At 71.2% G+C, this 55,981-nt stretch carries 50 protein-coding genes and 1 pseudogene (1 of these 51 cut by a window edge); 24 read left to right on the top strand and 27 right to left on the bottom strand.

Features of this window, described 5'->3' with window-relative positions; all coding sequences use genetic code 11:
* Positions 1-1,518: the 3' portion of a DEAD/DEAH box helicase gene (locus BM314_RS24980; RefSeq protein ID WP_091980954.1), read on the top strand. The gene continues 87 nt to the left of window position 1, outside the view; only the last 1,518 of its 1,605 coding nucleotides appear in the window; the start codon falls outside the window, past its left edge; it ends in the stop codon at positions 1,516-1,518.
* Between the two features lie 101 nt (positions 1,519-1,619).
* Positions 1,620-2,678 (top strand): GGDEF domain-containing protein, encoded by a 1,059-nt coding sequence (locus BM314_RS24975; RefSeq protein ID WP_020095327.1) that lies wholly within the window; start codon positions 1,620-1,622, stop codon positions 2,676-2,678.
* A gap of 64 nt (positions 2,679-2,742) precedes the next feature.
* Here the strand turns inward: BM314_RS24975 and BM314_RS24970 are convergent, their stop codons facing one another.
* A complete protein-coding gene (locus BM314_RS24970; protein ID WP_012317999.1) occupies positions 2,743-3,120 on the bottom strand; it encodes a HesB/IscA family protein in 378 nt (125 codons plus the stop codon).
* A gap of 133 nt (positions 3,121-3,253) precedes the next feature.
* Positions 3,254-4,270 carry a threo-3-hydroxy-L-aspartate ammonia-lyase gene (locus BM314_RS24965; protein ID WP_091980953.1) on the bottom strand — a complete coding sequence of 339 codons (1,017 nt, stop codon included), beginning with the start codon at positions 4,268-4,270 and terminating at the stop codon, positions 3,254-3,256.
* A gap of 250 nt (positions 4,271-4,520) precedes the next feature.
* Here BM314_RS24965 and BM314_RS24960 point away from each other — a divergent pair, with 250 nt between their 5' ends.
* Both BM314_RS24960 and BM314_RS24955 read left to right on the top strand, forming a co-directional pair.
* Complete coding sequence (locus BM314_RS24960) at positions 4,521-4,739, top strand: hypothetical protein (RefSeq protein ID WP_020095325.1); 219 nt, start codon at positions 4,521-4,523, stop codon at positions 4,737-4,739.
* Positions 4,740-4,861: 122 nt separating this feature from the next.
* A complete protein-coding gene (locus tag BM314_RS24955) occupies positions 4,862-5,065 on the top strand; it encodes a hypothetical protein (protein ID WP_091928197.1) in 204 nt (67 codons plus the stop codon).
* 60 nt (positions 5,066-5,125) lie between these two features.
* Here BM314_RS24955 and lpdA read toward each other — a convergent pair whose 3' ends face one another.
* The 8 genes from lpdA to BM314_RS24915 all read right to left on the bottom strand — a co-directional run bounded on the left by lpdA (position 5,126) and on the right by BM314_RS24915 (position 11,970).
* Positions 5,126-6,565, bottom strand: a complete 1,440-nt coding sequence (gene lpdA, locus BM314_RS24950; RefSeq protein WP_091980950.1) for a dihydrolipoyl dehydrogenase — start codon at positions 6,563-6,565, stop codon at positions 5,126-5,128.
* Positions 6,566-6,620: 55 nt separating this feature from the next.
* Positions 6,621-6,869 (bottom strand): hypothetical protein, encoded by a 249-nt coding sequence (locus tag BM314_RS24945; protein ID WP_244540028.1) that lies wholly within the window; start codon positions 6,867-6,869, stop codon positions 6,621-6,623.
* A 45-nt stretch (positions 6,870-6,914) separates the two neighbouring features.
* The gene (locus BM314_RS24940; RefSeq protein WP_091980946.1) at positions 6,915-8,348 is read right to left on the bottom strand and encodes a pyruvate dehydrogenase complex dihydrolipoamide acetyltransferase; all 1,434 of its coding nucleotides are present in this window, start codon (positions 8,346-8,348) and stop codon (positions 6,915-6,917) included.
* A 4-nt stretch (positions 8,349-8,352) separates the two neighbouring features.
* A complete protein-coding gene (locus BM314_RS24935; protein ID WP_020095320.1) occupies positions 8,353-8,541 on the bottom strand; it encodes a hypothetical protein in 189 nt (62 codons plus the stop codon).
* 15 nt (positions 8,542-8,556) lie between these two features.
* Positions 8,557-8,844 carry a DUF5076 domain-containing protein gene (locus BM314_RS24930; protein ID WP_020095319.1) on the bottom strand — a complete coding sequence of 96 codons (288 nt, stop codon included), beginning with the start codon at positions 8,842-8,844 and terminating at the stop codon, positions 8,557-8,559.
* A 59-nt stretch (positions 8,845-8,903) separates the two neighbouring features.
* Positions 8,904-10,346 carry a pyruvate dehydrogenase complex E1 component subunit beta gene (locus tag BM314_RS24925; protein ID WP_091980945.1) on the bottom strand — a complete coding sequence of 481 codons (1,443 nt, stop codon included), beginning with the start codon at positions 10,344-10,346 and terminating at the stop codon, positions 8,904-8,906.
* Between the two features lie 55 nt (positions 10,347-10,401).
* Entirely contained in the window at positions 10,402-11,487 is a 1,086-nt protein-coding gene (gene pdhA, locus BM314_RS24920; protein WP_020095317.1) for a pyruvate dehydrogenase (acetyl-transferring) E1 component subunit alpha, read from the bottom strand.
* Positions 11,488-11,658: 171 nt separating this feature from the next.
* Complete coding sequence (locus BM314_RS24915) at positions 11,659-11,970, bottom strand: FtsB family cell division protein (RefSeq protein WP_012317989.1); 312 nt, start codon at positions 11,968-11,970, stop codon at positions 11,659-11,661.
* A gap of 112 nt (positions 11,971-12,082) precedes the next feature.
* Between BM314_RS24915 and BM314_RS24910 the strand changes: the two genes are divergently transcribed.
* Positions 12,083-13,285 carry an adenylate/guanylate cyclase domain-containing protein gene (locus tag BM314_RS24910; protein WP_091980942.1) on the top strand — a complete coding sequence of 401 codons (1,203 nt, stop codon included), beginning with the start codon at positions 12,083-12,085 and terminating at the stop codon, positions 13,283-13,285.
* 69 nt (positions 13,286-13,354) lie between these two features.
* Here BM314_RS24910 and BM314_RS24905 read toward each other — a convergent pair whose 3' ends face one another.
* Positions 13,355-13,651: a DUF3574 domain-containing protein gene (locus BM314_RS24905; protein ID WP_280141643.1), complete on the bottom strand. Its 297-nt coding sequence runs from the start codon at positions 13,649-13,651 to the stop codon at positions 13,355-13,357.
* Between the two features lie 104 nt (positions 13,652-13,755).
* Positions 13,756-15,045, bottom strand: a complete 1,290-nt coding sequence (gene eno / locus BM314_RS24900; protein WP_012317987.1) for a phosphopyruvate hydratase — start codon at positions 15,043-15,045, stop codon at positions 13,756-13,758.
* Positions 15,046-15,240: 195 nt separating this feature from the next.
* Between eno and queF the strand changes: the two genes are divergently transcribed.
* A complete protein-coding gene (gene queF, locus BM314_RS24895) occupies positions 15,241-15,693 on the top strand; it encodes a preQ(1) synthase (RefSeq protein WP_091980940.1) in 453 nt (150 codons plus the stop codon).
* Positions 15,694-15,757: 64 nt separating this feature from the next.
* Here queF and BM314_RS24890 read toward each other — a convergent pair whose 3' ends face one another.
* Positions 15,758-16,096 (bottom strand): hypothetical protein, encoded by a 339-nt coding sequence (locus tag BM314_RS24890; RefSeq protein WP_012317985.1) that lies wholly within the window; start codon positions 16,094-16,096, stop codon positions 15,758-15,760.
* 316 nt (positions 16,097-16,412) lie between these two features.
* Here BM314_RS24890 and BM314_RS24885 point away from each other — a divergent pair, with 316 nt between their 5' ends.
* Positions 16,413-17,087, top strand: a complete 675-nt coding sequence (locus tag BM314_RS24885) for a class I SAM-dependent methyltransferase (RefSeq protein WP_091980936.1) — start codon at positions 16,413-16,415, stop codon at positions 17,085-17,087.
* 5 nt (positions 17,088-17,092) lie between these two features.
* Here BM314_RS24885 and kdsA read toward each other — a convergent pair whose 3' ends face one another.
* Both kdsA and BM314_RS24875 read right to left on the bottom strand, forming a co-directional pair.
* Positions 17,093-17,947 (bottom strand): 3-deoxy-8-phosphooctulonate synthase, encoded by an 855-nt coding sequence (kdsA, locus tag BM314_RS24880; RefSeq protein ID WP_020095311.1) that lies wholly within the window; start codon positions 17,945-17,947, stop codon positions 17,093-17,095.
* Between the two features lie 10 nt (positions 17,948-17,957).
* Complete coding sequence (locus tag BM314_RS24875) at positions 17,958-18,446, bottom strand: hypothetical protein (protein WP_056529583.1); 489 nt, start codon at positions 18,444-18,446, stop codon at positions 17,958-17,960.
* 181 nt (positions 18,447-18,627) lie between these two features.
* Between BM314_RS24875 and BM314_RS24870 the strand changes: the two genes are divergently transcribed.
* Positions 18,628-19,638 carry an alpha/beta fold hydrolase gene (locus BM314_RS24870; protein ID WP_091980933.1) on the top strand — a complete coding sequence of 337 codons (1,011 nt, stop codon included), beginning with the start codon at positions 18,628-18,630 and terminating at the stop codon, positions 19,636-19,638.
* A gap of 75 nt (positions 19,639-19,713) precedes the next feature.
* Here BM314_RS24870 and BM314_RS24865 read toward each other — a convergent pair whose 3' ends face one another.
* The gene (locus BM314_RS24865) at positions 19,714-20,889 is read right to left on the bottom strand and encodes an amidinotransferase (RefSeq protein WP_091980931.1); all 1,176 of its coding nucleotides are present in this window, start codon (positions 20,887-20,889) and stop codon (positions 19,714-19,716) included.
* Positions 20,890-21,099: 210 nt separating this feature from the next.
* Between BM314_RS24865 and BM314_RS24860 the strand changes: the two genes are divergently transcribed.
* From BM314_RS24860 to BM314_RS24835, 6 genes are all read left to right on the top strand, one after another.
* Positions 21,100-22,212: a flippase-like domain-containing protein gene (locus BM314_RS24860; protein ID WP_091980928.1), complete on the top strand. Its 1,113-nt coding sequence runs from the start codon at positions 21,100-21,102 to the stop codon at positions 22,210-22,212.
* The gene (locus BM314_RS24855) at positions 22,203-22,826 is read left to right on the top strand and encodes an MlaC/ttg2D family ABC transporter substrate-binding protein (protein WP_020095306.1); all 624 of its coding nucleotides are present in this window, start codon (positions 22,203-22,205) and stop codon (positions 22,824-22,826) included. Before BM314_RS24860 ends, BM314_RS24855 begins: the two co-directional genes overlap by 10 nt.
* An 86-nt stretch (positions 22,827-22,912) precedes the next feature.
* Positions 22,913-24,121 carry a bacteriohopanetetrol glucosamine biosynthesis glycosyltransferase HpnI gene (gene hpnI / locus BM314_RS24850; protein WP_020095305.1) on the top strand — a complete coding sequence of 403 codons (1,209 nt, stop codon included), beginning with the start codon at positions 22,913-22,915 and terminating at the stop codon, positions 24,119-24,121.
* A 57-nt stretch (positions 24,122-24,178) separates the two neighbouring features.
* Entirely contained in the window at positions 24,179-25,612 is a 1,434-nt protein-coding gene (gene hpnJ / locus BM314_RS24845) for a hopanoid biosynthesis associated radical SAM protein HpnJ (RefSeq protein WP_056529596.1), read from the top strand.
* 121 nt (positions 25,613-25,733) lie between these two features.
* Entirely contained in the window at positions 25,734-26,576 is an 843-nt protein-coding gene (gene hpnK / locus BM314_RS24840; protein WP_091683193.1) for a hopanoid biosynthesis-associated protein HpnK, read from the top strand.
* 32 nt (positions 26,577-26,608) lie between these two features.
* The gene (locus BM314_RS24835; protein ID WP_091980926.1) at positions 26,609-27,484 is read left to right on the top strand and encodes a bifunctional helix-turn-helix transcriptional regulator/GNAT family N-acetyltransferase; all 876 of its coding nucleotides are present in this window, start codon (positions 26,609-26,611) and stop codon (positions 27,482-27,484) included.
* Positions 27,485-27,529: 45 nt separating this feature from the next.
* Here the strand turns inward: BM314_RS24835 and BM314_RS24830 are convergent, their stop codons facing one another.
* Positions 27,530-30,196, bottom strand: coding sequence for an MMPL family transporter (locus tag BM314_RS24830; protein WP_056529641.1), 2,667 nt, complete (start codon positions 30,194-30,196; stop codon positions 27,530-27,532).
* A 620-nt stretch (positions 30,197-30,816) separates the two neighbouring features.
* Here BM314_RS24830 and hpnH point away from each other — a divergent pair.
* Positions 30,817-31,980 (top strand): adenosyl-hopene transferase HpnH, encoded by a 1,164-nt coding sequence (gene hpnH / locus BM314_RS24825; RefSeq protein ID WP_020095300.1) that lies wholly within the window; start codon positions 30,817-30,819, stop codon positions 31,978-31,980.
* A gap of 77 nt (positions 31,981-32,057) precedes the next feature.
* Here hpnH and BM314_RS24820 read toward each other — a convergent pair whose 3' ends face one another.
* Genes BM314_RS24820 through BM314_RS24805 form a run of 4 tightly spaced genes read right to left on the bottom strand, consistent with a single transcriptional unit; the run spans position 32,058 to position 34,765 of the window.
* Positions 32,058-32,678 (bottom strand): GNAT family N-acetyltransferase, encoded by a 621-nt coding sequence (locus BM314_RS24820; protein WP_020095299.1) that lies wholly within the window; start codon positions 32,676-32,678, stop codon positions 32,058-32,060.
* Between the two features lie 34 nt (positions 32,679-32,712).
* Positions 32,713-33,495, bottom strand: a complete 783-nt coding sequence (locus tag BM314_RS24815; protein ID WP_091980924.1) for a hypothetical protein — start codon at positions 33,493-33,495, stop codon at positions 32,713-32,715.
* Between the two features lie 23 nt (positions 33,496-33,518).
* Positions 33,519-33,719 (bottom strand): hypothetical protein, encoded by a 201-nt coding sequence (locus BM314_RS24810; protein ID WP_012317969.1) that lies wholly within the window; start codon positions 33,717-33,719, stop codon positions 33,519-33,521.
* Positions 33,716-34,765 carry a hydantoinase/oxoprolinase family protein gene (locus BM314_RS24805; protein WP_091980921.1) on the bottom strand — a complete coding sequence of 350 codons (1,050 nt, stop codon included), beginning with the start codon at positions 34,763-34,765 and terminating at the stop codon, positions 33,716-33,718. The genes BM314_RS24810 and BM314_RS24805 overlap by 4 nt, the downstream gene beginning before the upstream one ends.
* Positions 34,766-34,774: 9 nt before the next feature.
* Here BM314_RS24805 and BM314_RS24800 point away from each other — a divergent pair, with 9 nt between their 5' ends.
* Together BM314_RS24800 and leuD are read left to right on the top strand one after the other, a co-directional pair.
* The gene (locus BM314_RS24800) at positions 34,775-35,506 is read left to right on the top strand and encodes a HisA/HisF-related TIM barrel protein (RefSeq protein WP_091928214.1); all 732 of its coding nucleotides are present in this window, start codon (positions 34,775-34,777) and stop codon (positions 35,504-35,506) included.
* Positions 35,507-35,575: 69 nt separating this feature from the next.
* Complete coding sequence (gene leuD / locus BM314_RS24795) at positions 35,576-36,178, top strand: 3-isopropylmalate dehydratase small subunit (RefSeq protein ID WP_020095295.1); 603 nt, start codon at positions 35,576-35,578, stop codon at positions 36,176-36,178.
* Between the two features lie 72 nt (positions 36,179-36,250).
* Here the strand turns inward: leuD and BM314_RS24790 are convergent, their stop codons facing one another.
* Positions 36,251-36,922, bottom strand: coding sequence for an O-methyltransferase (locus tag BM314_RS24790; RefSeq protein ID WP_091980918.1), 672 nt, complete (start codon positions 36,920-36,922; stop codon positions 36,251-36,253).
* A gap of 94 nt (positions 36,923-37,016) precedes the next feature.
* Between BM314_RS24790 and BM314_RS24785 the strand changes: the two genes are divergently transcribed.
* Complete coding sequence (locus BM314_RS24785; RefSeq protein ID WP_091980916.1) at positions 37,017-37,670, top strand: TetR/AcrR family transcriptional regulator; 654 nt, start codon at positions 37,017-37,019, stop codon at positions 37,668-37,670.
* Positions 37,671-37,718: 48 nt separating this feature from the next.
* Here the strand turns inward: BM314_RS24785 and BM314_RS24780 are convergent, their stop codons facing one another.
* Positions 37,719-38,060 carry a carboxymuconolactone decarboxylase family protein gene (locus BM314_RS24780; protein WP_020095292.1) on the bottom strand — a complete coding sequence of 114 codons (342 nt, stop codon included), beginning with the start codon at positions 38,058-38,060 and terminating at the stop codon, positions 37,719-37,721.
* A 171-nt stretch (positions 38,061-38,231) separates the two neighbouring features.
* Here BM314_RS24780 and BM314_RS24775 point away from each other — a divergent pair, with 171 nt between their 5' ends.
* From BM314_RS24775 to BM314_RS24765, 3 genes are all read left to right on the top strand, one after another.
* The gene (locus tag BM314_RS24775; RefSeq protein WP_020095291.1) at positions 38,232-39,446 is read left to right on the top strand and encodes a lytic murein transglycosylase; all 1,215 of its coding nucleotides are present in this window, start codon (positions 38,232-38,234) and stop codon (positions 39,444-39,446) included.
* Positions 39,443-39,826 (top strand): RidA family protein, encoded by a 384-nt coding sequence (locus BM314_RS24770; RefSeq protein WP_091980913.1) that lies wholly within the window; start codon positions 39,443-39,445, stop codon positions 39,824-39,826. The genes BM314_RS24775 and BM314_RS24770 overlap by 4 nt, the downstream gene beginning before the upstream one ends.
* 482 nt (positions 39,827-40,308) lie before the next feature.
* Positions 40,309-41,895, top strand: coding sequence for a methyl-accepting chemotaxis protein (locus tag BM314_RS24765; protein WP_083916205.1), 1,587 nt, complete (start codon positions 40,309-40,311; stop codon positions 41,893-41,895).
* Positions 41,896-42,009: 114 nt separating this feature from the next.
* Here BM314_RS24765 and rplS read toward each other — a convergent pair whose 3' ends face one another.
* The 3 genes from rplS to argB form a co-directional block, all read right to left on the bottom strand.
* Positions 42,010-42,411 (bottom strand): 50S ribosomal protein L19, encoded by a 402-nt coding sequence (gene rplS / locus BM314_RS24760; RefSeq protein ID WP_091980910.1) that lies wholly within the window; start codon positions 42,409-42,411, stop codon positions 42,010-42,012.
* A gap of 222 nt (positions 42,412-42,633) precedes the next feature.
* Positions 42,634-43,383, bottom strand: coding sequence for a pyrimidine 5'-nucleotidase (locus tag BM314_RS24755; protein WP_042672461.1), 750 nt, complete (start codon positions 43,381-43,383; stop codon positions 42,634-42,636).
* 201 nt (positions 43,384-43,584) lie between these two features.
* A complete protein-coding gene (argB, locus tag BM314_RS24750; protein WP_020095286.1) occupies positions 43,585-44,478 on the bottom strand; it encodes an acetylglutamate kinase in 894 nt (297 codons plus the stop codon).
* 312 nt (positions 44,479-44,790) lie between these two features.
* Here argB and BM314_RS24745 point away from each other — a divergent pair, with 312 nt between their 5' ends.
* From BM314_RS24745 to BM314_RS24735, 3 genes are all read left to right on the top strand, one after another.
* Entirely contained in the window at positions 44,791-46,134 is a 1,344-nt protein-coding gene (locus BM314_RS24745) for a UDP-glucose dehydrogenase family protein (RefSeq protein WP_091980908.1), read from the top strand.
* A 368-nt stretch (positions 46,135-46,502) separates the two neighbouring features.
* Positions 46,503-53,945 (top strand): type I polyketide synthase, encoded by a 7,443-nt coding sequence (locus BM314_RS24740; protein ID WP_170868176.1) that lies wholly within the window; start codon positions 46,503-46,505, stop codon positions 53,943-53,945.
* Positions 53,942-55,309 (top strand): aminotransferase class I/II-fold pyridoxal phosphate-dependent enzyme, encoded by a 1,368-nt coding sequence (locus BM314_RS24735; protein WP_012317954.1) that lies wholly within the window; start codon positions 53,942-53,944, stop codon positions 55,307-55,309. Before BM314_RS24740 ends, BM314_RS24735 begins: the two co-directional genes overlap by 4 nt.
* Before the next feature lie 198 nt (positions 55,310-55,507).
* On the opposite strand, the pseudogene BM314_RS24730 reads toward BM314_RS24735, so the two are convergent.
* A pseudogene (locus BM314_RS24730) lies at positions 55,508-55,981 on the bottom strand (sugar transporter); the annotation flags it as partial.

Here is a 55,981-nt window from a genome sequence, read left to right as displayed (position 1 = left end):
GAGGCCATCCCTCACGTGCTGGCGCGCCGCGACGTCCTCGGGATCGCCCAGACCGGCACCGGCAAGACCGCGGCCTTCACGCTCCCGATGCTGACGCTGCTGGAGAACGGCCGCGCCCGCGCGCGGATGCCGCGCACGCTGATCCTGGAGCCGACCCGCGAGCTGGCCGCCCAGGTGGTCGAGAATTTCGACCGCTACGGGACGAACCACAAGCTCAACGTGGCGCTGATCATCGGCGGCGTCTCCTTCGCCGATCAGGACGCCAAGCTGATGCGCGGCACCGACGTGCTGATCGCGACGCCCGGCCGCCTGCTCGACCATTTCGAGCGCGGCAAGCTGCTGCTCACCGGCGTCGAGCTCCTGGTCATCGACGAGGCCGACCGCATGCTCGACATGGGGTTCATCCCCGACATCGAGCGCATCGTGAAGATGGTGCCGTTCACCCGGCAGACGCTGTTCTTCTCGGCGACCATGCCGCCGGAGATCGAGCGGCTGGCGGACATGTTCCTGCACAACCCGCAGCGGGTCGAGGTGGCCCGGCCCGCCTCCACGGCGACCACGATCACCCAGCGGCTCGTCGCCACCGGCGCCGAGGGGCACGCCAAGCGCGAGCGCCTGCGCACCCTGATCCGCGGCGAGGGCGAGCTGAAGAACGGGATCATCTTCTGCAACCGCAAGCGCGACGTGGCGCTGCTGCAGAAGTCCCTGGTCAGCCACGGCTTCGACGCCGCGGCGCTCCACGGCGACATGGACCAGCGCGCCCGCACGACGGCCCTCGACGGGTTCCGCAACGGCGACACCGCCCTGCTGGTCGCCAGCGACGTGGCGGCGCGCGGTCTCGACATCCCGGCCGTCAGTCACGTCTTCAACTTCGACGTGCCGCATCACCCGGAGGATTACGTCCACCGGATCGGCCGCACCGGCCGCGCCGGCCGCAGCGGCACGGCCTACACGCTGGTCGCCCCCGACGACACGCGCTCCCTCGGCGCCATCGAGGCGCTGATCGGCCAGCCGATCCCCTGGCTGGACGGCGACCTGACCAGCGTGGCCGACGCGTCCGGCGATACCGGGACGCGCCACCGCGGCCGCGCGAGCGACGGGCGTCGGGGCGGCCGCTCCGCCAAGAGCGGTGGACGGAGCGGCGACAAGAGCGGCAGCGACAAGAGCGGCAGCGACAAGGGTGCCGACAAGGGCGCCGACAAGGCCGTCGTCGAGAAGAGTGCCCGGAGCGCGAGCGAGACCGAGGAGGTCCGCGAGCGTCCGACCCGGTCGCGCGGCGGCCGCGGCGCGGCGCGCGCGGAGAGCCGCCCGGACGATCGTCCCGAGAGCCGCTCTGAGAGCCGCCCCGAGAACCGTCCGGAGCCGCGCGCGTCGGGCCGCGCGTCAGGCCGCGGCGGCGAGTCCGCGCGCGAGGAGCGCGGGCGCCGGATCGACGCGGACGGGGACACGCCCGTCGGCCTCGGCTCGCACGTTCCTGCGTTCCTGCTTCGACCAGTCTTGGCGAAGAAGGATAAGTAACAGACGTCTGTTCCGGCTTAACTGTCCGGCTACCAGGCAGCCGTATATTGGGTCAGGGCAACGACGCAGGCGCGTCGGTCGCCCCGGACCGCGGGATACGGATGAGCCAGGAGACCTATTCGGATCGCGATCGCAGCTTCGCGTTGGCGAAGCGCAGCCACGATCTGATTCGCGACTACGGGCCCTCCGCGACGCCGCGCGCCTACGCCGTCTGGTACGCCTACGTCTCGGGGGAGCTGCCGCTGCTCGCCGACGCCGTGAAGCGTCTCACCACGCAGAACGGCTGCCTCACCGAGGGCGACATCGACGACCTGCACGAGACCTATCTCGACGGGCGCCGCCTCGCGAGCACCACCGACGACGTCAGCCGCATCGTCCTCAGCGAGATCGCGGCCGTCACCGAGATCCTGGACCTCTCCCTGGGCTCGACGGCGCAGTACAGCGAGTCGCTGCGCGCGGTCGCCCAGGACCTCTCCCAGGGCGTCCCGAGCCGGGCGCGGTTCGGCGAGATCGTCGCGACCCTGGCCGCCACGACGCGGGAGGTCGCCGCCAACAACCGGATCCTCGAAGCCCGCATGCGCGAGACCCGCAGCGAGATCGAGACCCTGCGCGAGAAGCTCGAGGCGACCCGGCGCGAGAGCCTGACCGACGCCCTGACGGGGCTCGCCAACCGCAAGCATTTCGAGGAGACGCTGAAAGCGTCGATGGAGACGGCCCGGGCGCGCAGCACGCCCATGAGCCTGATCATCCTCGACATCGACTTCTTCAAGCGATTCAACGACCTGTACGGTCACCTCACGGGCGATCAGGTCCTGCGACTCGTGGCGATCGTGATGCGCGAGAACGCCGGCAAGCAGGCGCAGCTCGCCCGGTTCGGCGGCGAGGAGTTCGGCATCATCCTGCCCGGGGTCGACCGGACGGTGGCCAAGCAGGTGGCCGAGACGGTCCGCGCCAGCGTCATGGGGCGCGAGCTGGTCAAGCGCTCGACCGGCGAGTCGCTCGGCAAGGTCACCATCTCGCTGGGCGTGGCGGTGCTGCGCCCGGGCGACACGCCCGCCTCGCTGATGGAGCGGGCCGACCTGTGCATGTTCGCGGCGAAGCGCGCCGGCCGGAACCGCTTCCTGGACGACGCCGCCGAGTCGCTGATGCAGGTGGCCTAGAGCCGGCCCCGGCCGTGTCGCCGTCCGGCGACACGCGCCACCCGGGACGGCGGGCGCGGACCGGTCAGGCCTGCGCGGGCAGGCGGTCAGCCGAGACCGGCGTGATCGCCACCGACTCGCCGCAGCCGCAGGCCGAGGTCTGGTTCGGGTTGTTGAACACGAACTGCGAGGCCAGCTTGTTGGTGGTGAAGTCCATCTCGGTGCCGAGCAGGAACAGCACCGCCTTCGGGTCGACGAACACGCGCACGCCGCGATCCTCGACCACGTCCTCTCCGGGCTTGGCCGCCTCGGCATATTCCATCGTGTAGGACATCCCGGCGCAACCGCCGTTCCGGACGCCGACGCGCAGCCCGGCGATCGGCCGGTCGGCCTCCGCCATGATCGCCTTGATCCGATCGGCGGCGCGATCGGTCAGCGAGAGAACCTTGAAACCAGCGGACATCGTCACCCTCCCGCCCATCCGGGTTCAAGGCCCGGGGACGCGCATTCCGACGCGTACAAGATAAGCATTGGCCCGGGGCCGGTCCACCGCGGCGGGGTCACACCGGCCCGGCATTCGCCGCGCGGGAGCGCCCTCAGGCGGCCTCGCCGGTCAGTCGCGCGAAGGTCCCGAGATCGACGTTGCCGCCGCTGATCACCACGCCGACGCGCTTGTTCGTCACGTCCACGAGGCCGCTCAGCACCGCCGCCGCCGCGAGGCAGCCGGTCGGCTCGACCACGAGCTTCATCCGGCTGGCGAAGAACCGCATGGTCTCGACGAGCTGCGCGTCGGTGACGGTGAGGATGTCGGACACCCGCGCGCGGATGATCGCGAAGGTCAGGTCGCCCAGGGCCGTCGACTGCGCACCGTCGGCGATGGTGCGGGGCACCGGGATCGTGACGATCCGGCCCTCGCGGAACGAACGCTGCCCGTCATTGCCCGCCTCCGGCTCGACGCCGATCACCCGGCAGCCCGGTGACAGCTCCGCGGCGGCGAGGGCGCAGCCCGCGAGCTGGCCGCCACCGCCGAGGCAGGCCATCAGCACGTCGAGGGGGCCGACCGTCTCGATCAGCTCCTGCGCCAGCGTCCCCTGCCCGGCGATGACGTCGGGATGGTTGAAGGGCGGGATCAGCGTCAGGCCGCGGGCCTCGGCGATCTCGCGGCCCAGGGCCTCGCGATCCTGGGTGTAGCGGTCGTACAGGACCACCTCGGCGCCGTAGCCGCGGGTGGCGGCGATCTTCGCCGCGGGGGCGTCGCCCGGCATGATGATCGTGGCGGGCGCTCCGAGCAGCCGGCTCGCCAGGGCGATCGCCTGGGCGTGGTTGCCCGAGGAGTAAGTGATGACCCCGCGGGTGCGGGCCGCCTCCGGCAGCGCGCTGATCGCGTTGTAGGCGCCGCGGAACTTGAAGGCGCCGGCCCGCTGCAGGTTCTCCGCCTTGAAGAACAGGCGCCCGCCGGTCATCGCGTCGGCCGTGCGGGAGGTCAGCACCGGGGTGCGGTGCGCGGCCCCGGCGATCCGCTCGGCGGCGCGGGCCACGTCCGCGAAGGTCGGAAGGCCGCCGGTGGCCGCGCCGGATTCGCCGTGCTGCGTGTCGTGCATGGTCGCCTGCATCGTTGCCTGCATCGTCGTCCGGGTACCATCCGCCCGGGGCCGCGCCGGAGCGAGGCCGGGCCGCAGCCCGTCATACGGGCCTTTCGACCCGCGCGCATCCCGCCGATCCACATGCGCAAGCGGAGCCATTCGCCGCCCCGCCGCTTATACCCAGCGACAACTTGGCAGGAACGCTGGGGGGCGGCATCGCCATGGCAACAGAGATCACGCGCGCACCGGTGCGCCGCCCGCACGGCGGCAGGGCCTCGCCGTGAGCGCCCGCGACCGCGCTTCGGGCGACGCGGCGACCGAGGTCACCTTCCGGGGGCGCGGGCTGGCGCTGCGCACCGGCTCGCGCCTGATCCTGCTCGTCTGCCCGCTCTGCTCGCAGCGCAACGCGCGGCGGGGCGCCGAACGCGGCATCTGCGAGTGGTGCGCCTATGTGCCGTCGCCGGACCAGGCCGAGCCCGTGGATCGCGGGTGCTCCTGAGGCTCTGTCGCGTAAGACGCCGAAATCACGATCTGGGATTGATTCCCAGCTAGGCACTATCTCCGGTTGCGTATTGCGGTGCGGGTCCTCACTCTCCCGCCGGGGACCTGATGGGAGGGCACATGCAACCGTCCGAATGCTGCATCTTTCGGATGACCATCGCCTCCGTGATCGGCAGCTGCGTCACGCTCCTGCTCGTCCGGGGGCTCGATCCGCTCGTCGCCCTGCTGATGATCCCGATCGGCGGCAGCGTGGCGACGGTTCTGGTGATCCTGCTGTTCCAGGCCGTGAGCCTGACGCTCGCGGCGCGGACCGGTCCGCACTGACCGGCCGGTGGCGGCGCGGCTCGGATCCCTGTCCGACCCGCGCGCCGCGTCGGCCTCCGATCAGGTGTGGATCACCTTGCCGTAGGCGTCGAGCACGCTCTCGTGCATCATCTCGCTGAGCGTCGGGTGCGGGAACACCGTGTGCATCAGCTCCTCCTCGGTGCTCTCGAGGTTCATCGCCACCACGTAGCCCTGGATCAGCTCGGTCACCTCGGCCCCGACCATGTGGGCGCCGAGCAGCTGGCCGGTCTTGGCGTCGAACACGGTCTTGATCAGGCCGTCCGGCTCGCCGAGCGCGATCGCCTTGCCGTTGCCCGCGAAGGGGAACCGGCCGACCTTCACCGAGAAGCCCTGCTCCTTGGCCTTCGCCTCGGTGAGCCCGACGCTGGCGATCTGCGGCTGGCAGTAGGTGCAGCCCGGGATCTTGGCCTTGTCCATCGGGTGGGTGTGCAGGCCCTTGATGGTCTCGATGCAGATGACGCCCTCGTGCTCGGCCTTGTGGGCGAGCATCGGCGGCCCGGCGACGTCGCCGATCGCGTAGAGGCCGGGCACGTTGGTGCGGCCGAGCCCGTCCGTCACCACGATCCCGCGGTCGATCTTCACCCCGAGTTTCTCGAGACCGATATTCTCGATGTTCCCGACGACGCCCACCGCCGAGATCAGCTTCTCCGCGGTGATCTGCTGGGTCTTGCCGTCGCCGCCCTCGATGGTGGCCGTGATAGAATCGGCGCCCTTCTCGACCTTGGTCACCTTGGCGCCGGTGAGGATCTTGATGCCCTGCTTCTCGAAGCGCTTGCGGGCGAGGCCGGCGATCTCGGCATCCTCCACGGGCAGGATCTGCGGCAGCAGCTCCACCACGGTCACGTCGGCGCCCATGGTGCGGTAGAACGAGGCGAACTCGATGCCGATGGCGCCCGAGCCCATCACCAGCAGGCTCTTGGGCATCGCCTCGGGGACCATGGCCTCGTAGTAGGTCCAGATCAGCTTCTTGTCGGGCTCGATCCCCGGGATCGCGCGCGGACGCGCGCCGGTCGCCACGATGATGTGCTTGGCCTGGTAGGTGCCGGCGCCCTTGGCGCCCTTCGGCGCCTCGGCGCGCTTGGTCTCCTTCACGGTGACCTTGCCGGGCTGGTTGCCCTGCGCGGCGCTGTCGACCGAGGCCTCGCCCCAGATCACGTCGACCTTGTTCTTCTTGAGCAGCATGCCGACGCCGCCGTTGAGGCGGGCCGAGACGCCGCGGGACCGCTTCACGATCGCGGCGGTGTCGAACCCGACCTTCTCCGCGGTCAGGCCGTAATCGCCAGGATGCTGGAAATAATGAAAAATCTCGGCCGAGCGGAGCAGCGCCTTGGTGGGGATGCAGCCCCAGTTCAGGCAGATGCCGCCCAGGTGCTCGCGGTCGACTACGGCGGTCCTGAAGCCGAGTTGCGCCGCGCGGATTGCCGTGACGTAGCCGCCGGGCCCGGCGCCGATGATGAGGACGTCGTAGGTGTCGGACATCGTGTCTCAGCTCTCCGCTGTGGCGCGCGCGACTGCACCGTCGTTGACGCGGCGATCAGGACGAGGTCTCCAGCGCGCTCAGCCGCTGCTCCATGGCCTTGATCGTCTTCTTGATCGATTGGAGATCCGCCTTCGCCTGCGTGCCGAGGCTGGTTTCGTAGGCGACGTAGATCTCCAATTCCTCGAGCTTCTCGGTATGACCCGTCAGGGTCGTCTTGATCGCTGCGACATCGCGCTTCACCTCGGCGATGTCGCTCTGCATCCGTTGAAGGACTGGCAGGACCAGATCGGTGACTTCGGACACGCGACTCTCCGTTGATCGCTCAGGCGATCATAACAGAGTCGCGCCTCACACCAGCATGCCCATCGGGTTCTCGATCAGCCCCTTGAAGGCCGAGACCAGTTCCGCGCCGAGCGCCCCGTCGAGCACCCGGTGGTCGCACGAGAGGGTGCAGGTCATCACCTGGACCACGGCCGGCGCCCCGTCCTTCACGACCACGCGCTTCTCGCCCGCGCCCACCGCCAGGATGCTCGATTGCGGCGGGTTGATCACCGCGGTGAAGTGCTTGATGCCGAACATGCCGAGGTTCGACACCGAGGTGACGCCACCCTGGTACTCCTCGGGCTTCAGCTTCTTGGCGCGGGCGCGGGCCGCGAAATCCTTCATCTCGTTGGAGATGGTCGAGAGCGTCTTCTCGTCCGCCCGGCGGATCACCGGCGTGAACAGGCCGCCGTCGATCGCCACCGCGACGCCGACCTCGGCGTGCTTGAAGCGCAGGATCCGGTCCTCGGCCCAGACCGCGTTGGCGGCCGGAACGCGGGTCAGCGCGAGGCCCATCGCCTTGATGACGAAGTCATTCACCGAGAGCTTGAAGGCGGGCTTGCCGTCCTTGTCCTTGCCGGCCGAGCCGTTGAGCGTCTCGCGCAGCTTCATCAGCGCGTCGAGCTCGCAATCCACCGTCAGGTAGAAGTGCGGGGCGACCTGCATCGCCTCGGTGAGGCGCTTGGCGATGGTCTTGCGCATGCCGTCGAGGGGGACTTCCTCGTAGGCATCCTTGGCGAAGAAGCCCTTGACCTGATCGGTCGTGAGCCCGGCCGGCGCGCCGCCCACGGGGGCGGCCTTCGGGGCCGGTGCGGCCGCCTTCGGCGCCTCGGCGGCGGCCTGCGCGGCGGCGGGGGCCTTGGTGGCGCCGGCGGCCTTCGCGGCCTGGACGTCGCGGGCGATGATGCGGCCGTGCGGTCCGCTGCCCTGGACGGCGGCGAGATCGACGCCCTCCTGCTTGGCGATCCGGCGGGCGAGCGGCGAGGCGAAGACGCGGCCGCCCGGGCCGGCCTGCGCGCCACCCTGCGGAGCGCCGCTCGGCTGCGCCCCCTCCGGTGCGGCGTTCACCCGCTCGTACGACATGTGGCCGCCGCCCGGCGTGGTGTTCTGGCTGGCCGCAGAGGCGTCGGCCTTCGGCTCGGGCTTGGACTCGGCCTTGGCCTCGCCGTTCGAGGCGGCCTTCGGCGCGCCGCCGGCCTGCACGCTCGACGGGTCCTCGCCCTCGGCGGCGATGATGGCGATCAAATCGTTGACCGGCACGTCCGCCGTGCCCTCGGGCACGAGGATCTTGGCGAGCACGCCCTCGTCGATGGCCTCCACCTCCATAGTGGCCTTGTCGGTCTCGATCTCGGCCAGCACGTCGCCGGACTTGATCGGGTCGCCCTCCTTCTTCAGCCACTTGGCGAGGTTGCCCTTCTCCATGGTGGGCGACAGCGCGGGCATCAGCACGTTGATCGGCATGGCATCAGGTCTCGGGCAAGGCCGGGGCGGCCGGATCGTCGAAGGGGAAGAGGTCGTCGAGGGGGAAAGGGACGGCGTCGTAAGGCGGCCGCGGACGCGGGTCCGGCGCCCCGTCGACCTTCGCGGCGACGCGATGCGCGAGGACCGCCTCCAGATCCGCGTAGGTCGCCTGCCGGACGGCCGCCTCAGCCATGGTCGGCCGCCATCGTCAGTTGAGACCGCCGGGGTCGAGCCCCTCGGCCTCCCAACCGGCGCGGATGCGCTCGACCGCCTCGTCCTCCGACATGTCGGTCTCCAGCGCGTAGGCGCGGGCGGCCTGGCGGGCGAGGTCGGCCAGCAGCCGGCCCCAGGTCGCCGGATCGTCGAAGGAGCGGCGCAGGGCGACGCTCACCGCGCCGTCGACCACGGCCGCGCGCAGCACCTCGATGCCGCCCTGCTCCAGGGCGTCGGGCGGGATGGCGAGTTCGGCGAAGTCGGTGCTCGGATCCTGGCTCATGGCGCGCCGGCTGTTCCTCGATCTGGCCGGGGCGGGCGACGGCGTCGCCCGCGCGCCCGTCACTTGTAGCAGACGCTCTTGGCGGCCTCGACGACCTCCGCCACCGTCGGCAGCGCCAGCTTCTCGAGGTTGGCCGCGTAGGGCATCGGCACGTCCTTGCCGGTGATGCGCAGGACCGGCGCGTCCAGGAAGTCGAAGGCGTCGACCATCAGGCGGGCCACGATCTCGGCGCCGATGCCGGATTGCGGGAAGCCCTCCTCCACGGTGATGCAGCGGCCGGTCTTCTTGACCGATTCCACCACCGTCGCGCTGTCCATCGGGCGGATCGTGCGCAGGTCGATCACCTCGGCCTCGATGCCCTGCTCGGCCAGCGCCTGCGCGGCCTTGAGGGCGTAGGTCATGCCGATCGCGAAGGACACGATGGTCACGTCGCTGCCCGTGCGGTGGATCTTCGCCTTGCCGATCGGCAGCACGAAGTCGTCGAGCTTCGGAACCGGGAAGGACTGCCCGTACAGGATCTCGTTCTCGAGGAAGATCACCGGGTTCGGGTCGCGGATCGCGGCCTTGAGCAGGCCCTTGGCGTCGGAGGCCGTGTAGGGCGCGATCACCTTGAGACCCGGCACGTTGGAGTACCACGCGGAATAGTCGTGGCTGTGCTGGGCGGCGACGCGGGCGGCGGCGCCGTTGGGGCCGCGGAACACGATCGGGCAGCCGAGCTGGCCGCCGGACATGTAGAGGGTCTTGGCCGCCGAGTTGATGATGTGGTCGATCGCCTGCATGGCGAAGTTGAAGGTCATGAACTCGACGATCGGCTTCAGGCCGGCCAGCGCCGCGCCGACGCCGATGCCCGCGAAGCCGTGCTCGGTGATCGGGGTGTCGACGACGCGCTTCGGCCCGAACTCCTGCAGCAGGTTCTGGGTGACCTTGTAGGCGCCCTGGTACTCGGCGACCTCCTCGCCCATGACGAAGACGTCGCCGTCGCGGCGCATCTCCTCCGCCATGGCGTCCCGCAGGGCCTCGCGGACGGTCTGGGTGACCATCGGCGTGTCGGCCGGGAACTCCTCCATCACCGGCTCTTGGGCCTTGTTGGTGATGACGGCCGGCGCGGCCGGCGCCTTCGGGGCGTCGTCGCCGGTCTTGGCCGCGGGGGCCGGCCTGTCGGCCATGCCCTCGGCCTGCATGTCGAGCGCCGGGGCCGGATGGCCGCCCGCGCCGTTGGGCTTGGCGCCGCCGCCGGACTGGACGCTCGCCGGATCCTCACCCTCGCCGGCGATGACGGCGATCGGCGTGTTGACCGCGACGCCCTCGGTGCCCTCGGCGATCAGGATCTTGGCGAGGATGCCCTCGTCGATGGCCTCCACCTCCATGGTGGCCTTGTCGGTCTCGATCTCGGCCAGCACGTCGCCGGACTTGATCGGGTCGCCCTCCTTCTTCAGCCACTTGGCGAGCTTGCCCTCCTCCATGGTGGGCGAGAGGGCGGGCATCAGGATGTCGGTCGCCATGCTCAGCTCTGCGGTCGTCTTTTCGTTAAGGGGCGGCCAGCTTTGTCGTCCGCGCTCAGGCGTGCGCTTCGAGCAGGATGTCGGTCCAGAGCTCGGACGGATCCGGCTCGGGATCGTTGGTGGCGAACTCGGCCGAGGCGTTCACGACCTCGCGGACCTTGGCGTCGGTGGCCTTGAGCTCGGCCTCGGGCACGGCGTGCAGCTCGAGCAGGCGCTTGCGCACCATCTCGATCGGGTCGTGCTCGTCGCGCATCTTCGAGACCTCGTCCTTGGTCCGGTACTTGGCCGGATCGGACATGGAGTGGCCGCGGTAGCGGTAGGTCTGCATCTCCAGGATGTAGGGGCCCTGGCCGGTCCGGGCGTGCTCGATCGCCCGGGTCGCGGCCTCGCGCACCGTGCGCACGTCCATGCCGTCGACCTGCTCGCCGGGGATGCCGAAGGAGAGGCCGCGCTTCGAGAAGTCCGTCTGCGCCGAGGCCCGGGCCACCGAGGTGCCCATGGCGTACCGGTTGTTCTCGATCACGTAGACGACCGGCAGCTTCCAGAGGGCCGCCATGTTGAAGCTCTCGTAGACCTGGCCCTGGTTGGCGGCGCCGTCGCCCATGTAGGTCAGGCTGACCTTGCCGTTCTCCCGGTAATGGTCGGCGAAGGCGAGGCCGGTGCCGAGCGAGACCTGCGCGCCGACGATGCCGTGGCCGCCGAAGAACTGCTTCTCGCGGCTGAACATGTGCATCGAGCCGCCCTTGCCGCGGCTGTAGCCGCCGCGGCGGCCGGTCAGCTCGGCCATGACGCCCTTCGGGTCCATGCCGCAGGCGAGCATGTGGCCGTGGTCGCGGTAGCCGGTGATGACCTGGTCGCCCTCGACCGAGGCCATCTGCATGCCGATCACCACGGCCTCCTGGCCGATGTAGAGGTGGCAGAAGCCGCCGATCAGGCCCATGCCGTAGAGCTGGCCGGCCTTCTCCTCGAAGCGCCGGATCAGCAGCATCTCGTGATAGGCGTGGAGATCCTCGTCCCGCGTGAACTGGGGCATGTTCGGCGCGGGGCGATGCGCCTCGGCGGCCTGAGGGCTCGCGGCCTGCACCGGCGCGGACGACGCGTCCTTGGCGGGCTCTTTGGCAGGCTCCTTGGCGGCGTCCATCGGCGCTCTCCCCGTGATTCCACGCGACTTCGTGGGGGTGTAGGACAGCGACGATTGGAAAGCGAGGGCTGCCGCTCTGACAGGAAGCCGCTCTTGTCAGAGGACTTTCGGGACTAGGGAAAACGATCCCCTGGACTTCCGCGGGACGATCGCGGGACCTCCGCGGACCTGTCAGGGCGTGATGATGACCACGTCGTTGGCGTGGACCCGGCCCAGGACAATCCGGGCGCGCTCCTCCAGGAGGTCGCGGTCGATCTGATCGCTCTTGAGCAGGTTCACCCGGTGCTCCCAGACGGCGCGCTCGGCCTTCACGGCGGCGAGTTCCTGGCTGAGGCCGTAGGCGCGGATCTTGAGGGCCTTCTTGGCCTCGAGGCCGCGGTTGCCACTCTCGGCCTGCCACACGAAATAGCCGACCACGAGCGCCGACAGGGTCCAGAGACCCAGCGGCAACACGACCATTCTGACTCGGCGGCGCACGACCATGGCGCGACCCTCGCGCGGAAAGGTTAACGGTTCTTTTCGACCGCGCCGCGGTCAGGACAGGACCGCGACGGGGCCGGACCGCGGCCGGGACGAACAGGGGCGAGCCTGAGGCATGGACCTGACGCATCTGGGACGCTGGATCGCCGCGCACGCCACGGCGACCGACGACCACGACACCCTGCTCTCGGGCTTCTGCGAGTCGCTGGTCGAGGCCGGCCTTCCCGTCTGGCGGGTCAGCGTCATGGCGCCGGCCCTGGACCCGACGCTGCGCGGCGTCAGCCTGAACTGGCACGCGGGCGAGGGCATGTCGTACGTCGCCAACGCCCACGGCGCCGACGAGGAGAGCGACTGGCTCCTGAGCCCCGTCTACGCCCTCGTGGAGACGGGCGAGACCTTCGGCCGCTGGCGCCTCGACGCGCCCGGGCTGGCCGTCGACTTTCCGGTCCTGAAGGCCCTCGGGGCGCAGGGCGGCGTCGACTACGTGCTGCACATCGCCGAGTTCGCTCCCGGCACCGCGCTGCGGGGCATCGCGGTCTCGTTCTGCACCCGCGCCGCCGCCGGCTTCACCGAGGCGGACCTCGCCGCGATCGCCGGCGTCCTGCCGTTCCTGACGCTGGCGATGGCCAAGATGGGCCTCGCCCACACGTTCCGGGAAGTCTCGGCCACCTATCTCGGCCGGTCGACCGCCGAGCGCATCCTCGACGGTCAGATCCGGAGGGGCGAGGGGCGGGCCGTGCCGGCGGCGATCCTGCTGACCGACCTGCGCGGCTTCACGGCCCTGGCCGACCGGGTGGATCCGGCCGACATGGTCACGTGGCTCAACGAGCATTTCGACGCCCTCGGCGATCCGGTGGCGCGGCACGGCGGCGAGATCCTGAAATTCCTCGGCGACGGCTTCCTGGCGATCTTCCCGGTCCCGGACGCCGACACCCTCCCCTGCCCGGTCTGCGGTGCGGCGCTCGACGCCGCGATCGAGGGCCTCGCCGCCAACGCGGCGCTCAACGCCCGCCGCCGCGCCGAGGGGCTGCCGGAGCTGCCGGCCGAGGGCGTCGTGCATTTCGGGACGGTGATGTACGGCAATGTCGGGACCGAGCGGCGCCTCGATTTCACGATCATCGGACGGGCGGTCAACGAGGCGAGCCGGATCGAGAGCCAGTGCGCCGCCCTCGGCCACGACCTCCTCGTGTCGGACTCCTTCGCCGAGCGGTGCGCCCGGCGGCTGGAGCCGGTCGGGACGATCGAGTTGCGGGGCCTGTCGCGGCCGATGCGGGTCTGGACCGTGCCGGGGGAGTCGTCCGGTGCGGCGATGACCTGAGGCGAGCGCCGTCTTCCGGGCTCGCCTGCGGCGCCCCGGAACAAAGTGGGAGGCGCCGCGCTGACGTCGTCAGAACAGCGCGCAGCTCCGCTGGAGCACCAGCCCGACCGCGCCCTGCACGAAGCGGCGCCGGTAGGCCTCCCGGATCTCACGCAGGGCGGCGACCGCTTCGGGCGTCGGTTCGGTGACGATCAGGACGATGCGGGCGGCCTCGCGGACGATGCGTCCGTCCGGCCCGCGCCACTGGCCCCGGCCGGCGAACACGGTCAGCCCGTCCGGGAACCGCGGGGCGATCCGCTCGGCCAGGAACCGGTCGAAGGCCGCCCCCGAGACGCGGCCGCCGTCCGGCCGCGACAGGCCGAACAGCAGCTGCGCGCTGAGCGTCGGGCGGGCACCGTCGCAGAGCGGGTCCGCGCGGGCGGGGCCGGCCGCCCCGATACCGAGCAGGCCGGCCAGCAGGATCTTACCGATCAGCGGCGGGCGAGCTGCTTGAGCGCCGACGGGCCGGCGTAGAGCGCCTGCGGGCCCAGGCCCTCCTCGATGCGGATCAGCTGGTTGTACTTGGCCAGTCTGTCCGAGCGGGCGAGCGAGCCGGTCTTGATCTGCCCGCAATTGGTGGCCACCGCGAGGTCCGCGATGGTCGAGTCCTCGGTCTCGCCCGAGCGGTGCGACATCACCGCGGTGTAGCCGGCGCGCTGGGCCATATCGACCGCCGCCAGGGTCTCGGTGAGCGAGCCGATCTGGTTGACCTTGATCAGGATCGAGTTGGCCGTCCCCTCGGCGATGCCGCGGGACAGGCGCTCGACGTTGGTGACGAACAGGTCGTCGCCCACGAGCTGGCAGCGGTCACCGATCTTGTCGGTCAGGAGCTTCCAGCCGGCCCAGTCATCCTCCGACATGCCGTCCTCGATCGAGACGATCGGGTAGGTGGCGACGAGCTGCGCGAGGTAGTCGACCTGCGCCTCGATGGTGCGGGTCTTGCCCTCGCCCTCGTAGGCGTAGGCGCCGTCCTTGAAGAACTCGGTGGCGGCGCAGTCGAGGGCGAGCGCCATGTCCTGGCCCGGCTTGAAGCCGGCGGCGCTGATCGCGTCCATCACGAAGTCGAGGGCGGCCTCGGCCGACGGCAGGTTCGGGGCGAAGCCGCCCTCGTCGCCGACATTGGTGTTGTGGCCGGCCTTCTTCAGCTTGCCCTTGAGGGTGTGGAACACCTCGGAGCCCATGCGCACGGCCTCGGCGAGCGAATCGGCGCCCACCGGCATGATCATGAATTCCTGGAAGTCGATCGGGTTGTCGGCGTGCGCGCCGCCGTTGATGATGTTCATCATCGGCACCGGCAGGACCCGGCCCTGCACGCCGCCGACGTAGCGGTAGAGCGGCAGGCCCGAGGCCTCGGCCGCGGCCTTGGCCACCGCCAGCGACACGCCGAGGATCGCGTTGGCGCCGAGGCGGGCCTTGTTGGGCGTGCCGTCGAGCTCGATCATCGCCTCGTCGACCGCGACCTGGTCCTCGGCCTCCATGCCGCCGATCGCGTCGAGGATCTCGGTCTGGGCCGCCTCGACCGCCTTCAGCACGCCCTTGCCGAGGAAGCGATTCTTGTCGCCGTCGCGCAGCTCCACCGCCTCGTGGGCGCCCGTGGAGGCCCCCGACGGCACCGCGGCGCGGCCGAAGGAGCCGTCCTCCAGGATGACGTCGACCTCGACCGTGGGGTTGCCGCGGCTGTCGAGGATCTCGCGGGCGCTGATATTGGTGATCGCGGTCATGGAACGTCCTCTCGCGGGGGCCGCGGGTCGGCGACCGCGCCCCAATCGGAGGGTGCGGCGCATCGCGGCGGCTTATCCGTCAAGCCGCGGCCGGCGGCAAGCGCCGGGGCGGACGGCGCACAGCCGGGACCTGTCAGGAAAGCGTCGCGGATCAGGCGGATGCGCGCGGCGCCGGCAGGCTCTATATGGCCGGCCATGACCTCCACCGACGACCTCCAGCTCGGCCAGCCGACGCCCGTCCCCACCTCACCCGAGGAGGCGCGACTCGACCGGGTCCCGAACCCGCACGCGGACACCGACTATGTCGCCCGCTTCACCGCGCCGGAATTCACCTCGATCTGCCCGGTCACCGGGCAGCCGGATTTCGCGATCCTGGTGATCGACTACGTGCCCGGAGACTGGCTGGTGGAGTCGAAGTCGCTGAAGCTCTACCTCGGATCGTTCCGCAACCACGGAGCGTTCCACGAGGATTGCACGGTGGCGATCGGCAAGCGGCTCCGCGACCTGCTGGAACCGCGCTACCTGCGAATCGGCGGGTTCTGGTATCCCCGCGGCGGAATCCCGATCGACGTCTTCTGGCAGACGGGCGACTTGCCGAAGACCGCGTGGCTGCCGGACCCGGGCGTGCCGCCCTACCGCGGACGCTGACCGAGCCAACGAAAAGGGCGACCGGCTCGCGCCGGTCGCCCCCGATCCTCCCGGATCTCCGATCTCAGTAGCCGTAGCCGTAGTAGCCGTAGCCCGGAGCGGCGTAGCCGTAGCCGCCGTAGACCGGGGCGTAGCCGTAGCCGTAGGACGGGGCGTAGCCGTAGCCGCCGCCGTAGTAGCTGTCGCGGGCCGCGCCCGCGGCAATCGCACCGGCCGCGAGGCCGGCGATGCCGAGGCCGATCGCGGCGCCGGTGCCGATGCCGCGACGGCCGCGGTAGTAGCCGTGACCGTAGCCGCCGTAGCCGCCGTGGTAGCCGTAAGGCCGCGCCTCGGCGCTCGTGGTGACGGCAACACTGCCGAGAGCCATGGCGGCGGCAGTGGCGATGATACCGATCTTGCGCATAGTGTTCCTTCTCGATCCCTGATCGAACATGCCCAATAACGTGGCCGCATCCGGACAGTTCCAGATTTCACGCCGGACTTGCGTGCGGATCCGCACCCAGTCGGGATTATGAACCGTTGTTCAGCGTGGCCGCCGCTTCGATGAGTGCGGTCAAGCTTGGGTGCGGCTCTTCCGGAACCGCTCGAACTCTTGCGGCGAGTCTTCGGGAACACCTGAAACGCCGCGGCGGGCCGGCGCGGCGGACGACCGGTCCCGGAGATGGAAATCCGCCCCGCCGCGGGTCGGGCGTGCTACGGATCTGCCGGGAGGACCGACGATGGATGCCCTGACCCTGATCCGCGAGAGCCTCGCGCCGCTGGCCGGCAAGCGGGTCGTCGATATCGGGTGCGGCGCCGGGACGCTCGCGCGGCGGCTGGTCGACGCGGGCGCGCGGGTCACCGGGATCGATCCCGGCGCCGCGGCGCTCGCCCGGGCGCGGGCCGCCGTGCCGGAGGCGCGCTTCGAGGCCGCGACCGGCGAGGCCCTGCCCTTCCCGGACGCCAGCTTCGACGGCGCCGTGATGCTGAATTCCCTCCACCACGTCCCGGACCCGGCGGCGGCCCTCGCCGAGGCGGCCCGCGTCCTGGCCCCGGGCGGGCTGCTCGTCGTGGTGGAGCCCCTGGCGGAGGGCAGCTTCTTCGACGCCCTGCGGCCGATCGAGGACGAGACCGCGATCCGCGCCGCCGCCCAGGACGCCATCGCGGCCGCCCTCGCCCGCGGCGCCTACGCGTGCCGCCGCGACGCGACGATCGCGCGGCGCGAGCGCTTCGACTCGCTCGACGCCTTCCTCGCCCGCGTCAGAGCCGTGGACCCGGCCCGCGAGGCGACCATCCGGGACCGGCGCTCCGTGGTCGAGGAGGCCTTCCTCAAGGCCGCCGCGCGCGAGGCCGACGGGCAGTTCGGCCTCGTCCAGCCGCTGCGGATCCACGTCCTGGAGCCGGCGGCCGCCTGAGCCGGTCAGGCGGCCCGGCGCTTGGCGAGGCGGTCGAAGGCGAGGAGTTCCTCGAGCAGGGCCGGCATGTCCTTCAGCGCCACCATGTTGGGGCCGTCGGAGGGCGCCCGGTCGGGGTCGGGATGGGTCTCGATGAACACCCCCGCCACGCCCACCGCCACGGCGGCGCGGGCGAGGACGGCGACGAATTCCCGCTGTCCGCCGGAACTCGCCCCCTGCCCGCCGGGCTGCTGCACCGAGTGGGTGGCGTCGAACACCACCGGCGCGCCCTGCGTGACCTGCGCCATGATCGGCAGGCTGCGCATGTCCGACACCAGCGTGTTGTAGCCGAACGAGGCGCCGCGCTCGGTGACGATGACGTTGGGGTTGCCCGCCTCCGTCACCTTGGCGGCGACGTGCTTCATGTCCCAGGGCGCCAGGAACTGGCCCTTCTTGATGTTGACCGCCCGGCCGGTGGCGGCGGCGGCCAGCAGCAGGTCGGTCTGGCGGCACAGGAAGGCGGGGATCTGAAGCACGTCCACCGCCTCGGCGGCGGGGGCGCACTGCTCGGCGGCGTGCACGTCGGTCAGCACCGGCAGCCCGAGGGTCTCGCGGATCTCGGCGAAGACCGGGAGCGCCCCGTCGAGGCCGATGCCCCGGGCGGCGCTGCCCGAGGTGCGGTTGGCCTTGTCGAAGGAGGTCTTGAACACGAGGCCGACGCCCAGACCCGCGGCCATCTCCTTGAGAGCGGCGGCGATCTCCAGGGCGTGCTGGCGCCCCTCGAGCTGGCAGGGGCCGGCGATCAGCGTCAGCGGCAGGTGGTTGGCGAAGCGCGCGTCGCCGACTTGGACGACGGGGCCGGGTGTCTCGATCTTCGACATGCCGGCCGGTCTAGCCCGCGCGGCGGATCCGCGAAAGCCCGGGCCGGGGCGCGACCCGACAGACCGTGCGGTCCTCCCGGAGGGCGTCCGCGCGCGGGCCGGTCTCGCACAGCATCAGGATCCGGCCGGCGCCACCCCGGCGCGGGGCATCGGCCAGCAGGCTGGCCTGGTGGAGGTTGAGCGCCAGCACCTCGACCGCGGCGGCGTCCGCCCCGGCGAGCGCCTGCGCGGCGCGGCCGATCAGGACGAAGTAGGCCGGCGCCGGCTCGCGCTCGCGGGAGGCCACGGTGATCCGGGCGGGCGCGCGGCAATCGAGGCTCAGCCGCTCGGCATCCTGTGCCCGGAACACCGCGACGGGGCCGGCCCGCCCCGCCAGGGAGGCGCCGGTGGTGCGGATCACCCGCGCGGCGAGGACGTCGCAGGCATCCGCCGCCCGGGCCGGGGCCGGCCCGAGGAGGAGCGCGCCGGCGAGGGCGGTCAGGGTGGTGAGGCGCAGCATCGGGACATCCGCGGCGGGAGACGGTCGCGCCCGGCATATAGCGCGCCCGGGAGATAGCGCGCCCTGCGGCGGGCGCGAAGCCGCGCCGCTCCGCGGGACGTGGACAGGAACAGCCGGATGACCGATCTGAGCGGGCGGCGCGGCGCCGCACGCCGCTCGCAGATCAGGCTCCGACGCGGCCATGCTTCGAACCCTCCTCGCTTCCGTCCTGCTGGCCCTGGTGCCGGCCGGGCACGCTTCCGCAGAGCCGCCCCAGCAGCCGACCTACGGGCCCGAACTCGAGGGCTTCGCCTACCCGTTCCCGGTGGAGCGGTTCCCGTTCACGTCGCAGCACCAGCCGCTGCAGATGGCCTATCTCGACGTCCGGCCGGCGACGCCGAACGGCCGGACCGCCGTGCTCCTGCACGGCAAGAACTTCTGCGCCGCCACCTGGGAGAGCCAGATCCGGGCGCTCAACGCCGCCGGGTACCGGGTCATCGCGCCGGACCAGATCGGCTTCTGCAAGTCGAGCAAGCCGGCAGCCTACCAGTTCACCTTCCGGCAGCTCGCCGAGAACACCCGCGCGCTCCTGGACAAGCTCGGGATCGAGCGGCCGATCCTGGTCGGCCACTCGACGGGCGGCATGCTGGCGGCCCACTACGCCCTGCTCTACCCGAAGGCGGTGGAGCAGCTCGTGCTGGTCAACCCGATCGGCCTGGAGGACTGGGCCGCCAAGGGCGTGCCGCCGACCTCGGTGGAGCAATGGTACCAGCGCGAGCTGAAGGTGACGGCGGCCTCGATCCGGGCCTACGAGACGGCGACCTACTACGCCGGCGCCTGGGAGCCCCGCTACGAGCCCTGGGTCACGATGCTCGCGGGCCTCAACAACGGCCCCGGCAAGGAGGCGGTCGCCTGGGACTCGGCCCTGCTCTACGACATGATCCTCACCCAGCCGGTGGTCTACCGGTTCCCGCAGATCGCGGTGCCGACGCTGCTCCTGATCGGTCAGAAGGACAACACGGCGATCGGCAAGGACCTCGCGCCGCCGGAGGTGCGGGCGAGCCTCGGCAACTATCCCGAGCTCGGCAAGGCGGCCGCCAGGGCCATCCCGGGCGCGCGGCTCGTGGAGTTCCCGGATCTCGGCCACGCGCCGCAGATGTCGGACCCGGAGGGGTTCAATGCGGCGCTGATCGCCGGGATCGCGGCGCGGTAGGCACCGCGCGCCGTCCTCCGTCGTCCCGGGGCGCTCGCGGCGCCCCGGGACGACGACGTGCCCGGCGCCTTGATCCTAGAAGTAGGACTTCAGCACGCCCCGGCGGCGGACGTCGAGGGTCGCGCAGTGGAACGAGCCGCCGAACGGGCCGTAGCTGAGGAACGGCGCCGGGATCGGGTCGAAGCCCCAGTCCTTCAGGGCCTTGATCAGCGTCGGCTGGCTCTGGTCGACGACGATCTTCTTCTCGGTGATCGCCAGGACGTTGATCGAGGTCCAGGGCGAGCACATCGAGATCTTGCTCATGAAGCCCTCGACCGGGTCGGGGCGCGGGGCGACCAGCACGTCCCATTTCTTGAGCACGGCCGGGAGCTTCTCGACGTCGACGTAGTCCGGGTTCACCAGAACCTTGCCGGGGGCGAGCGGCATGAACGACGAGTCGATGTGCATCGGCTGCGGGCAGCGGCTCTCGATCTCGTGGATGCGGAAGCCCGGGCCGAGGTGGCGGCGCAGCCACTCGATGCCCATCAGGTTCGTCACGTTGGAGCGGGTCACGAACAGGTCGCGGCCGCAGCGGACGAAGTCGGCGGCGTCGAAGACCGGCTCGAACTCGTTGACCGTGAACTGCATGGGCTCGCCGGCCTTCAGGTTCGGCACCCGGTAATCGTAGTTGTAGAGGTCGTCGGTCAGCTGGGGCCGCGGCGCGGAGGTCCAGCGGGCGCCGGCGCGGAAGTACTCCTTGAACAGCGACCGGTAGGCGTCGCCCTCGAAGTAGCGCGAGCGCCAGCACATCGGGCTCTCGATGATCTCGTCGCCGATCACGAGGTACGGGTCGCGCGGGCAGGCGACGCAGAAGCCGCGGGAGGACCAGCGCGGCGCCTTGAACTTCTTCGAGAAATCCACCGCGTCGGGGCGGCGGACCTTCACGCCCTCGCCGGCCAGGATGGTGATGAAGTTGTCGAGCTCGGCCTGGGCGAGCTTCTTCATGAACTTCGGATATTTCCAGCCGCTCGCCAGCCGGTAGAACGGCTGCGCGGCGCGCGGCAGGTTGAAGATCACCGTCAGGTGGTGAGTCGGGATCGTGGCGCCGTCGAGCGAGCCGACGATGACCTCCTCCAGCGGATCCCACTCGTTCCAGGCCATCACCGGCGACTGGGGAGCCGGCACGCCCGGTCCGGTCCCGCCCGGGAGACCGCCCGCATGCGTGTCGTCGGTCACGGCCTCCAGGGCCGTGATCGGTGATTCGCGCTCCATGACGTGTGCCCCTTCTGCGACGTGCCGCGGCCTTCTGCGCGGGCTTCTCCGCCCCGCCGCCGCTTTGGCCCTCGGTGTGTCAAACGGGTGATAGACACCGCTAATCCGTGCTGCAACGTGACAGAAACGTTCCCGGGCCGATGGACCTATTTCTGCCGCGACCGTGACCGATTTCCCGCATCAAGCCTTACGCGAGCTTGAAAGACGACAATGAAGCGCCTGACGACCTTGGCCTCGATCGCCGGTCTGTGCACGGTCGTCGGCCTGTTCATGTCCTCCGGCCTGGAGGATGTGTCGGCCGCCGTCGTGAGCGCCGGCTGGGGCGCCGCCCTGGTGGTGCTCGCGCGCTTCGTGGCCGTCGCCTGGGCGGGGCTCGGCTGGTACGTCGTGTTCCCCGCCGGCGCGACCAAGCTCGCCGACTGCATCTCGCTCCGCTTCGTCCGCGAGGGCATCAACACGCTGCTGCCCGTCGCCACCGTCGGCGGTGACTTCGTCGGCGCCCGCCTCCTGTCGAAGCGCAACGTTCCGGGCGCGCTCGCGGGCGCCAGCATGTTCGTCGACCTGATGACCCAGGCGCTGACGCAGCTCCTGTTCACGGTGGCCGGCCTCGCCCTGCTGGTCCTGATCTCCGGTGACGGACCGATCGCCCACACGGTCGAGGGCGGGCTGGCCCTGGCGGTCCCGGCGCTCGGCGCCTTCTACCTGATCCAGCGCAAGGCCGGTCATCGCCTGATCCAGGCGCTGCTCAGCCGCTTCGCCTCCGGGCGCGAGTGGCGGGCCTTCGGCGCCATCGACCAGCTCTACGACAGCCTGCGCCGGCTCTACGGCAACCACGGTCGCTTCGCGTTGGCCCTGGTGGTCCACCTCGCCGGCTGGGTGATCGGCACGCTCGAGGTCTATGTCTGCCTGCGGTTCATGGGCTACCCGATCGATTTCGCGCAGGCGCTCATGATCGAGAGCCTCGCCCAGGCCGTGCGCGGCGCCGCCTTCGCGGTGCCCGGCGCCCTGGGCGCGCAGGAGGGCGGCCTGATCGCCCTGTGCGGCCTGTTCAATATCCCGGCCGAGGCGGCGCTCGCCCTGTCGCTGGTCAAGCGCTTCGCCGATCTCGGCGTCGGGCTCCCGAGCCTCCTGCTCTGGCACCGGATCGAGTCCAGGCTCCGGTCCGAGACGCCCGAGGAAGAGGAGCGCGAGCCTGAGCCGGAGGCCGGGCGCAAGGCCAAGAGGGTCGCGCAGCCCGCCACCCTCGGCCCGTTCTACAGCTACGCTCCGCCGCGCATGGGGGCGCGGCTCGGCGACGGCGAGGAGTTGAAGAAGTGCGCCTGACCCGCCGGCTCGCGGCCGCCCTCATCGCCGCTCCCTTGGCCCTGACCCTGCTCGTCCCGGCCCCGTCACGGGCCGCGGACGATCCGGCCGTTCAGACCGTGCGCGACCTCTACGCCGCCTTCTCGGCCGCGCTGAAGGACGGGCCCGGCCCCCTGCCGGCCCGGGTCGAGGCCGTCGGCCCCGCGCTCGACAAGGCGTTCGACTTCCCCGCCATGACCCGCATCGCGGTGGGCTCGAAATGGTCGAGCTTCACCCCGGAGCAGCAGGCGGCGGTGATCGACGCCTTCAAGCGCAGCCTGACCGTGACCTACGCCAACCGCCTGGCCCGCGCCGCCGGCGGCAAGTTCGACGTGACCCCGAAGGTCGAGGAGCGGGGCGCCCAGCGCGTGGTGCCGACCCGCGTCACCGCCGCGGACGGCGACGATTCCGCCGTGGACTTCGTCGTCAACGCCGACAACCGCATCCAGGACGTCCTGCTCAACGGCGACGTCAGCGAGATCGCCGCGCAGCGGAACGCCCTGTCGGCGCCGCTGAAGTCCGGGGGCGCCGACGGCGTCGTGAAGTTCCTCCGGGCGCGGGCCGACGGCATGCTCGCGGCCAAGCCGACGCCCTGAGCGGCGCCGGCGCCTGCGCCGACCTGAACCGGCCGTTCGCGGCCATCGCCGCCTCGGCGGCCGGACGATCGCACGGATCCGACCGGATGGATGTCTCCTCCCTGGCGCTGCTCGGCCTCTCGTGGCTCTCGCTGCTCTGCCTGATCCTGGCGGCGGCGGGCTGCGTCTACGGGCTGGCCGCCGCCATGTGCGCGGGCCGCTACGCGGGCCGCCGCCCGCCGGTGCTGCCCGCCGGCGCGACGCGGCCCTCCGTGACCGTGCTGAAGCCGCTCTGCGGCCTCGAGCCCAATCTCTACGCGAATCTCGAGACCGTGCTGCGCCAGGATTACGCCGGGCCGGTCCAGGTCCTGTTCGGCGTCCAGAAGCCCACCGATCCCGCGATCGGCGTGGTCGAGCGCCTGCAGCAGGCCTATCCCGAGGCCCGCATCGACCTCGTGATCGACGGCCGGCAGCACGGATCGAACCGCAAGGTCTCGAACCTGATCAACATGGCCGAGGCCATCGCCCACGACGTGGTGGTGCTGGCCGACAGCGACATGGTGGTGGGGCCCGACTACCTCGAGCGCCTCGTCGCGGAGCTGTCCCAGGACGGCGTCACCGGCGTCACCTGCCTGTACCACGGGGTCCCGGCCTTCCGGGGCCTGTACGACCAGCTCTCGACGCTCGCGATCGACACCCACTTCCTGCCCAACGTCGTGATGGGCCTGAGCCTCGGTCTGGCGAAGCCTTGCTTCGGCTCCACCGTGGCCTTCACCCGGGCGAGCCTGGAGGCGGTCGGCGGCTTCCGCACCTTCCGCAACGATCTGGCGGACGATTACGCCATCGGCGCCGCCCTGCGCGGCCTCGGCGGCCGGGTGGTGATCCCGAGCTTCACGATCGGCCACACCAGCGTCGACACCGATCTCTCCGGCCTGTGGCGGCACGAGCTGCGCTGGAACCGGACGATCCGCACCGTCGACCCGGCGGGCTACGCCGGCTCGATCGTCACCCACGCCTTCCCGCTCGCCCTGCTGGGCGCGCTCCTGCCCGGCGCCGGCACCGGCGCCCTCTGGGTCGCCGCCGCGGCGCTGGCGAGCCGCGTGCTGCTCTGCCGGCAGCTGGAGCGGGCCTTCGGCCTCGCCCCGCACCCCTACGGACTGTTGCCGATCCGCGACATCCTCTCCTTCCTGAACTTCTCCTGGGCCTTCGTGTCGGGGGCGGTGACATGGAAAGGTCACGATTATCACGTGGTTGCGGATGGCACCCTGATCCCGGACGCCGAACTCGGCCGCGATGCCGGCGCGCCGCTCCGCTGAACCCGGCTCCCTCGTCCTCCGCCCCTCCCCCGGCATTGCCCTGAGGCCTTGAACCCCATGCGCACGCTCTTCCTCCAGGCCCCCACCTTCGACGGTTTCGACGGCGGTGCCGGCTCCCGTTACCAGGCCAAGCGCGAGATCAAGTCGTTCTGGTACCCGACCTGGCTGGCCCAGCCGGCCGCCCTGGTGCCGAACTCGAAGCTGATCGACGCGCCGCCGCACAACATCAAGCTCGCCGAGATCGTGGCCCAGGCCAACGACTTCGACCTCGTCGTGCTCCACACCTCGGTGCCGTCCTTCAAGTCCGACGTGAAGACGATCGAGGCGCTCAAGGCCGCCAACCCGAAGCTCATCGCCGGCCTGATCGGCGCCAAGGTCGCGGTCGACGCCGCCGGCGCGATGGCCCAGGCCCCGGTGGTCGATTTCTGCGCCCGCAACGAGTTCGACTTCACCGTCAAGGAGGTCGCCGACGGCGTCCCGATGTCGGAGATCAAGGGGCTGTCCTATCGCGACGCCAACGGTGTCGTGGTCCACAACGAGGACCGCGAGATCATGACCGACATGGATCAGCTGCCCTTCGTCACCAGCGTCTACAAGCGCGACCTGGAGATGGAGAAGTACTTCATCGGGTACCTGAAGCACCCCTACATCTCGTTCTACTCGGGCCGGGGCTGCAAGAGCCGCTGCACCTTCTGCCTCTGGCCGCAGACGGTCGGCGGCCACACCTACCGCACCCGCTCGGTCGCCCACGTGATCGAGGAGATCAAGTACTGCCTGAAGGAGTTCCCGCAGACCAAGGAGTTCTTCTTCGACGACGACACCTTCACCGACAACCTGCCGCGCGCGGAGGAGATCGCCCGCGAGCTCGGCAAGCTCGGCGTCACGTGGTCGTGCAACGCCAAGGCGAACGTGCCGCGCGAGACCCTGAAGGTGCTCAAGGAGAACGGCCTGCGCCTGCTGCTGGTCGGCTACGAGTCCGGCAACCAGCAGATCCTGCACAACATCAAGAAGGGCATGCGGGTCGAGGTCGCCGAGAAGTTCACCAAGGATTGCCACGACCTCGGCATCGCCATCCACGGCACCTTCATCCTCGGCCTGCCGGGCGAGACGAAGGAGACGATCCAGGAGACGATCGCCTTCGCCAAGCGGATCAACCCGCACACGATCCAGGTCTCGCTGGCGGCGCCCTACCCGGGCACCTTCCTGTACAAGCAGGCGGTGGAGAACGGCTGGCTCGACATCGAGAACGCCGAGCTCGTCGACGAGAACGGCGTGCAGGTCGCGCCGCTGCACTACCCGCACCTCTCCCACACCGAGATCTTCACCTCGGTCGAGGAGTTCTACAAGAAGTTCTACTTCCGGGCGCCGAAGATCGCCTCGATCGTCAGCGAGATGGTGCGCTCGCCCGACATGATGAAGCGCCGCCTGCGCGAGGGCGTCGAGTTCTACCGCTTCCTCAAGGAGCGTCAGGGCACCGCCAAGGCGGCCTGAAGTCAGGGGTCCGGGGCCTGGGGCCCCGGCGGGGAGCGGGGCGGAGCCCCGCCCCTCTTCCAGGGCTCCGCCCTGGACCCGCGAGAGGGCGAGCCCTCTCGACACCCGTTACGAGGTTACCGTGAAGCGTCTGGTCGTCACCGCGGATGATTTCGGGCTGAGCCCCGAGGTCAACGAGGCCGTCGAGCAGGCCCATCGCGACGGGATCCTCACGGCGGCGAGCCTGATGGTCTCGGCGCCGGCCGCCGCCGACGCTGTGGCGCGGGCCCGGCGGATGCCGTCCCTGCGGGTCGGGCTGCACCTCGTTCTCGTGGAGGCGTGGCCGACCCTGCCGGCGGAACAGCTTCCCGACCTGACGGACGAGGCCGGCCTGATGCGGGCCGACATGGCCCGCCTCGGCCTCGACTTCGCCCGCAGGCCGGCGGCCCGGCGCCAGCTCGCCGCCGAGATCCGTGCGCAGTTCGAGGCCTACCGGGCCACCGGCCTGCCGCTGGACCACGTCAACGCCCACAAGCACTTCCACGTCCACCCGCTGATCGCCGGGGCGGTGCTGCGCGTCGGCCGCGATTTCGGGATGCGCGCCCTGCGGGTGCCGCGGGAGCCGCGCGAGATCCTGCGCCGCGCCGAGCCCGGCGCGCGGCCGCGAGCCGCCCTCGACATCGCGCCCTGGGCGGCGCTGCTCGCCGTCCGCGCCCGGCAGGCCGGGCTGCTGATCCCCGACCGCACCCTCGGCCTCGCATGGTCCGGCGCCATGACGCCCGCCCGCGTCGCGGCCCTGCTGGCCGAACTTCCGGACGGCCTAACCGAGCTCTACACCCATCCGGCCACCGCCGGCGGCTTCCCCGGCGAGGCGCCGGGCTACCGCTACGCCGACGAGCGCGACGCCCTGACCGCCCCCGCATCCCGGTCGGCCGCCGACGCGTCGGGCGCCGTCCGCGGCGGGTTCTCCGACTTCCTCGGTTGACCCAGGTCGTTATCTGACTTTAGTCAGATAACATGGAGCCTGCCGAGATCGCCCGCGTCCGCCGCTTCGCCCGCGCGGTCACCGCCGAGGTCGGCGCGCTCGATTCCTCGTTCCTCGGTCGCGGCCGTCCCCTGGGCGCGGCGCGGGTCCTGAACGCCATCGGCGCGGGCCGCGCGGAGATCGGCGAGATCCGCGCCTATCTCGGTCTCGATTCCGGCCTGATGAGCCGTCTCCTGCGGAGCCTGGAGGAGGAGGGGCTGGTGGCGACCGCGCCGCATCCCGCGGATGCCCGCCGCCGGGTCGCCTCCCTGACCGAGGCCGGGCGGCGCGAGTTCGCGGCCTACGAGGCGCTGTCGGATGCCCGCGCCGTCGCCCTGCTGGAGCGCGCCCCGCAGGTGGACGCGCTGTTGCACGCCATGGACCGGGTCGCCCTGGCCCTCGGACGCGACGCCATCGCGATCGGGGAGGCCGACCCGACCGACGCGGGCGCCCGCGCCTGCCTCGCCGCCTACTACGCCGAGCTCGCGACCCGGTTTGCCGGCGGGTTCGACGTCGCCCTGTCGTGCGACCCGGAGGCCGCCGCCATGGTGCGGCCGCGCGGCGTGTTCCTGCTCGCGTGCGCCGACGGGTTGCCGGTCGGATGCGTCGGGCTCAAGGGAGGCGGCGGCGCGGTGGCGGAGATCAAGCGGCTCTGGGTCGATCCCGCGGCGCGCGGGCTGGGCCTCGCCAGGCGGCTGATGCGGGAGGCCGAGGCCGCCGCCCGCGACCTCGGGATCCGGACGCTGCGGCTCGACACCAACAGTGCCCTCCCCGAGGCCCTTACGCTCTACCGGCGGTCGGGCTGGGTGGAGATCGACCGCTTCAACGACGATCCCTATCCGGACCACTTCTTCGAGAAGGCCCTCTGAGGCCCTCCGAAGCGCCCGCCGCGACCGGCCGGCGCTGCGCGGCTTCTACTTGGCGGGCACCGGATCCTGGTGCGGGGCGGACTTGCGCAGGGCCGCGCCGGCCGCCTTCTCGGCTTCCGGACGATCCTCGTCGGGCTGCTCCGGCGGCTCGCCGAGGGTCGCCGGAACCACGAAGAACGCCGCCACCAGGGTGAAGAACAGCGACAGCGCCAGCAGCTTGCCCATGCTGGCCGTGCCCGGATGGCTCGACAGGACCAGCGACCCGAAGGCGCTGCCCGTGGTCAGCGCCGAGAAGAAGATCGCCCGGGTCAGGCTGGAGGCGAGCATGTCGGTCACCCCCGCCCGCCACGCGATCACGTAGTAGATGTGGAACGCCACGCCGACCGCGAGCATCAGCGGCAGGGCGATGATGTTGGCGAAGTTCAGCGGCATGCCGACGATGCGCATCGCCATCAGCGTCCAGAGCGTCGCGATCACCAGCGGGCCGAGGGTCATCGCCACGTCCCACGGCTTGCGCAGGGCGACCGAGAGGATGACGAAGATCAGCACGAAGGCCGTCACCGCCGCCTGCACGAAGGCGCCCAGGATCGTGTAGCTCGACTGCGTGGTGGCCACGGGCGCGCCGGTCGCGTGCGGGGCGACCTTCAGGACCTCGTCCGAGAACCGGCGGAGCACGGTGTCGTCGTTCGAGTCGCCCTTCGGGTGAACCTCGATGCGCGCCCGTCCGTCCGCCGCCACCCAGTCGGCCTTCAGCTGCGGCGGCAGGTTGTCCAGCGTGATCTTCTCGGGATGCAGCAGGTCGCGCAGGCGGGCGAGCAGCGGCACCAGATCCTTGGTGAGCGCCACCGAGGCCGCCTCGCGCAGCTGGACCGGGCCGGCGGCGAGCTTGTCCAGGGTGCCGGCGAGCTGCTTGGCCTCCTGGGCGCCCTTCGCGTCGCCCTTGGCGTCGGCCGAGAGGCCGTTGAGCGCCGCGGCGGCGTCCTTGAGCGCCTTGACGTTGTCGGCGTCGGTCGGCGGCGGCGGCCGGCGGCCGGGATTGAGCACCGGGTCCAGCAGCTGGGCCGTGTCGGCGATCTGGGCCAGCTTCTTGTCCTGATCCCGCGGCACGAAGGTGTCGATGCTGTTGACCGAGGCGGTGACCGGCAGGGCCAGGAGCGTCTTCGACAGCGACGGGACCTCCGCGACGCTGGGCGCCAGCACGTCGATGAAGTTCGGGCTGGTCTCGGGATTCTTGATCAGGTCCAGGTAGGTCGCGATGGACTGCGTCTTGGCGCTGCGCAGGTGCATCGGGTTCGAGTCGAACGGCAGGTGCCAGAGGAGCGGCGCGCCGGCCAGGGTCACGAGGCCGACGCCGATCAGGATCGGCTTGCGGTGCCGGATGATCCACGGGTCGACGCCGACGAGCCAGTCGGTCTGGACCGCGGCCTTCTCGCCCACCGGCTTGAACACCGCGATCAGGGCCGGCAGCAGGATCAGCGAGAACAGGAAGGCCACGATCATGCCGACGCCGGCGATCAGGCCCAGCTCCGACACGCCGCGGAAGGCCGTGGGCAGGAAGGCGAAGAAGCCCGCCACCAGCGACACCGCGGCGAGCGTCAGCGACCAGCCGACGCCCCGGGCCGCGGCGCGGATCGCGCTCTCCAGCGTCGGCTGCTCGTAGCGGTCGGCCCGGTAGCGCACCGAGAACTGGATGCCGAAATCGATGCCGAGCCCGACGAACAGGGCCGCGAAGGCCACCGAGATCGGGTTCAGCTCCTTGACCATGATGAGGCCCAGGGCGGCCGTGACCACGAGGCCCGCGAAGGTGGTGATGATCACCGCGCCGACGAGCTTGCCCGAGCGCAGGGCCAGCCACAGGAACAGCACGATCGCGCCGACGATGATGCTGTTGTTGAGGCCGGCATCCTCCGACAGCGTCGCGAACTCCTCGTCCGCCACCGCCACCGTGCCGGTCAGGCGCATCCGCAAGCCGTTCTGGGCGTCGATCCCGAGATCCTTGGCGACGTTGCGGATCAGCTTGGTCGCCTGGTAGCCGGGCTCCAGGGCGTTGAAGTCGAGGACCGGCTGGATCACCACGAACTTCATCTTGTCGGTGACGCTGGTCTCACCCCCCGACAGGAGTTCCTGCCAGGACATCCGCGCCCGCTGACCCGCCAGCACCTTCTGCAGGGTGGCGTCGATCTGCCCCATGGGCTTCTCGAGGTCCTCGATCTTGGCGTCGCCGGTCTTCACGCCGCGCGCGCCCAGCGTCAGCACCCGCATGATGCCCCGCAACGACGGGTCGGCGGCGAGCGGCCCGAGCAGACCCTGCTGCTGGGTCAGCGCCTCCAGGGTCTTGTCGAGGTCCGCCTGCGACATCAGCAGCAGGCCGTTCTTGTTGAAGAACGGGCCGCCGTCAGGCCGGTAGACCGTCTCGATCAGGTTCTTGTGCGCCGTGAGCGCCTTGGCGAGGTTGGCGGCCGCCTCCTCGGTCTCTTCCGGCGTCTCGCCGTTGATGACCGCGACGATGGTGTTGCTGCGCTGCGGGAACGCCTTCTCGAAATTGATCTCGTCCTGCCGCCACGGCTCCTTCGGGTCGATCAGCCGCTCAACGTCGGTGTTGATTCGGAACAGGTGCGCCGCGACTCCGAGGCTCGCGACCGTGAGGAACGCCGTGAAGGCGATCACGATCCACCGATACCGCACCGAGAACGCGACGAGACTTTCGATCACGAGCACCCTGCCTGTTCGCATCGGACGCGCCCCGTGCGCGACCGGCTCCTGCCATCTGTCCGGTCCGAACCCGGGCCACCGACACGGGCGGGCTCAGGGCTCCGCCGCGCGACGCTCCGCGATTCGGCCGGGTGCGCATCGGGTTCGAGGAACGCCACACCGCCCGATCCGAGCGCGCCGCGCGCGCCCGGCACCCGACTGATTGCGCCCGATGCGGTCCGCGGTCGGGACACCCGCCGCGGGCCGGGACTTGCATCGCGGCCACGAGGCTCAGTAAAGAGGGCGATGCCAGATTGCAACGCGGCCGCCGTGGCGCGCATCCCGCGCCCGCCCGTGTGCGCTAGCGCACGGCGTTTCTGGCGCGGCCACCCGAATCGTGGGATTCCGGTCGTATTGCCGACGCAATGCACGTGCTGTCCTCAACGATCGGGCGCGTCCGCCCACGGGCTCCGCAAGCGCGGTCCATGTGGCGCCGTTGCGTCAGGCACGGAATAAGATGTCATCGCCCCGCCCAAACGGGGTCATTTCAGATTAGTTCCAAGCTAGATGGCTGGAATTCGAGATTTTTTCGCGTTAAGCACCCCGATGTCCCGGGGCCGACGAAGTAAGGAGCCGCAATCTTGGGTATCCCCCTCCGGTACGTCGCGAAGATCGGCGGCTACATCCTGAAGCAGCACCTCACGGGCCGCAAGCGTTACCCGCTTGTGATGATGATGGAGCCGCTGTTCCGCTGTAACCTAGCCTGCGCTGGCTGCGGCAAGATCGACTACCCGGACGAGATCCTGAACAAGCGCCTTCCGGTCGCCGACGCGCTCGAATCGGTGCGCGAGTGCGGCGCCCCGGTGGTGGTGATCGCCGGCGGCGAGCCGCTCCTCCACAAGGACCTGCCGCAGATCGTCGAGGGCATCATCGCCCAGAAGAAGTTCGCGATCGTCTGCACGAACGCGCTGCTCCTCGAGAAGAAGATCAAGGAGTACAAGCCGAGCCCGTACTTCACGTGGTCGATCCATCTGGACGGCGACAAGGAGATGCACGACCAGTCGGTGTGCCAGCGCGGCGTCTACGACAAGGCCGTGGCGGCGATCGCGAAGGCCAAGGAGATGGGCTTCCGGGTCACCATCAACTGCACCTTCTTCAACAATTCCCAGCCGGAGAAGATCGCCGACTTCTTCGACAGCGTGACCCGGATGGGCATCGACGGCATCACCGTCTCCCCCGGCTACGCCTACGAGCGCGCCCCCGACCAGAAGCACTTCCTGAACCGCAAGGCGACGAAGGACCTGTTCCGCGGCGTGTTCCGGCACGGCAAGGAGAAGGGCCGCGAGAAGTGGACCTTCCAGCAGTCGGGCCTGTTCCTCGACTTCCTGGCCGGCAACCAGACCTACCACTGCACCCCGTGGGGCAACCCGACCCGCACCGTGTTCGGCTGGCAGAAGCCCTGCTACCTGCTCGGCGAGGGCTACGCGGCGACCTTCAAGGAGCTGATGGAGACCACCGACTGGGACGCCTACGGCACCGGCAACTACGAGAAGTGCGCCGACTGCATGGTCCACTCGGGCTACGAGGCCTCCTCGGTGGTCGATTCGGTCCGCAAGCCCTGGAAGCCGCTGGTGCACGCGATCCGCGGCATCAAGACCGAGGGCGAGATGGCGCCCGAGGTCAGCCTGGAGAACCAGCGCCCGGCCGAATTCGTGTTCTCGCGCAACGTCGCGCAGAAGCTGTCCGAGATCAAAGCGGCCGGCGTCGACACGAAGCAGGAAGCCCGCAAGCGCACCGCCGCCTGACCGGCGCGCGCGACTGACGACACGAGACCCGCGGCCGCGAGGCCGCAGGTCTCTTCGTGTCCAGACCCCGCGGCGCCTCAGCCGAGCCGCGGCACGTGCGGGGCGCAGTCGCGCGGCAGGGTCCCGTCGAGCCGCGGATCGGGCGCGACCTCGACGTGGATCGCGAAAGGAACGAAGCCGGAGCGCCGGTAGAAGGCGAGCGCGCCGGGATGGTCCAGCGTGCAGGTATGCACCCAGAACCGCGCGATCGGGCGCGCCCAGGCCCGGCCGATCGCCGCGTTCATCAGCGTGCGGCCGATCCCGGTACCGACCGCGTCCCCGGTCAGTCCGAGGAAGACCAGCTCGCAGGTGCCGGGCCGGCGGAAATCCAGTTCCAGCATGCCGACGTTCCGCCCGTCCCGCCGCAGCGCGAGGATCTCGACATCCCGGTCGGCCAGGATCGCCGCCAGGGCTTCGTCGGCCAGGGTGAGGCGCGAGAACCAGAGCCAGTCGGCGCCCACCGCCCGGAACAGGCTCCGGTAGGTCTCCGGGTCGGTGCGTTCCAGGGGCTCGAGGGCGAGCCCGGGCGGGAACGGCCGTCCGGGCCGCGGGGGCGGCGGGCGCAGCATTTCCAGGCTGGTGACGATCGTGGCGAGATGGCCGGGCGGCACCGCCGCGTAGCCCGGTGTGAGAGTCGGGATTCCGGTCTCCGGCAGCATCGATCCCCTCCGCGGTCGCCTCGGCGCGGCCCGGTCACGCGGAAAGCGGGCGCCGCCGCGCGACCAGCCACGGCAGCACGCAGGCCGCCGACACCGCGATCGCGGCGGCGTAGGCCGCGACCGGGTCGATGCGCCCGAGCAGCAGGTGCACGCAGACATAGAAGGCCAGCACGCCGAACGCGCCCTGGGCGCTGCCGCGCACCACCTCCAGGGCGGCGCCGACGCCGTCCTGCGCCCGGGCGAAGACGATGAGCGGCCAGGAGATGATCGGGATCGGCGCCAGGACGCCGCTCAGGCCGGAGCCGAGATGCGGCGCCAGCCCCGAGACCAGCAGGACCAGGGCGGTGGCGGCCGCGAGCCGGGCCGGCATGTCCCAGCGCGGCGGGCGCGCCCGGCGGGCCGGCGATTCGGTCCCCGCGGCCGGCCGGCACAGGGCGACCACCAGGACCATCGCCGGCAGGTCGATCGCCGTGGCGAGCCACAGGCCGGGCTGGATCACCCCGTGCAGCAGCGCGCCGCCGAGGACGAAGCCCGCGAGGGCGAGCAGCGCGGCCGCGAGGCCCCCCGTCCGCGGCGCGGCGACGGCGTAGACGAGGTAGCTGACGGTGACCGCGCCGAGCCCCTCCACCGAGCCGATCGCCGCGTCGGCGGCGAAGCGCTCGCCCTGCTCGGCGGCGAGGTAGATCGAGATCGGCGCCGAGGTCAGCGGGAGGCCCGAGAGCAGGCCGCCGACGAGGCTGCCCCACCGGCGCGCGGCCGCCGACACGGCCCACATCAGGGTCGGCGTGACGACGATCTTGGCGGCGATCAGGCTCATGGCGACCGGCGGGTCCCGGGGCCTCAGGCCGCCTGGGGCGGCCCGTCATCCTCCGGGTCGGCGGGCGAGTTGAGGATGTCCTCGAGCTCGTCGACCAGCCGGTCGACCTGGTCCTCGGTGGCGAGCACCTTCAGAACCTCTCCGGTCTCCGTCTCGACGGCCAGCTCGATATGCGGCCCGACCCGGGCCGTCAGGATCCGGGCCAGGATCTTGATTGCGCTCATGCGAGTGCCTCCTCCGCGGCGATGAGGCCGACCGCCACCGCCGGTCCACAGGTCGAGATGCCGTCGCGCGCGCCGCCGATCCGGTCCGCCAGCAGCGTCACGAGCGGTGTCGAGGACCGGCCGAGACGCTCGGCGAGGCGGGCGCCCACGAAGGCGCCGGCGCCGCACAGGACGAGGGGCGCGTCCGCGCCGATGTCGGGCCGGCTGAGGATCTCCGCCGCCGCGTCGTGCAGCAGGCGCAGCTGCGCCTCGGCGAAATGGGCGGCGAGCGCCGTCCAGGCCGCTCCGGGCGCCTCCGCCCGGTCCCGCCCGACGATCCGGGCGAGCCGGGTCTCGCTCTCGGCGACCGTCTTGCCCTTGCGGTCGCCGCTCGGCTGCTGGTCGGCGCCCTCGGGGAGCTGGCCGAGGATGCGGTAGACGTCCGCCATGTGGGCGAAGGTCTCGGTCATCAGCCGGGTCCGGCGGCCCGCGAAGGGGGCGTGGTCGGACAGGGCGATCACCGGCGTGCGCACCGCGCCGGTATAGACGAGCTCGCCGGTCTCCAGCCGCTCGGCGTCGCTGTAGCCGGTCGCGGCCGGCCGCCCGCCCACGACGGGAATCAGGTCGGCGGTGGTCGAGCCGATATCGACCAGCAGCGCATCCGGGACGTGCCGGCCGGCGAGCGCCGCGGTGGCGTGCCAGTTGGCCGAGGCCACGTCCGCCGACAGGGACGCGGCCGCCTCGGGGGCGACGAGGCCGGAGCGGCCGGCGTAGATCCGCACGGTCCCGGCGAGGTGCGACCCGGCCCATCCGGCGAGCGCCGCGACGCCGTCGCGCCGGTCGGCGAAGCAGTCGGTCAGCTCGCCCGTCATGGTCACGGCGTGCAGGGCCGCGCCGCGGGCCCAGTCGGGGGCGGCCTCCAGCGCCCGGTCGAGGGCCGGCAGGCCCTGCCAGAGCGGGCACGGCACCTGGGCGGCGGCCGCGACCCGGCCGTCCTCGACCAGGGCGACCTTGACGTGGACCCCGCCGAGGTCCCACCCGATGGTCGTTGGGTTTGATGAGCGCATGGGACCGCGATGAGCGCCTCGATGGACCACAGGATCGGGCGCCCCGGCTTCGCGGTGATCCCGGTGCTCGATCTCCGGGGCGGCCGCGTGGTGCGGGCGCGCCGGGGCGAGCGCTCCTCCTATGCCCCGATCGAGACGCCCTTGGCAAAGGGCTCGGCGCCGGACGCGGTGGCCCGCGGGCTGGTCGACGCGTGGCCCGCCGCGATCCTCTACGTCGCCGATCTCGACGCGATCATCGACCGCGCCGCGCCCGATCTCCGCGCCCTGGAGGCGATCGCCCGCGCCTGCCCGGGGATCGCCCTGTGGGTCGATGCCGGCTTCGCCGAGCCGGAGGGCGTCGCGGCGTTCCTGGAGGCCGGGCTCGGGCGACCGGTGATCGGCAGCGAGAGCCAGGCGGATGCCGACCTCGTGACGCGGCTCGGCGACCGGGCGGTGTTCTCCCTCGACACGCGCGGCGCGGAGCGGCTCGGCCCGGCGGCCCTCCACGACGATCCGGCGCTCTGGCCGCCGGAGGTGATCGCCATGACGCTGGCGCAGGTCGGCGCCGGGGCCGGCCCGGACCTCGCGGCCCTGGGAGCCCTGCGGGCGCGGGCGCCGGATCGCCGCCTCTACGCGGCGGGCGGCGTGCGCGGCCCGGACGACCTGCGGGCGCTCCGGGCGGCCGGGATCGCCGGGGCGCTGGTCGCCTCGGCCCTCCACGACGGCACCCTGTCCCGGGCGACGGCGCCCGACCTCGCCTGACGCTTCCGGCCCGGGCCCGCGGCTGCTAAACCGCGCGACAGAGAGACCACCGACACGAGCCGTCAGACGATGGAAAAGTTCACCACCCTGGAGGGCGTCGCGGCGCCCCTGCGGACGATCAACGTCGATACCGACCGGATCATCCCGGCGAAGTACCTGAAGACGATCCGGCGGACCGGCCTCGGCAAGAGCCTGTTCGCCGAGATGCGCTACCGGGAGGACGGCTCCGAGAACCCGGACTTCATCCTCAACCAGCCGGCCTACCGGAACAGCAAGATCCTGGTGTGCGGCGACAATTTCGGCTGCGGCTCGTCCCGGGAGCACGCGCCCTGGGCGCTGGCCGATTTCGGCATCCGCTGCGTGATCTCCACGAGCTTCGCCGACATCTTCTTCAACAACTGCGCGAAGAACGGCATCTTGGCGATCGTCGTGTCGCCCGAGGATCTGGAGAAGCTCTTCGAGGACGCCGAGCGCGGCGCGAACGCCACCCTGACGGTCGACCTGGCGGCGCAGACGATCCGGGGACCGGACGGCGGCACCCTGCATTTCGACGTCGACGAGGGCCGCAAGCACAACCTGCTGAACGGCCTGGACGAGATCGGGCTGACGCTGGAGCGCGTCTCCTCCATCGACGCCTACGAGCAGAAGCTCGCCCAGCGCGAGTGGGCCTGAGCGACCGGACCCGCGTCCCGACGGCGGTCGCGTCGGGCTGACGCGACCGCCGGTCCGAGGCCAGGGCCTGCCTCACCCGAGCCGCATGGACAGCTCCACGTCCTCGGCGAACGGCACCGACAGGTAGCCGCGGCTCGGCGCGCGCACCCGCTGCAGGTAGTCCGGGCTGTGGTCCGCGTTGTCGGCGACCACCAGGGCCCCCGGTCCGAGGCGACTCTCCACGAGGCTCAGAACCTCCGGATAGAGCCCCTTCGCCCCGTCGAGGAGTAGCAGGTCGACCGAGTCGGGTAGGTCGAGGCCGAGGGTCTGGAGGGCGTCGCCCTCGCGGAACTCGACGAGGTCCGCCAGCCCGGCCTCCATCAGGTTCGCCCGCGCCCGCACCACCTTGGACGGCTCGAACTCGCAGGTGATCAGCCGGCCGCCGCCGTTGTCGCGCAGGGCCGCGGCGAGGTGCAGGGTCGAGAGACCGAAGGACGTGCCGAACTCGACGATCGTCCGCGCCCGGCGGGTTCGCGCGAGCATGTAGAGCAGCCGGCCGGTCTCCCGAGAGACCGCGAGGGGCATATCCTTGAGCCGGCTGTAGAAGTCCCGGTAGCCGGTGCGGCTGCCCATGAGGCGCGCCCGCTCGTCCGCCGAGAGATCGCCGATGGCGCTCAAGGGTGAGGAGGCCTCCGCCCGCGCGAAGAGACTGTCCAACAGCGACGCGATACGCGGTTCGGCGAGTGTGGATGCTGAGAGTGACATGGCGCGTTGCTTTCCGTCTTGCGCGTTCAACTGAACACGACGCAGAGTACCGGCGCCCCCTGCCCGCGCCTATTCGCGTTCCGAGCCCCGCCCCATGCCCGACCGGCCAAGTCTCGGAATCTTCAGGCGAAAGCAGCCCCGGCAGGCGCGCTCCAGCGACCTCGTCGCGGCCGTTCTGGAGGCCGCCGCTCAGGTTCTGGCGGAGGTCGGCGCGGCGCGCTTCACGACGGCGCGGGTCGCCGAGCGCGCCGGCGTCAGCATCGGCTCGCTCTACCAGTACTTCCCCAACAAGGCGGCGATCCTGTTCCAGCTCCAGAGCGACGAGTGGCGGGACACGAGCGCCCTCCTCGCCGGCATCCTGACGGATCCCGCTTGCGCGCCCGGCGAGCGCCTGCGCGCCGCCGTCCACGCCTTCGTGCGCTCGGAATGCGCGGAGGCCGCGATGCGCCGGGCCCTCGACGCGGCCGCCCCGGCCTATCGCGACGCGCCCGAGGCCGCGGAGCCGCAGCTGGCCGGCTCGCAGGCCTTCCGCGACTTCCTGCGCGCGGCACTTCCCGCGTCGCCCGAGACGGACCTGGCGGTCGCGGGCGAGATCATCGCGATGACGCTCGGCGAGGTCGGCGAGCGCATCTCGGAGGTGGTCCGGACCGAGGCGGCCATGGCGACCTTCGCGGACGCCCTGGCCGACATGCTCTGCGCCTATCTGGACCGCCTGGGCAGCCGAGACCGGGCCGGCACGCCGCCCTGAAGACGAGCCCCGGCCCGGCGAACCGGACGCGGCCCTATCCCGGTCGGCTCAGCCGGACTCGCCGGTGAACGCCTCGAAGGCGCGGGCGGTGTAGACCAGGGCGGCGCCGGCGTTCAGTGCCACCGCCACGCCCAGCGCCTCCACGACCTCCTCCTTGCTCGCGCCGGCCTTGCGGGCGGCGTCGGAATGCACCGCGATGCAGCCGTCGCACCGGGTCGTGACCGCGACCGCGAGGGCGATCAGCTCGCGGGTCTTCGCGTCCAGCTTGCGCTCGGTCGGGGCCGCCGCGGCGAGCTGGTCGTGGGCCTTGAGGAGGTCCGGGCTCACCGCACCGATGCGCCCGAGCGTGCTGACGAGCTCGGCGCCGTACTGATTCCAGTCCTTCATCATGCGTCCCGTCTCCCTGTTCGTTGACCCGACCGGCGATGCGCCAGTACGGTGCCAACCTACCGGTTGGTAGGCCGAAGGGTCAAGACGAGGCGGGTTTCCTCACCGTTCGTTAACCCACATGTCGCCTGAATCCGCGCCCAGACTCCGTTCCGCATCGTGAGGATCGTCAGCATGCCGAAGCACCCGACGGGACCGAGGACGGCGCGCGCGCTCGGGCTGCTCGCCGGCATCGCGGTCCTGCCCCTGGCGAGCCTGCCGGCGCGGGCCGATTTCGACAGCTGCCTCGCCGGCATCCAGTCGCAGGCGGCAGCGGCGGGCGTCTCGGCGCAGACCTTCCGGGCCGCCACGAGCGGCATCGGCTACGACGACAAGGTGATCGAGCTGTCCCAGGCGCAGCCCGAGTTCAAGACGCCGATCTGGGACTACATGGCGGCGCTCGTCGACGACGAGCGGGTCGAGGACGGGCGCGCGGCCATGCGCCAGAACGCGGCGGCGCTCGCCCAGGCCGAGTCGCGCTACGGGGTCGACCGCTACACGATCGCGGCGGTCTGGGGCGTCGAGTCGAATTTCGGCAAGAACCTCGGCAAGATGCCGCTGGTGCAGTCGCTGGCGACGCTCGCCTGCTCGAACAACCGCCGTCGGGACTTCTTCCGCGGCGAGCTGATCGCCACCCTGCGGATCATCGAGCGCGGCGACATCGCGCCGGAGCGGCTGACCGGCTCCTGGGCGGGCGCCTTCGGCCAGACCCAGTTCATGCCAACGACCTATCAGCGACTCGCCGTGGACGGCGACGGCGACGGCCGGCGCGACGTGGTCGACTCCGTGGCCGACGCCGTCGCCTCCACCGCCAACTTCCTGCGCGTCGCCAAGTGGCAGAACGGTCAGGTCTGGGGCTACGAGGTGAAGCTGCCCCGCGGCTTCAACGTCGGCGCCGCCGGGCGCAAGAACAAGAAGCCGGTCGCCCACTGGGCGTCGCTCGGCGTCACCCGCGCGGACGGGCGCCCGCTCTCGGGCGAGGGCCCGGCCGGGATCCTGGCGCCCGCCGGCATCGACGGACCGGCCTTCCTGGTGACCCGGAACTTCGACGCGATCTACTCATACAACGCCGCCGAATCCTACGGCCTCGCCATCGCGGTCCTGTCCGACCGGCTGCGCGGCCGGCCCGGCGTCCAGGCCGCCTGGCCGACCGACGACCCGCCCCTGTCGCGGGCCGAGCGCCGCGACCTCCAGACCCGACTGGCCGCCCGCGGCTACGACGTCGGCGAGCCGGACGGTAAGGTCGGCCAGAAGACGCGCGACGCCATCAAGGACGTCGAGCGCCGGCTCGGCATGACACCGACGGGCCGCGCCGGCGGCAAAGTTCTGGAGGCCCTGCGCGGCGGATGAGCCGGCGGCTGATCACGTCGGGGTCCCCGTTCGAGCGGGATTACGGCTACTCCCGGGCGGTGGTCGACGGCGACACCGTCTACCTCTCTGGGACGACCGGCTACGACTACGCCACGATGACGATGCCCGACGGCGCCGCCGCGCAGGCCGAGGCCTGCTGGCGCACGATCCGTTCGGTCCTCGCCGAGGCCGGAACCGGCCTCGCCGGCGTCCTGCGCGCCACCTACTACGTCACCGACCGGGACGATGCCGAGGCCGTGCTGGCCGTCTGCGGGCGGGTGCTGGCGGACGTCCGGCCCGCCGCCACGATCGTGGTCGTGGCGGGCCTCCTGCGCCCCGAGATGCGCGTCGAGATCGAGGTGACCGCGCGGATCGGCTAGACGCCTGTCCCGCTCCCGATCGCGCCATCTCCACGCCGTTCCGTCGGGCCGCGGCGCCACTCCGATCCGCAGATGACGTCATCCCCATCGTGCCCGAGCTCTGCGTGCAAGGGAGCGACTCGATCCCGGTCATTCGGGCTGGTCGGGCGTAGCCCCGCGCCACGGGCACGATCTCAGGTTCTGCTCGCCGACTGACGGCCCGCTCCTGCAGCCGGCGCAGACCGCGTCGCGGGTGACCGCTTCCTCGCCCGCCCTGCGCGCCTGAACCGCGTGTCTTTCAGATCTCGATCCAGATCTGCGAGATTACGTTGACATGCGGGCTCAGATTTATCAGGCCACACCGCAGCATCGACGACTTTGTCGATCTCGCGGAACGTATTATGATAAAGATATTTTTGAGTAAAAATCTATCGCGTAGGATGATGACGCAGATTGCCTTGATAGGGCTGCTTGTATCGGTCATCGGTGTCATCGGACTGCGCATGTATTACCAGGAAATGCTGTCGGGGCGGCTGCAGTCCCTGCGCACGGCCACGGAGTTGTTCACCACCTATGCGCAAAGTCTCGAGAGCCGGGTCAGGAGCGGCGCCCTGTCCCGTGAGGCAGCTCGGGCGGAGCTGGCGGAGACCGCCATGGCCATGCGATTCGATAACGGCACCAACTACGTCGCCATCTACGCGATGGACGGCACGGTCCTCGCGGTCCCCGACCGCCGTCTCGTCGGCAGCAACCAGCTGGAGACCCGGGTCAACGGCGTTCGTGCGGCCGGAACGCTGATCGAACGGCTGAAGACCTCCGACACGGCGACGCTGAGCTATCTCTACCCCCGGCCGGGGCACGAAGGCCTGTCTCCGAAGACGACGCTCGCCGTCAGGTTCGAGCCCTGGGACATCATGATCGCGGCTGGGACCTACACCGACGACATCAGGGCCGCCTTCCAGGCGCTCGCCCTCGCGGCGACCGGCCTTCTGCTCGGGGTCGGCGCGCTCGGCGTGATCGGCTCCGTCCTGATCGGGCGCGGCATCACGCGCCCGCTCGACCGCCTCGGTCGCCGGATGCAGGCGCTCGCCCGGGGCGACGGCGCGGAGCCGATACCGGGACTCGAGCGGACGGACGAGATCGGTCAGATGGCCCGGACCGTCGAAGTGTTCCGGCAGGCGCTGGTCGCCAAGGCCGAGACGGACCGGGCGGTCGCGCGCGAAGCTGAGGCCAAGGTCCGGCATGCGCAGACCCTCGACGCGCTCACCCGGGCGTTCGAGGCCCGGGCCGGGGCGCTGATGACGGGCGTCTCCGCGGCCGCCACGGAGATGCAGGCGACCGCCGAGGCGATGGCGCGGACGGCGTCGCGCACGAGTGCCCGAGCGACGCGCGTCGCCGGGGCCGCGCAGGAGACCGCCGGGAGCGTGCAGAGCGTCGCCGCAGCCACCGAGGAGATGGCGATCACCATCCAGGAGATCTCCGGACGGATGGCGCAATCCTCGGCCAAGACCGCGCGGGCGGCCACCGAGGCGCGGCGCACGGACGCCCTCGTGGGCGATCTCGCCGACGGGGCCGAGCGGATCGGGGCCGTCGCCAGCATGATCGCCGGCATCGCCCGTCAGACCAACCTCCTCGCCCTCAACGCCACGATCGAGGCGGCGCGGGCCGGCGAGGCGGGCCGGGGCTTCGCCATCGTGGCGGGGGAGGTCAAGGCGCTGGCCGAGCAGACCGCGGCCGCAACCGAGGAGATCGCCGCGCGGATCGGCGCGGTCCAGGCCTCGACCCGGCAGGCCGTGGAGGCGATCCACGGGATCGGCCGCAGCGTGGGCGAGGTCAGCACGCTCGCCGCATCCGTCGCGGCCGCGATCGAGCAGCAGGGCGCGACCACCGAGGAGATCGTGCGCAGCGTCGCGCGCGCGGCGGCCGGCACGGAGGCCGTCACCGGCAACATCGCCGAGGTCTCGCAGGGCGCCGAGGCGACGGGCGAGGCGGCCGAGCAGGTGCTCGGCGCCGCGATCGACCTGTCGCGCAGGTCCGATCAGCTCTCCGCCGAGATCCACCGGCTTCTCGACGGGATCCGGGCTGCCTGAGGAGCGCTATCGGCCGACTGGACGGACCTGTCGGCCACGAAAAAACCGGCCCGGCTGAGCCGGACCGGTCTGAAACGGGGCGATCGCTCCGGCCTGCGGAGCGAATCGGACAGCTTACTCGGCGGCAGCCGGCGCCTGGGCCGGGGCGTCCTTGGCCTTGTAACGGTCGGTGCGCTCGACGATGCGGGCCGACTTACCGCGCCGGTCGCGCAGGTAGTACAGCTTGGCGCGGCGCACCTTGCCGCGGCGGGCCACCTTGATCGAGTCGATCATCGGCGAATGGACCGGGAAGACGCGCTCCACGCCCTCACCGTAGGAGATCTTGCGGACCGTGAAGCTCTCGTTGAGGCCGCCGCCCGAGCGGGCGATGCAGACGCCCTCGTAGGCCTGGACGCGGGTGCGCTCGCCTTCCTTCACGCGGACGTTGACGATGAGCGTATCGCCCGGCTCGAAATCCGGGATGGTCTTGGCGAGGCGCGCGACTTCCTCGCGCTCCAGCTGCTCGATGATGTTCATGGCATAGCTCCGGCCGTCGCGCCGTTCCGCCCCTCATGGGCGATCGGCGCCAGGATTTCGGCGATCCTGTTGTGAGTTGGGCGGCTCTCTACAGGATCGGCGCCGGCTTGTCGATTGGGTTGCCGCCGCGATCCGTCCGCGCTGCTGCCGGCGCGGCGGATCGTCGGTCGACTTGGGATCAGGGCCCGATGCGCGCCGCCCGTGAAGCGCTCCGGCCTCGCGTCAGCGGCGCTCCCCGGATGCGGATCGTACTTCGGGCAGCACGCAGGCAGAGAGGAAGGCGGCGAGATCGTCCGTGATGTGGTCGATATGCGGCTCGCGCACCGCCTCCTGCTCGAAGGCCTCGCGGTAGGGATCGGTGACCTTCGGCACCACCAGCACGGTCGCCATGCCGAGGTCGTGCGGCACCGCGAGGTTGCGGGCGATGTCCTCGAACAGGGCGGCGCGGGTCGGTTCGACGGCGTGCTTCTCTAGGAACCGCTCGTAGGTCGTGCGCTCCGGCTTCGGCACGAAGTCGGCGGCGGCGATGTCGAACACGTCCTCGAAATGGTCGAGGATGCCGAGCTTGGCGGCAACGTTCTCGGCGTGCCGGCGCGACCCGTTGGTCAGGATCAGCTTGCGCCCGGGCAGCCGCTCGATCGCGTCGCCGAGGCTCTTGTCGAGCTTGATCGACGAATGGTCGATGTCGTGCGCGAAATCGAGGAAGTCGTGGGGATCGACCCGCGACTCGACCATCAGCGCCGACAGCGTCGTTCCGTAGCGGTGGTAGAAGTACTTCTGCAGGGCTCGGGCCGAGATCCCGTCGAGCCCGTAGAGCTGCATCACGTACAGGGTGATGCGCTCGTCGACCTTCGGCCAGACCGCCGCGTCGCTCGGGTAGAGCGTGTTGTCGAGGTCGAACACCCAGGTGTCGACATCGGCGAAGCCGCGCGCCGCGGGCGTGGTGAACTGGGCCTTGTCGGGGTGGTGCACCGGAACCCCTCAGGTTGCTGTTGCCCCGGAATCTGGACTGGAACGGTCAAGCTCGCAAGTTCGGTGCTTGCCGGTACCTTGCCCGAGCCTTGTTGGGCCGGCCCCTCCGGGGCGGGCGGGGTACGACAATGCGCTGGGCGCGCGGAGGTTGCGCCCGCGCGCCGCGCCGGGATCCGGCACGGTGCGCGGGCGGTCCGGATCTCAGCCGCGACGGATCAGGGTGCCGGCACCGTAATCGGTGAACAGCTCGAGCAGCACGGCGTGGTTGACCTTGCCGTCGAGGATGACGACCGCCTCGACGCCGCGCTCGATCGCGTACATGCAGGTCTCGATCTTCGGGATCATCCCGCCCGTGATGGTGCCGTCGGCGATCAGGCGCCGGCAATCCTCCACGGTGAGTTCCGGGATCAGCTTCTTGTCCTTGTCGAGGACGCCCGGCACGTCGGTGAGCAGCAGCAGGCGCTTGGCCCGGAGCGCTCCGGCGATCGCCCCCGCGAAGGTGTCGGCGTTCACGTTGTAGGTCTGCCCGTCCGCCCCGTAGGCGACCGGCGCCAGGACCGGGATCAGCTCGGCCTTGAGGACCGCGTCGAGGACGCCGCGCTCGACGTGGTCCGGCTCGCCGACGAGGCCCAGATCGACGGTCTGCTCCACGCGGCTCTCGGGATCGACGACGGTCTTCATCGCCCGCTTGGCCCGGACCATGTTGCCGTCCTTGCCGCACAGGCCGACCGCCCGGCCGCCCTCGGCCGAGATCCAGCCGACGATCTGCTTGTTGATCAGGCCGGCCAGGACCATCTCGACCACCTCGACGGTGGCCTCGTCGGTGACGCGCAGGCCGCCGCGGAACTCGGACTGGATGCCGAGCCGGTCGAGCATCTTGCCGATCTGCGGCCCGCCGCCGTGCACGACGATCGGCTTCAGCCCGGACTGCTCCAGGAGGACGATGTCCTCGGCGAAGTCCTCGGCCGCGGCCCGGTCGCCCATGGCGTGGCCGCCGTACTTGATGACGACGATCTCCTGGTCGTAGCGCTGCATGTGGGGCAGCGCCTGGGCCAGGACCTCGGCACGCACGTGCACGTTGGGCAATTCGGTCATCGCGGTCCTTCACCGATCCTTGGGTCGGGTCCTCGGGGGCGGATCCGGGCCTCCCCGTCGGGCGGGGGCGCTTCTACAGGAACCCGCCCGCGCTGCGAAGCCGCCCCGCGCGCCGTCGCGGAGGCGCGCAGCGCGGATCGGCGGCCGATGCGGGGCGCTCCGGGACCCGCTGTCAAACTACAGTCATCCTTCGCGGGTGTTGCATTACCGTGACAGACTGGAGCAGATCCAGGCTGGCCCGGGTTGCATCCTCACGCGGCCCGGATCATGTTGCATCGCAGCAAGCCGAGGGCGAGCTGCCGGGAGGGCCCGATGCGGATTGCGATGATTGGGGCCGGATATGTCGGCCTGGTCTCCGGCGCCTGCCTGGCCGATTTCGGCCACACGGTCGTGTGCATCGACCGGGATCCCGACAAGATCGCCAGCCTGAACGCCGGCCGCATGCCGATCTACGAGCCGGGCCTCGACGTCCTGGTCGCCGAGAACGTCCGCCAGGGCCGGCTCGCATTCCGCGCGACCATGCGGGACGCCGTGGCCGAGGCGGACGCGATCTTCATCGCGGTGGGCACGCCCTCCCGCCGCGGCGACGGCTTCGCCGACCTGAGCTACGTGTTCGATGCCGCCCGGGAGATCGCCGGGTCCCTGTCCGGCTTCACCGTGGTTGTGACCAAGTCGACCGTTCCGGTGGGCACGGGCGACGAGGTCGAGCGCATCATCCGCGAGACCAACCCCGAGGCGCAGTTCGCGGTCGCCTCGAATCCCGAGTTCCTGCGCGAGGGCGCGGCCATCGCCGACTTCAAGCGCCCCGACCGCATCGTCGTCGGCGCCGAGGAGGCGCGGGCCGTGGCTGTGATGGGGGAGGTCTACCGGCCGCTCTACCTCAACGCGGCGCCGATCGTGGTGATGTGGCGCCGGACGGCCGAGCTGACCAAGTACGCGGCGAACGCGTTCCTCGCGGCGAAGATCACGTTCATCAACGAAGTGGCGGACCTGTGCGAGGCGGTGGGCGCGGACGTGCAGGCGGTGGCGCGCGGCATCGGCCTGGACAACCGGATCGGGTCGAAGTTCCTGCATGCCGGGCCGGGCTACGGCGGCTCGTGCTTCCCCAAGGACACGCTGGCCCTGGTCAAGACCGCGCAGGACGCGGGCACGCCGCTGCGGCTGGTCGAGACGGTGGTGGCGGTCAACGACCAGCGCAAGCGCGCGATGGCGCGCAAGGTGATCAAGGCCTGCGGCGGGTCGGTGCGGGGCAAGACGATCGCCCTCCTCGGCCTGACCTTCAAGCCGAACACCGACGACATGCGCGACGCGCCCGCGCTGGCGATCGTGGCGGGCCTGCAGGACGCCGGCGCCGTAATCCGCGCCTACGATCCCGAGGGCATGGAGCAGGCTCGGATCCTGATGCCGGCTGTGGATTACGCCGAGAACGCCTACGCCTGCGCCGAGGGCGCCGACGCGGTGGTGATCGTCACCGAGTGGAACGCGTTCCGGGCCCTCGACCTCGACCGACTGCGTCAGGCCATGTCGTCCGGTGAGGCGGCTCCCGTGCTGATCGACCTGCGCAACATCTACGACCCCGCGAGCGCCGCGCGCCACGGTTTCACCTATTGCGGCGTCGGACGAACCAAGGAGAGCGTCGCCCGGATCGGGTCTTGATCATCACCGCGCCGGCCTTCGAGCCCGGATTCCTGTGCGGGACCTGCGCGACATCGCGAAGATTTCTTCCGGAATCGGCATCGATGCCGCTAGACGGGCGGCGTCCGCGGAGGCGCAACTGTGGCTTTATCGTGATCGAGCCCGCGTCTCGGCAGCCGGTCCGGCGGTTCAAACTTGGCGTTTTGACCGTAGGAATTGGATAAGCTTCTGATGAATACATGTCACAGCCTCTGGCAATTTTGCCACGCGGGGATGACCTCGCGTTAGGGCTGGTTGGACACCGCAATGGTGCCACAGTAAGGGGTGAGAGGGTACTCACTCGTCGAGAGCCGAGCCGACTTCCGATAACGAGCGTGTGCGAACCGAACGTGACACAACGTACAGACATTGCGATCGTCGGACGCGCATGCCGACTGCCCGGGGCCCCCAGCGTGGATGGGCTCTGGTCACTCCTGTCCGAAGGGCGCTGCGCCGTCAGCAAGGTGCCGGCCGACCGGTTCTCCCTGGAGCGGTTCGCCCATCCGCGCGCCCATGAGCGCGGCAAGAGCTACACCTGGGCGGCCGGTGTCATCGACGACGTCTGGTCGTTCGACCCGTCGGTCTTCGGCATCTCGCCCCGCGAGGCCGAGCAGATGGATCCGCAGCAGCGGATGCTGCTCGAGCTGACCTGGGAAGCCCTCGAGGACGCGGGCCTGCGCCCGTCGAGCGTGGCCGGCAGCAATATCGGCGTGTTCGTCGGCGCCTCGTCCCTCGATTACGGCAACCTGCGCATCCTCGACGCGCCGTCGGGCGACGCTTACGCGGCGACCGGCAACACGCTCTCGATCATCTCGAACCGCATCTCCTACATCTTCGACCTCAAGGGCCCGAGCTTTACGGTCGACACGGCCTGCTCGTCCTCGCTCGTCGCCTTCGACAACGCCGTGCAGGCGATCCGGTCGGGCCGCGTGGACACCGCGGTCGTCGCCGGCGTGAACGTGCTGGCGAGCCCGTTCAACTTCATCTGCTTCTCCACCGCGCAGATGCTCTCGCGCACCGGCCTGTGCCAGGCCTTCTCCAAGAATGCCGACGGCTACGTGCGCTCCGAGGGCGGCGTGGTGTTCGTGCTGCAGTCGGCCGAGGCCGCGCGGCGCAACGGCGCTACCGTGCGCGCGGTCGTCGCCGCCTCCGGCATCAACTCCGACGGCCGGACCACCGGCATCTCCCTCCCCTCGGGCTACGCCCAGGGCGCCCTGCTGGAGAAGGTCTACCGCGAGGCCGAGATCCGCCTCGACGACCTCGCCTTCATGGAGGCGCACGGCACCGGCACGCCGGTGGGCGACCCGATCGAGGCCTCGGCCATCGGCTCGAAGCTCGGCCGCGGCCGGCAGGCGCCGCTGCCGATCGGCTCGATCAAGACCAATATCGGCCACACCGAGCCGGTCTCCGGCCTCGCCGGCCTGATGAAGGCGACTCTGGCGCTCGAGCACGATCTCGTCCCGCCGTCGCTGCACGCGGCCGAGCTCAATCCCGAGATCCCCTTCGGCGAGCTCAACCTGGACGTCGTGCGCGCGCCGCTGAAGATCGGCCGCGGCTCGCGCGAGCGCTTCGCCGGCGTCAACTCCTTCGGCTTCGGCGGCACCAACGCCCACGTCGTCATCACCGACGCGCCCGCCTGGGCGAAGCCCGCCGCCGCGACCGCGGAGCCCCAGGCCCAGGTGCTGCTACTCTCGGCCCAGAGCCGGGCGGCGCTGAACGAGCTCGCCCTCGACTACGCCGAGCGCCTCGAGGCCGCCCCCGAGCAGGTCGCGACCGTGGCGGCCGCGGTGGCGCATCGCCGCGAGCGCATGCCCGCCCGCCTCGCCGTCGCGCTCGACGGCAAGACCGACGTCGCCGCGGCGCTGCGCGCCGTCGGCGAGGGCGAGGACACGCAGGACGCCTTCACCGGCACCGCGGTCGACCGCGTCGCCGAGGTGGCCTTCATCTATTCCGGCAACGGCAGCCAGTGGGCCGGCATGGGCCGCGAGGCCTACGAGGAGAACGCGACCTTCCGCGCGACCTTCGACCGGATCGACACCCTGTTCCGGGCCTACTCGGACTGGTCGCTGAAGGACGCGCTCTACGCCGACGACCTCGACGAGCGCCTCGCGCTGACCAGCGTCTCGCAGCCGCTGATCTTCGCCATCGAGAGCGCCTCGACGGCCGCGCTCAAGGCGAAGGGCCTGATCCCGTCCTACGTCCTCGGCCACTCCGTGGGCGAGATCGCGGCCGCCGAGGCCGCCGGGATCCTCAGCCTGGAGGACGCGGTCCGGGTCATCTACTACCGCAGCCACCACCAGGAGACGACGCACGGCCAGGGCACCATGGCGGTGCTGCTGATGCCGGCCGAGGAGGTCGAGACCTTCCTCAAGGATTACCCGACCCTCGACATCGCCGCCTACAACAGCCCCAAGGCCGTCACGGTCGCCGGGCCGGTGGCCGACATCGACGCCGCCATCAAGGCCCTGTCGCGCAAGCGCCGCCGCGGCCGCAAGCTCGACCTCGCCTACGCCTTCCACGGACGGCTGATGGACCCGACCGAGAAGCCGCTGCTGCGCGACCTCGCGGGCCTCAAGTCGCGAACCGGCGCCACCGCGATGGTCTCGACCGTGACCGGCTCGGTGCTGGGCGGCGAGAATTTCGGCGCCGGCTACTGGTGGCGCAACATCCGCGAGCCCGTGCGCTTCTGCGAGGCCGTGCAGGACGCCACCCGCCGCGGCGCCCGCGTGTTCGTGGAGGTCGGCCCGCGCGCCACCCTCATGTCGCACGTCGGCGACGCGGTCGAGCCGCTGGGCATCGAGACCGCCACGGTCGGCGTGATGCACCGCAAGGCCTCCGGCGGCGACCCGATCGCCAAGGCGGTCAGCGCCGCCCTCGTCCAGGGCGCGCAGGTCGACGAGACGCTGCTGTTCGGCGACGCGCCGAAGGGCGACGTCCGCCTGCCCTCCTACCCGTGGCAGCGCCGCCCGTTCCGCCTCGCCGACACCACCGAGGGCGTCGGCGCGATGAGCCCCCGCCCCTATCACCCGCTGATCGGGTCGCGCACGACCTTCGACGGGCTGGAGTGGAACGGCTTCGTCGACCCGGTGACCGTGCCGGAACTGGAGGATCACAAGGTCGACGGCCAGGTGATCATGCCGGGCGCCGGCTTCGTCGAGATGGCCCTGGCCTGCGTTCGCGAGGCCCTGCGCGACGACGAGGTCGTGCTGGCCGACTTCGAGATCGTGGCGCCGATGGTGTTCGCCGAGGACGCCCTGCGCGAGGTCGCGGTGCGCCTGTCGGGCTCCGGCAACGGCATCCAGGTGCTGAGCCGGCCCCGCCTGACCCAGACCCCCTGGCAGCTGCATGCCCAGGCAAAGATCGTCGAGGGCACCTTCTCGGCCCCGAAGACGCCGGATCTCGACGGCTTCAGCTTCGAGACCGCGGGCGACCACGTCCTCACCGGCGACGCGCTCTACGCCAAGGCCCTCGCCTCCGGGCTCGGCTTCGGCCCGAGCTTCCAGCAGGTGGCGATGAGCGCGCGGCTCGACGACGCCACGATCGTCTCCGACCTGCTGCCGGCCGAGCCCGACACCCGCTACGGCCTGGTGCCGAACCGGCTCGACGCGTGCTTCCACGGGCTGATCCTGCTGTTCGCCGACCTGCTCGGCGAGAACGGCGGCAAGGCCTACATCCCGGTGCGCTTCGGCGAGGTCCGGATGCTGCGCCCCGGCGCGGTGATCGCCCGCTCGATCATCCGCACCCGCCGCTGCAACGAGCGCTCGATCCTGGCCGACTTCACGCTCCTCGACGCCGAGGGCGCGGTCATCGCCACGATCCGCGAGGGCCGGTTCCAGGCCCTGCGCGCCAAGAGCGGCGGCGACCTCTCGACCTTCGCGATCTCGCAGGTGCCGGAGCTCGCCACCGAGCCGACCGCGATCCCGATGGAGCGCCGCCCGAGCGTGGCCGCGCGTCTGCGCCCGCTCGCCGCCGAGTCGAAGGGGCCGCCCGACGCCGCCCTGTCGCCGGGCCACCTCCTGCTGGAGGGCTGGGCGACCTCGCTCGCCTACCGCCTCGCCTCCGGGCTGGCGCAGGGGGAGACCGTCTCGGTCACTGACAGCCGCGTGCCGGAGGCCCTGCGCCCCTGGCTGCTGAACGCGCTCTACGCCCTGGAGAGCAGCGGCCTCGCCGAGCGCGCCGGCCAGAACTGGACGCTCGGCGACGGCTCCGCCCTGCCGGCGCCCGACGAGATCATGCGCTGGATCGCCGGCGACCATCCGGACCTCTCGGCCGAGCTCGTGCTGATCGCCGATGTCGGCGCCCTGGTCGACCGGCTTCTCGCCGGCACGCTCACCGACGCACCGTCCCTGCCGCAGGGGGCGATCGACGCCTTCGTGCTGCGCTCGGCCACCGCGCGCCACGGCGCCGACGTGGTCGCCGGCCTGATCGAGCGGAGCCGTGCCCAGCTCCCGAAGGAGCGGGCGCTGCGGGTCCTGCAGGTCGGCTTCGGCCCGCTCTCGGCCCAGACCGCGACCTTCGCGTCCGTCGCCGAGGCCCGGCTCACCGTCTTCGAGACCGACCGCCGGCTCGCCGAGCGCGCCCGCCTGTCGCTCGGCCGTGCCGCCGCCGTGGTCGAGACCGCCGAGGAGCTCGCGCCCGGCAGCTTCGACCTGATCCTGGCGTCGGGCAGCCTGCATCGCGGCGACCGCGGCCTCCCGGGCCAGCTCGCCGGGGCGCTCGCCACCGGCGGCCTGCTGGTGGCCGTGGAGCCGGGCGCCTCCCTGTTCCGCGACCTCGTGTTCGGACTGACGGCCGGCTGGTTCGAGGAGGCCGCGGGCGGCCTGCCCGTGGGCCGGCTCGAGGACATCGAGGGCTGGCAGCGCATCCTGAGCGCCCACGGCCTGGTCAAGGTCGAGGTCGAGCGGGCCGCCTCCGCCAACGGCGACGACCTGCTGCTGACGGCCGAGGCGCCGGTGCGTCCGGGCCCGGCCCCGGCGCAGAGCTTCGCCTTCATCATCGGCTCGGACGACGAGTTCGCGGCCGAGACCGCCTCCTCCCTGGCGACCCTGCTGGTCGCGGGCGGCGTGCACGTCTCGATCATCCTCGACTCCGAGACCTCCCTGATGGAGCTGGAGAAGGAGACCCCCGACACGGTGGTGTTCCTGGCCGGCGCCTTCACCCGCGGCGGCGAGGCGTCCGAGCGGCTGCGCGACCGCTGCCTCAGCCTGAAGCGCTGCACCGAGCACCTGGGATCCCGCCAGACCAAGCTCTGGGTCGTGGCGCCTGGCGCGACCCGCGACCGCGGCGGCCAGACCACCAACATCGAGGCGGGCGTGTGGGCCTTCTCCCGCACGCTCGCCAACGAAGCCCCGAACCTCGACGTCCGCCGCATCGACCTCTCCCCCGAGATGTCGTCGAAGCGCGCCTCCGAGCGCCTGCGCGACCTCATCCTCTCCGGCACCCCGGAGACCGAGATCGTGCTGGACGACGAGCGGACCCAGGTCGTGCGCTTCCACGCCGGCCGGCCGCAGCACCGGGATCCGGCCGACGCCGTCCCGGCCGAGGCCGCGCGCCTGGAGCGCAGCAACACCGGCGGCTTGAGCGAGATGGTCTGGGGGCCGGCCGAGCGCCGCGCTCCCGGCAAGGGCGAGATGGAGATCGCGGTCGAGGCCACCGGCCTCAACTTCCGCGACGTTCTCTGGGCGCTCTCGATGCTCCCCGAGGAGATCCTCGAGGACGGCTTCGCCGGCCCCCGCCTCGGCCTCGAGTGTGCCGGCCGCGTCACGGCCGTCGGCCCGGGCGTGAAGGGCTTCAAGGTCGGTGACCCGGTCGTCGCCTTCGCGCAGTCGGGCTTCGCCACGCACATCGTTGTGCCGGACCTCGTCGTCGCGCCGATGCCGCACGGCCTCGACCCGATGGCGGCCGCCACCGTGCCGGTGGCCTTCCTCACCGCCTATTACGGCCTCGTCTCCTGCGCCCGGATGCGGCGCGGCGAGTGGGTGCTGGTCCACGGCGGCGCGGGCGGCGTCGGGCTGGCGGCCCTGCAGATCGCCAAGCTGAAGGGTGCCCGGGTCATCGCCACGGCCGGCTCCCGCGAGAAGCGGGCCCTCGTGAAGGCGCTGGGCGCCGAGCACGTGCTCGATTCCCGCTCCCTGGCCTTCGTGGACGAGGTCCGAGCGATCACCGGCGACGGCGTCGACATCGTGCTGAACAGCCTGTTCGGCGAGGCGATGGAGCGCTCGCTCAACGCCCTCCGGCCGTTCGGCCGCTTCGTCGAGCTGGGCAAGCGCGACTACGTCGCCAACACCCATATCGGCCTGCGCCCGTTCCGGCGGAACCTCAGCTACTTCGGCGTCGACCTCGACCAGGTGATCCAGCACCAGGGCGACGACGGCGCGCGAATGTTCCGCGAGGTCATGGCCCTGTTCAACGACGGCGGCCTCAAGCCCCTGCCCTATCAGCCCTTCACGGCGGCCGAGACCTCGGACGCGTTCCGGCTGATGCAGCAGTCCGGCCATATCGGGAAGATCGTGATCAGCCCGCCGAAGGCCGGCACGATCATGAAGGACACGGCCCGGCCGTTCACGGTCTCGGCCGAGGGCGTCCACCTGCTGACCGGCGGCCTCGGCGGCTTCGGCCTGGAGGCGGCGCGCTGGCTGATCGACCGGGGTGCCAAGCACCTCGTGCTCGCGGGCCGCAAGGGCGCGGCCACCGACGAGGCCAAGGCCATCGTCGCGGAACTCACCGCGCGGGGCGTGACCGTCGAGGCCAAGGCCGTCGACATCACGAGCCGCGCCTCGGTGGACCGGCTCATCGCCGGGATCGAGCAGGGCGGCAGGAAGCTCGCGGGCGTGCTGCACGCCGCGGCGGTGCTCCAGGACGGCCTGATCTCCAACATCGACGCCGCGGCGCTCGACGCGGTGATCGGCCCCAAGGTGATCGGCGCCCAGCACCTGGACGCCGCCACCCGCGACCGGAGCCTCGACTACTTCGTCCTGTTCTCCTCGGCGACGACCTTCATCGGCAACCCGGGCCAGGGGTCCTACGTGGCCGCCAACGGCTTCATGGAGGGACTCGCGCGCCAGCGCCGCCGCCGCGGCCTGCCCGCGCTGGCCGTGGCCTGGGGCGCCATCGGCGATGTCGGCATGCTCGCCCGCAACAAGGCGGTCATGGAAGGCCTCGCCGGCCGCGTCGGCGTCACGCCGATGGAGGCCCGCCGCTGCCTCGACCTGATGGCCGAGGCGCTGGGCAGCCAGGGCACGGCCCCCGACGAGGCGGTCATCGCCATCGCGGCGATGCACTGGGGCAAGGCGCGCGAGCGTCTCGCCACCATGCGCTCGCCGAGCTACGCCGAACTCGGCTCGGACCAGCAGGCCGAGGCCGGCGGCGTCCAGGCGATCAACATCGCGTCGCTGCTCAAGGGCGGCGACCTCGACGCGGTCCGCAAGACCGTGTCGGACGCGATTGTCGAGGACATCGCCCGCATCCTGCGACTGCCGAAGGACGACATCAGCCGCGTGCGCCAGCTCTCGGAGATCGGCCTCGACTCGCTGATGGGTGTCGAGCTCGGCGCCAGCCTGCAGGAGCGCTTCGCCCTCGACGCGCCGCCCGCCGGACTTTCGTCGGGCATGACTGTCAATGAGCTGTCAGAGTCCTTAATTCAGGCGGTTTCCGCGCCCATGGACGAGACGGCCGGCGTCGCGATGAGCCTCGTCTCGAAGCATGTCGGCGGTGAGGTCGATGCGCAGATCCTCGCGCCTCTCAAGGAACTCATCGAGCAGACGTCCAGCGAGATCAAAGAGACCAACTCATGACCGACACGGCACGGCCGGACGGCGGGCGCGCGGCGCTCGCCGGCTTCGTGACCAACCGGCTCGGGCGCGCGACGCCGCGCCCGGCCCCCGTCAAGACGGCCTCTCCCGCCGGCAAGTCGGCGGCGCAGAACTTCGAGAACCTGCCGGGCTACCGCGAGCTGAAGCTCCAGCGCCAGGCGGCCGACCTGATCGGTCTGGGCAACCCGTTCTTCCGCGTCCACGACGCCAAGGCCGGGGCCACGACGCGGATCGACCAGAAGAGCTTCACCAACTTCTCGTCCTACGATTACCTCGGCCTGAACGGTCATCCGCGGGTGAGCAACGCCGCCCGGGAGGCGATCGAGGCCTACGGCACCTCCGCGTCGGCGAGCCGCGTGGTGGCGGGCGAGCGGCCCGGACACATCAGCCTCGAGCAGGCGCTGGCCAAGCACTACCAGTCCGAGGGCTGCATCGTGATGGTGAGCGGCCACGCCACCAACGTCACGACCATCGGTGCCCTGCTGGAAGCCGGCGACGTGATCTTCCACGACGCGCTGTCCCACAACAGCATCGTCACCGGCGCGCAGCTGTCGGGCGCCCAGCGCCGCTCCTTCGCGCATAACGACCTCGACGCCCTGGAGACCCTGCTCCAGTCGACCCGCCACGAGCATCGCCGGGCGCTGATCGTGGTCGAGGGCCTCTACAGCATGGACGGCGACGCGCCGGACCTCGCCGGGCTCGTGGCCCTCAAGAAGCGCTACGACGCGTGGCTGATGGTCGACGAGGCGCACGGCCTCGGCGTCACCGGCCGCACCGGCGCCGGCCTGTTCGAGCATTGCGGTGTCGACCCCCGCGAGGTCGACATCTGGATGGGCACCCTGTCGAAGACGCTGTCCACCTGCGGCGGCTACATCTGCGGCCCGATCGCGCTGATCGAGTACCTGAAGCACACGGCCGGCGGCTTCGTGTACAGCGTCGGCATGTCGCCGCCGCTGGCCGCCGCCGCCGAGGCGGCGCTGGCCGTGATGCACGCCGAGCCGGAGCGGGTCGAGCGCCTGCGCCAGAACGGCACCCTGTTCCTGGCCACCGCCAAGAAGCTCGGCCTCGACACCGGCTTCAGCCTCGGCCTCGCGGTCGTGCCGATCATCGTCGGCGACTCGCTGAAGGCGGTGACGCTGTCGGACCGGCTGTTCCGCCGGGGCATCAACGTGCAGCCGATCATCCACCCGGCCGTGCCGGAGCGGGCCTCGCGCCTGCGCTTCTTCCTCACCTCCGAGCACACCCCCGACCAGATCCGCGACACCGTGAACGCGGTGGCGGAGGAGCTCGCCGCCATCGACAAGGGCGGCTCGCTGATCGAGCAACTGCTGGCGAAGCGCGTCTGAGCCCGGCCGGGGCCGGGAGCCCCGGTTCCCCGAGAGCATTACGAAGAAGGGGGCGCGGATCACATCCGCGCCCCCTTCGGCATTCGGGCGACCGGTCTCCGCGGTCTCGGTCGGACGCGCGCATCGGCCGGATCGGCGCGACGCGAACCCGGCATCCGTCGCGCGGTGGGGTGGGTGCCCACGTCGCGGTGCGCCGCCTTACTTGGCGTAGGAATAGGCCAGGGCGGCCGAGGAGACGGGGCCCGTGACGCCGTTGAAGGCGGTGAGGACCTTCTGGACCTCGGTGAAGGGTGCGTTCGACACGTAGATCAGGTCGCGGTTGCGCATCCGGAACGCCTGGGACACGAACAGGCTGTTGGGGTCGCGCATGTCGATCCGGTAGACCACCGGCACCAGAGGCGTGCCCAGAAGCTTCGAGCCGGGGCTGAGCCGGCGCACGACGCTGGCCGGCTCGAACCGGAAGATGAACGTCCCGGCCGGGTCGGCGGCGAAGTCCGACAGGCCGCGCGCCTTGGCCAGCGCCTGCGCCAGCGTGATGCCGTCGGCCTGGAACGGCAGCTCGGTGCTGTTGCCCAGCGCGCCCACCGCGATGAAGGTCTGCGGGTCGCGCACGAGCGTCAGCACGTCGTTGGGCCGCAGGTAGATGTTCTCCCGCGGGTTCGACACCACCGT

The sequence above is a fragment of the Methylobacterium sp. 13MFTsu3.1M2 genome (assembly GCF_900112625.1).
In the GTDB taxonomy this organism is placed as follows: Bacteria; Pseudomonadota; Alphaproteobacteria; order Rhizobiales; family Beijerinckiaceae; genus Methylobacterium.
This window is presented reverse-complemented; position numbering and strand designations above follow the sequence as displayed.

Coding starts and splice junctions, on each gene's coding strand:
- BM314_RS24885 (WP_091980936.1), top strand. CDS start 16,413: ATGGATGCCCTGACCCTGATCCGCGAGAGCCTCGCGCCGCTGGCCGGC.
- BM314_RS24860 (WP_091980928.1), top strand. CDS start 21,100: ATGAAGCGCCTGACGACCTTGGCCTCGATCGCCGGTCTGTGCACGGTC.
- BM314_RS24790 (WP_091980918.1), bottom strand. CDS start 36,922: ATGTCACTCTCAGCATCCACACTCGCCGAACCGCGTATCGCGTCGCTG.
- BM314_RS24910 (WP_091980942.1), top strand. CDS start 12,083: ATGGACCTGACGCATCTGGGACGCTGGATCGCCGCGCACGCCACGGCG.
- BM314_RS24875 (WP_056529583.1), bottom strand. CDS start 18,446: ATGCTGCGCCTCACCACCCTGACCGCCCTCGCCGGCGCGCTCCTCCTC.
- BM314_RS24810 (WP_012317969.1), bottom strand. CDS start 33,719: ATGAGCGCAATCAAGATCCTGGCCCGGATCCTGACGGCCCGGGTCGGG.
- BM314_RS24800 (WP_091928214.1), top strand. CDS start 34,775: ATGAGCGCCTCGATGGACCACAGGATCGGGCGCCCCGGCTTCGCGGTG.
- hpnJ (WP_056529596.1), top strand. CDS start 24,179: ATGCGCACGCTCTTCCTCCAGGCCCCCACCTTCGACGGTTTCGACGGC.
- queF (WP_091980940.1), top strand. CDS start 15,241: ATGACCTCCACCGACGACCTCCAGCTCGGCCAGCCGACGCCCGTCCCC.
- BM314_RS24770 (WP_091980913.1), top strand. CDS start 39,443: ATGAGCCGGCGGCTGATCACGTCGGGGTCCCCGTTCGAGCGGGATTAC.
- BM314_RS24815 (WP_091980924.1), bottom strand. CDS start 33,495: ATGAGCCTGATCGCCGCCAAGATCGTCGTCACGCCGACCCTGATGTGG.
- BM314_RS24915 (WP_012317989.1), bottom strand. CDS start 11,970: ATGGTCGTGCGCCGCCGAGTCAGAATGGTCGTGTTGCCGCTGGGTCTC.
- lpdA (WP_091980950.1), bottom strand. CDS start 6,565: ATGTCCGACACCTACGACGTCCTCATCATCGGCGCCGGGCCCGGCGGC.
- BM314_RS24970 (WP_012317999.1), bottom strand. CDS start 3,120: ATGTCCGCTGGTTTCAAGGTTCTCTCGCTGACCGATCGCGCCGCCGAT.
- rplS (WP_091980910.1), bottom strand. CDS start 42,411: ATGAACATCATCGAGCAGCTGGAGCGCGAGGAAGTCGCGCGCCTCGCC.
- BM314_RS24780 (WP_020095292.1), bottom strand. CDS start 38,060: ATGATGAAGGACTGGAATCAGTACGGCGCCGAGCTCGTCAGCACGCTC.
- BM314_RS24775 (WP_020095291.1), top strand. CDS start 38,232: ATGCCGAAGCACCCGACGGGACCGAGGACGGCGCGCGCGCTCGGGCTG.
- BM314_RS24785 (WP_091980916.1), top strand. CDS start 37,017: ATGCCCGACCGGCCAAGTCTCGGAATCTTCAGGCGAAAGCAGCCCCGG.
- BM314_RS24870 (WP_091980933.1), top strand. CDS start 18,628: ATGCTTCGAACCCTCCTCGCTTCCGTCCTGCTGGCCCTGGTGCCGGCC.
- BM314_RS24975 (WP_020095327.1), top strand. CDS start 1,620: ATGAGCCAGGAGACCTATTCGGATCGCGATCGCAGCTTCGCGTTGGCG.
- BM314_RS24925 (WP_091980945.1), bottom strand. CDS start 10,346: ATGGCGACCGACATCCTGATGCCCGCCCTCTCGCCCACCATGGAGGAG.
- BM314_RS24835 (WP_091980926.1), top strand. CDS start 26,609: ATGGAGCCTGCCGAGATCGCCCGCGTCCGCCGCTTCGCCCGCGCGGTC.
- BM314_RS24735 (WP_012317954.1), top strand. CDS start 53,942: ATGACCGACACGGCACGGCCGGACGGCGGGCGCGCGGCGCTCGCCGGC.
- BM314_RS24955 (WP_091928197.1), top strand. CDS start 4,862: ATGCAACCGTCCGAATGCTGCATCTTTCGGATGACCATCGCCTCCGTG.
- BM314_RS24865 (WP_091980931.1), bottom strand. CDS start 20,889: ATGGAGCGCGAATCACCGATCACGGCCCTGGAGGCCGTGACCGACGAC.
- kdsA (WP_020095311.1), bottom strand. CDS start 17,947: ATGTCGAAGATCGAGACACCCGGCCCCGTCGTCCAAGTCGGCGACGCG.
- hpnI (WP_020095305.1), top strand. CDS start 22,913: ATGGATGTCTCCTCCCTGGCGCTGCTCGGCCTCTCGTGGCTCTCGCTG.
- BM314_RS24820 (WP_020095299.1), bottom strand. CDS start 32,678: ATGCTGCCGGAGACCGGAATCCCGACTCTCACACCGGGCTACGCGGCG.
- BM314_RS24805 (WP_091980921.1), bottom strand. CDS start 34,765: ATGCGCTCATCAAACCCAACGACCATCGGGTGGGACCTCGGCGGGGTC.
- BM314_RS24935 (WP_020095320.1), bottom strand. CDS start 8,541: ATGGCTGAGGCGGCCGTCCGGCAGGCGACCTACGCGGATCTGGAGGCG.
- BM314_RS24890 (WP_012317985.1), bottom strand. CDS start 16,096: ATGCGCAAGATCGGTATCATCGCCACTGCCGCCGCCATGGCTCTCGGC.
- BM314_RS24765 (WP_083916205.1), top strand. CDS start 40,309: ATGTATTACCAGGAAATGCTGTCGGGGCGGCTGCAGTCCCTGCGCACG.
- pdhA (WP_020095317.1), bottom strand. CDS start 11,487: ATGGACGCCGCCAAGGAGCCTGCCAAAGAGCCCGCCAAGGACGCGTCG.
- BM314_RS24965 (WP_091980953.1), bottom strand. CDS start 4,270: ATGCAGGCGACCATGCACGACACGCAGCACGGCGAATCCGGCGCGGCC.
- leuD (WP_020095295.1), top strand. CDS start 35,576: ATGGAAAAGTTCACCACCCTGGAGGGCGTCGCGGCGCCCCTGCGGACG.
- BM314_RS24940 (WP_091980946.1), bottom strand. CDS start 8,348: ATGCCGATCAACGTGCTGATGCCCGCGCTGTCGCCCACCATGGAGAAG.
- argB (WP_020095286.1), bottom strand. CDS start 44,478: ATGACCGAATTGCCCAACGTGCACGTGCGTGCCGAGGTCCTGGCCCAG.
- BM314_RS24930 (WP_020095319.1), bottom strand. CDS start 8,844: ATGAGCCAGGATCCGAGCACCGACTTCGCCGAACTCGCCATCCCGCCC.
- eno (WP_012317987.1), bottom strand. CDS start 15,045: ATGACCGCGATCACCAATATCAGCGCCCGCGAGATCCTCGACAGCCGC.
- BM314_RS24745 (WP_091980908.1), top strand. CDS start 44,791: ATGCGGATTGCGATGATTGGGGCCGGATATGTCGGCCTGGTCTCCGGC.